Origin of the sequence: Candidatus Sulfurimonas baltica (genome assembly GCF_015265455.1) — a bacterium.
GTDB lineage: Bacteria > Campylobacterota > Campylobacteria > Campylobacterales > Sulfurimonadaceae > Sulfurimonas > Sulfurimonas baltica.
Genome location: NZ_CP054492.1, coordinates 865,070 through 922,740, shown reverse-complemented (window position 1 = coordinate 922,740; position 57,671 = coordinate 865,070). Strand labels below are relative to the sequence as shown.

59 protein-coding genes (2 of these 59 running past the window's edge) are annotated in these 57,671 nt (G+C 32.9%); 17 read left to right on the top strand and 42 right to left on the bottom strand.

Translation table 11 applies throughout. The features are described from left to right. From HUE88_RS04575 to HUE88_RS04565, 3 genes are all read left to right on the top strand, one after another. Window positions 1–760 carry the 3' portion of a quinone-dependent dihydroorotate dehydrogenase gene (locus HUE88_RS04575; protein WP_194371535.1) on the top strand. 299 nt of this gene lie to the left of the window's left edge, so the window shows 760 of its 1,059 coding nt (coding positions 300–1,059); its start codon lies beyond the left edge, outside the window; the stop codon is at window positions 758–760. 1 nt (window position 761) lies between these two features. Then, a complete protein-coding gene (locus HUE88_RS04570) occupies window positions 762–2,060 on the top strand; it encodes a M16 family metallopeptidase (RefSeq protein WP_229860154.1) in 1,299 nt (432 codons plus the stop codon). A gap of 274 nt (window positions 2,061–2,334) precedes the next feature. Beyond that, window positions 2,335–2,682, top strand: coding sequence for a hypothetical protein (locus tag HUE88_RS04565; RefSeq protein WP_194371533.1), 348 nt, complete (start codon window positions 2,335–2,337; stop codon window positions 2,680–2,682). A 60-nt stretch (window positions 2,683–2,742) separates the two neighbouring features. Here HUE88_RS04565 and HUE88_RS04560 read toward each other — a convergent pair whose 3' ends face one another. Next, window positions 2,743–3,480, bottom strand: a complete 738-nt coding sequence (locus HUE88_RS04560) for a hypothetical protein (RefSeq protein ID WP_194371531.1) — start codon at window positions 3,478–3,480, stop codon at window positions 2,743–2,745. Window positions 3,481–3,569: 89 nt separating this feature from the next. Between HUE88_RS04560 and dapA the strand changes: the two genes are divergently transcribed. The 4 genes from dapA to HUE88_RS04540 all read left to right on the top strand — a co-directional run bounded on the left by dapA (window position 3,570) and on the right by HUE88_RS04540 (window position 6,755). Next, on the top strand, window positions 3,570–4,463 hold the full coding sequence (gene dapA / locus HUE88_RS04555) for a 4-hydroxy-tetrahydrodipicolinate synthase (RefSeq protein ID WP_194371529.1): 894 nt from the start codon (window positions 3,570–3,572) through the stop codon (window positions 4,461–4,463). 16 nt (window positions 4,464–4,479) lie between these two features. Beyond that, window positions 4,480–5,247 (top strand): enoyl-ACP reductase, encoded by a 768-nt coding sequence (locus HUE88_RS04550; RefSeq protein ID WP_430733200.1) that lies wholly within the window; start codon window positions 4,480–4,482, stop codon window positions 5,245–5,247. 26 nt (window positions 5,248–5,273) lie between these two features. Continuing rightward, complete coding sequence (locus HUE88_RS04545) at window positions 5,274–5,708, top strand: ankyrin repeat domain-containing protein (protein ID WP_194371525.1); 435 nt, start codon at window positions 5,274–5,276, stop codon at window positions 5,706–5,708. 156 nt (window positions 5,709–5,864) lie between these two features. Continuing rightward, complete coding sequence (locus tag HUE88_RS04540; protein WP_194371523.1) at window positions 5,865–6,755, top strand: rhodanese-like domain-containing protein; 891 nt, start codon at window positions 5,865–5,867, stop codon at window positions 6,753–6,755. Window positions 6,756–6,774: 19 nt separating this feature from the next. Here HUE88_RS04540 and HUE88_RS04535 read toward each other — a convergent pair whose 3' ends face one another. After that, window positions 6,775–8,163, bottom strand: coding sequence for a class I SAM-dependent methyltransferase (locus tag HUE88_RS04535; protein WP_194371521.1), 1,389 nt, complete (start codon window positions 8,161–8,163; stop codon window positions 6,775–6,777). A 171-nt stretch (window positions 8,164–8,334) separates the two neighbouring features. Between HUE88_RS04535 and HUE88_RS04530 the strand changes: the two genes are divergently transcribed. Continuing rightward, on the top strand, window positions 8,335–9,747 hold the full coding sequence (locus HUE88_RS04530) for a DUF4116 domain-containing protein (protein ID WP_194371519.1): 1,413 nt from the start codon (window positions 8,335–8,337) through the stop codon (window positions 9,745–9,747). A 15-nt stretch (window positions 9,748–9,762) separates the two neighbouring features. Continuing rightward, the gene (locus HUE88_RS04525) at window positions 9,763–10,086 is read left to right on the top strand and encodes an MTH1187 family thiamine-binding protein (RefSeq protein ID WP_194371517.1); all 324 of its coding nucleotides are present in this window, start codon (window positions 9,763–9,765) and stop codon (window positions 10,084–10,086) included. Window positions 10,087–10,109: 23 nt separating this feature from the next. Here HUE88_RS04525 and HUE88_RS04520 read toward each other — a convergent pair whose 3' ends face one another. The 13 genes from HUE88_RS04520 to HUE88_RS04460 all read right to left on the bottom strand — a co-directional run bounded on the left by HUE88_RS04520 (window position 10,110) and on the right by HUE88_RS04460 (window position 23,909). Continuing rightward, on the bottom strand, window positions 10,110–10,769 hold the full coding sequence (locus tag HUE88_RS04520) for a ferritin family protein (protein ID WP_194371515.1): 660 nt from the start codon (window positions 10,767–10,769) through the stop codon (window positions 10,110–10,112). 53 nt (window positions 10,770–10,822) lie between these two features. Next, on the bottom strand, window positions 10,823–13,657 hold the full coding sequence (locus HUE88_RS04515; protein ID WP_194371513.1) for a ChaN family lipoprotein: 2,835 nt from the start codon (window positions 13,655–13,657) through the stop codon (window positions 10,823–10,825). 61 nt (window positions 13,658–13,718) lie between these two features. Then, window positions 13,719–14,417 carry a response regulator transcription factor gene (locus HUE88_RS04510; RefSeq protein ID WP_194371504.1) on the bottom strand — a complete coding sequence of 233 codons (699 nt, stop codon included), beginning with the start codon at window positions 14,415–14,417 and terminating at the stop codon, window positions 13,719–13,721. Continuing rightward, entirely contained in the window at window positions 14,407–15,618 is a 1,212-nt protein-coding gene (locus tag HUE88_RS04505; RefSeq protein WP_194371502.1) for a PAS domain-containing sensor histidine kinase, read from the bottom strand. The genes HUE88_RS04510 and HUE88_RS04505 overlap by 11 nt, the downstream gene beginning before the upstream one ends. Window positions 15,619–15,624: 6 nt before the next feature. Continuing rightward, window positions 15,625–18,345: a DNA polymerase I gene (gene polA, locus HUE88_RS04500; protein ID WP_194371500.1), complete on the bottom strand. Its 2,721-nt coding sequence runs from the start codon at window positions 18,343–18,345 to the stop codon at window positions 15,625–15,627. 10 nt (window positions 18,346–18,355) lie between these two features. Beyond that, window positions 18,356–18,868: a hypothetical protein gene (locus HUE88_RS04495; protein WP_194371498.1), complete on the bottom strand. Its 513-nt coding sequence runs from the start codon at window positions 18,866–18,868 to the stop codon at window positions 18,356–18,358. Further along, a complete protein-coding gene (locus tag HUE88_RS04490; protein ID WP_194371496.1) occupies window positions 18,869–19,687 on the bottom strand; it encodes an HDOD domain-containing protein in 819 nt (272 codons plus the stop codon). 44 nt (window positions 19,688–19,731) lie between these two features. Further along, on the bottom strand, window positions 19,732–20,445 hold the full coding sequence (locus tag HUE88_RS04485) for a sulfite exporter TauE/SafE family protein (RefSeq protein ID WP_194371494.1): 714 nt from the start codon (window positions 20,443–20,445) through the stop codon (window positions 19,732–19,734). A 9-nt stretch (window positions 20,446–20,454) separates the two neighbouring features. Next, on the bottom strand, window positions 20,455–20,961 hold the full coding sequence (locus tag HUE88_RS04480; protein WP_229860152.1) for a nitrous oxide reductase accessory protein NosL: 507 nt from the start codon (window positions 20,959–20,961) through the stop codon (window positions 20,455–20,457). A gap of 37 nt (window positions 20,962–20,998) precedes the next feature. Beyond that, window positions 20,999–21,472 (bottom strand): HD domain-containing protein, encoded by a 474-nt coding sequence (locus HUE88_RS04475; RefSeq protein ID WP_194371492.1) that lies wholly within the window; start codon window positions 21,470–21,472, stop codon window positions 20,999–21,001. After that, a complete protein-coding gene (locus HUE88_RS04470; protein WP_194372518.1) occupies window positions 21,469–22,296 on the bottom strand; it encodes a tyrosine-type recombinase/integrase in 828 nt (275 codons plus the stop codon). The genes HUE88_RS04475 and HUE88_RS04470 overlap by 4 nt, the downstream gene beginning before the upstream one ends. A gap of 25 nt (window positions 22,297–22,321) precedes the next feature. Then, window positions 22,322–23,317, bottom strand: coding sequence for a PQQ-like beta-propeller repeat protein (locus HUE88_RS04465; RefSeq protein WP_229860151.1), 996 nt, complete (start codon window positions 23,315–23,317; stop codon window positions 22,322–22,324). A 4-nt stretch (window positions 23,318–23,321) separates the two neighbouring features. Then, window positions 23,322–23,909, bottom strand: coding sequence for a hypothetical protein (locus tag HUE88_RS04460; RefSeq protein WP_194371490.1), 588 nt, complete (start codon window positions 23,907–23,909; stop codon window positions 23,322–23,324). A gap of 124 nt (window positions 23,910–24,033) precedes the next feature. Here HUE88_RS04460 and gatC point away from each other — a divergent pair, with 124 nt between their 5' ends. Genes gatC through HUE88_RS04445 form a run of 3 tightly spaced genes read left to right on the top strand, consistent with a single transcriptional unit; the run spans window position 24,034 to window position 25,744 of the window. After that, window positions 24,034–24,324: an Asp-tRNA(Asn)/Glu-tRNA(Gln) amidotransferase subunit GatC gene (gene gatC / locus HUE88_RS04455; RefSeq protein WP_194371488.1), complete on the top strand. Its 291-nt coding sequence runs from the start codon at window positions 24,034–24,036 to the stop codon at window positions 24,322–24,324. A gap of 2 nt (window positions 24,325–24,326) precedes the next feature. After that, window positions 24,327–24,668, top strand: coding sequence for an arsenate reductase family protein (locus HUE88_RS04450; protein ID WP_194371486.1), 342 nt, complete (start codon window positions 24,327–24,329; stop codon window positions 24,666–24,668). Beyond that, complete coding sequence (locus tag HUE88_RS04445; RefSeq protein WP_194371477.1) at window positions 24,665–25,744, top strand: type IV pilus twitching motility protein PilT; 1,080 nt, start codon at window positions 24,665–24,667, stop codon at window positions 25,742–25,744. The genes HUE88_RS04450 and HUE88_RS04445 overlap by 4 nt, the downstream gene beginning before the upstream one ends. Window positions 25,745–25,761: 17 nt before the next feature. Here the strand turns inward: HUE88_RS04445 and HUE88_RS04440 are convergent, their stop codons facing one another. Genes HUE88_RS04440 through HUE88_RS04405 form a run of 8 tightly spaced genes read right to left on the bottom strand, consistent with a single transcriptional unit; the run spans window position 25,762 to window position 35,313 of the window. Then, window positions 25,762–26,766, bottom strand: a complete 1,005-nt coding sequence (locus HUE88_RS04440; RefSeq protein WP_194371475.1) for an SAM-dependent methyltransferase — start codon at window positions 26,764–26,766, stop codon at window positions 25,762–25,764. Continuing rightward, complete coding sequence (locus HUE88_RS04435; RefSeq protein WP_194371468.1) at window positions 26,756–27,976, bottom strand: TolC family protein; 1,221 nt, start codon at window positions 27,974–27,976, stop codon at window positions 26,756–26,758. The genes HUE88_RS04440 and HUE88_RS04435 overlap by 11 nt, the downstream gene beginning before the upstream one ends. Further along, entirely contained in the window at window positions 27,930–29,117 is a 1,188-nt protein-coding gene (locus HUE88_RS04430) for an acetylornithine/succinylornithine family transaminase (protein WP_194371466.1), read from the bottom strand. Before HUE88_RS04430 ends, HUE88_RS04435 begins: the two co-directional genes overlap by 47 nt. A 45-nt stretch (window positions 29,118–29,162) precedes the next feature. Continuing rightward, on the bottom strand, window positions 29,163–30,536 hold the full coding sequence (locus HUE88_RS04425) for a TolC family protein (protein WP_194371457.1): 1,374 nt from the start codon (window positions 30,534–30,536) through the stop codon (window positions 29,163–29,165). Then, window positions 30,536–31,798, bottom strand: coding sequence for an HlyD family secretion protein (locus tag HUE88_RS04420; RefSeq protein WP_194371455.1), 1,263 nt, complete (start codon window positions 31,796–31,798; stop codon window positions 30,536–30,538). Before HUE88_RS04420 ends, HUE88_RS04425 begins: the two co-directional genes overlap by 1 nt. Then, window positions 31,798–32,760: an ATP-binding cassette domain-containing protein gene (locus tag HUE88_RS04415; RefSeq protein WP_194371453.1), complete on the bottom strand. Its 963-nt coding sequence runs from the start codon at window positions 32,758–32,760 to the stop codon at window positions 31,798–31,800. Before HUE88_RS04415 ends, HUE88_RS04420 begins: the two co-directional genes overlap by 1 nt. Window positions 32,761–32,786: 26 nt before the next feature. After that, window positions 32,787–34,523: a molybdopterin-dependent oxidoreductase gene (locus tag HUE88_RS04410; protein WP_194371452.1), complete on the bottom strand. Its 1,737-nt coding sequence runs from the start codon at window positions 34,521–34,523 to the stop codon at window positions 32,787–32,789. Further along, entirely contained in the window at window positions 34,516–35,313 is a 798-nt protein-coding gene (locus HUE88_RS04405) for a biotin/lipoyl attachment domain-containing protein (RefSeq protein WP_194371450.1), read from the bottom strand. The genes HUE88_RS04410 and HUE88_RS04405 overlap by 8 nt, the downstream gene beginning before the upstream one ends. 124 nt (window positions 35,314–35,437) lie before the next feature. On the opposite strand from HUE88_RS04405, the gene HUE88_RS04400 reads away from it, so the two are divergent. Beyond that, a complete protein-coding gene (locus HUE88_RS04400) occupies window positions 35,438–36,391 on the top strand; it encodes a chemotaxis protein (protein WP_194371448.1) in 954 nt (317 codons plus the stop codon). 72 nt (window positions 36,392–36,463) lie between these two features. Here the strand turns inward: HUE88_RS04400 and HUE88_RS04395 are convergent, their stop codons facing one another. From HUE88_RS04395 to HUE88_RS04385, 3 genes are read right to left on the bottom strand one after another with little or no spacing between them, the layout of a single operon-like run. Then, entirely contained in the window at window positions 36,464–37,792 is a 1,329-nt protein-coding gene (locus HUE88_RS04395) for a sodium ion-translocating decarboxylase subunit beta (RefSeq protein WP_229860150.1), read from the bottom strand. A 4-nt stretch (window positions 37,793–37,796) separates the two neighbouring features. Then, window positions 37,797–39,596: a biotin/lipoyl-containing protein gene (locus HUE88_RS04390; protein WP_194371446.1), complete on the bottom strand. Its 1,800-nt coding sequence runs from the start codon at window positions 39,594–39,596 to the stop codon at window positions 37,797–37,799. An 8-nt stretch (window positions 39,597–39,604) separates the two neighbouring features. Then, window positions 39,605–39,844: an OadG family protein gene (locus HUE88_RS04385; RefSeq protein ID WP_194371444.1), complete on the bottom strand. Its 240-nt coding sequence runs from the start codon at window positions 39,842–39,844 to the stop codon at window positions 39,605–39,607. Window positions 39,845–39,988: 144 nt separating this feature from the next. Here HUE88_RS04385 and HUE88_RS04380 point away from each other — a divergent pair, with 144 nt between their 5' ends. From HUE88_RS04380 to HUE88_RS04370, 3 genes are read left to right on the top strand one after another with little or no spacing between them, the layout of a single operon-like run. Further along, window positions 39,989–40,279: a DUF3817 domain-containing protein gene (locus HUE88_RS04380; RefSeq protein ID WP_194371442.1), complete on the top strand. Its 291-nt coding sequence runs from the start codon at window positions 39,989–39,991 to the stop codon at window positions 40,277–40,279. Between the two features lie 55 nt (window positions 40,280–40,334). Then, window positions 40,335–40,631, top strand: coding sequence for a hypothetical protein (locus HUE88_RS04375; protein ID WP_194371440.1), 297 nt, complete (start codon window positions 40,335–40,337; stop codon window positions 40,629–40,631). Window positions 40,632–40,641: 10 nt separating this feature from the next. Beyond that, entirely contained in the window at window positions 40,642–40,806 is a 165-nt protein-coding gene (locus HUE88_RS04370) for a hypothetical protein (protein WP_194371438.1), read from the top strand. Between the two features lie 2 nt (window positions 40,807–40,808). Here HUE88_RS04370 and HUE88_RS04365 read toward each other — a convergent pair whose 3' ends face one another. Together HUE88_RS04365 and htpG are read right to left on the bottom strand one after the other, a co-directional pair. After that, window positions 40,809–41,315 (bottom strand): hypothetical protein, encoded by a 507-nt coding sequence (locus HUE88_RS04365; protein ID WP_194371436.1) that lies wholly within the window; start codon window positions 41,313–41,315, stop codon window positions 40,809–40,811. Window positions 41,316–41,411: 96 nt separating this feature from the next. After that, the gene (htpG, locus tag HUE88_RS04360; RefSeq protein WP_194371434.1) at window positions 41,412–43,304 is read right to left on the bottom strand and encodes a molecular chaperone HtpG; all 1,893 of its coding nucleotides are present in this window, start codon (window positions 43,302–43,304) and stop codon (window positions 41,412–41,414) included. Window positions 43,305–43,467: 163 nt separating this feature from the next. On the opposite strand from htpG, the gene HUE88_RS04355 reads away from it, so the two are divergent. Continuing rightward, window positions 43,468–43,803, top strand: a complete 336-nt coding sequence (locus HUE88_RS04355; protein WP_194371432.1) for a hypothetical protein — start codon at window positions 43,468–43,470, stop codon at window positions 43,801–43,803. A gap of 6 nt (window positions 43,804–43,809) precedes the next feature. Here the strand turns inward: HUE88_RS04355 and HUE88_RS04350 are convergent, their stop codons facing one another. The 14 genes from HUE88_RS04350 to hoxU all read right to left on the bottom strand — a co-directional run. Continuing rightward, window positions 43,810–44,829, bottom strand: coding sequence for an aldo/keto reductase (locus tag HUE88_RS04350; RefSeq protein WP_194371430.1), 1,020 nt, complete (start codon window positions 44,827–44,829; stop codon window positions 43,810–43,812). Further along, entirely contained in the window at window positions 44,819–45,226 is a 408-nt protein-coding gene (locus tag HUE88_RS04345; RefSeq protein WP_194371428.1) for a 4Fe-4S dicluster domain-containing protein, read from the bottom strand. Before HUE88_RS04345 ends, HUE88_RS04350 begins: the two co-directional genes overlap by 11 nt. A 9-nt stretch (window positions 45,227–45,235) precedes the next feature. Next, window positions 45,236–46,324, bottom strand: a complete 1,089-nt coding sequence (locus HUE88_RS04340; RefSeq protein WP_194371426.1) for a hydrogenase large subunit — start codon at window positions 46,322–46,324, stop codon at window positions 45,236–45,238. Beyond that, window positions 46,321–46,563 carry a hypothetical protein gene (locus HUE88_RS04335; protein WP_194371424.1) on the bottom strand — a complete coding sequence of 81 codons (243 nt, stop codon included), beginning with the start codon at window positions 46,561–46,563 and terminating at the stop codon, window positions 46,321–46,323. The genes HUE88_RS04340 and HUE88_RS04335 overlap by 4 nt, the downstream gene beginning before the upstream one ends. Beyond that, complete coding sequence (locus HUE88_RS04330; protein WP_194371422.1) at window positions 46,563–48,332, bottom strand: Na/Pi cotransporter family protein; 1,770 nt, start codon at window positions 48,330–48,332, stop codon at window positions 46,563–46,565. Before HUE88_RS04330 ends, HUE88_RS04335 begins: the two co-directional genes overlap by 1 nt. Window position 48,333: 1 nt before the next feature. Next, window positions 48,334–48,687 (bottom strand): NADH-quinone oxidoreductase subunit C, encoded by a 354-nt coding sequence (locus HUE88_RS04325; protein WP_194371420.1) that lies wholly within the window; start codon window positions 48,685–48,687, stop codon window positions 48,334–48,336. Further along, window positions 48,674–49,207 (bottom strand): NADH-quinone oxidoreductase subunit B family protein, encoded by a 534-nt coding sequence (locus HUE88_RS04320; RefSeq protein ID WP_194371418.1) that lies wholly within the window; start codon window positions 49,205–49,207, stop codon window positions 48,674–48,676. Before HUE88_RS04320 ends, HUE88_RS04325 begins: the two co-directional genes overlap by 14 nt. Further along, a complete protein-coding gene (locus tag HUE88_RS04315; protein WP_194371416.1) occupies window positions 49,200–50,024 on the bottom strand; it encodes a complex I subunit 1 family protein in 825 nt (274 codons plus the stop codon). Before HUE88_RS04315 ends, HUE88_RS04320 begins: the two co-directional genes overlap by 8 nt. After that, window positions 50,021–51,775 (bottom strand): proton-conducting transporter transmembrane domain-containing protein, encoded by a 1,755-nt coding sequence (locus HUE88_RS04310; protein ID WP_194371414.1) that lies wholly within the window; start codon window positions 51,773–51,775, stop codon window positions 50,021–50,023. Before HUE88_RS04310 ends, HUE88_RS04315 begins: the two co-directional genes overlap by 4 nt. Before the next feature lie 12 nt (window positions 51,776–51,787). Further along, window positions 51,788–54,493, bottom strand: a complete 2,706-nt coding sequence (locus HUE88_RS04305; protein WP_194371413.1) for a cation-transporting P-type ATPase — start codon at window positions 54,491–54,493, stop codon at window positions 51,788–51,790. Window positions 54,494–54,573: 80 nt separating this feature from the next. Beyond that, on the bottom strand, window positions 54,574–55,005 hold the full coding sequence (locus HUE88_RS04300; protein ID WP_194371412.1) for a hypothetical protein: 432 nt from the start codon (window positions 55,003–55,005) through the stop codon (window positions 54,574–54,576). Window position 55,006: 1 nt separating this feature from the next. After that, window positions 55,007–56,431, bottom strand: a complete 1,425-nt coding sequence (locus tag HUE88_RS04295) for a Ni/Fe hydrogenase subunit alpha (RefSeq protein ID WP_194371411.1) — start codon at window positions 56,429–56,431, stop codon at window positions 55,007–55,009. Continuing rightward, the gene (locus tag HUE88_RS04290) at window positions 56,428–56,967 is read right to left on the bottom strand and encodes an NADH-quinone oxidoreductase subunit B family protein (protein ID WP_194371410.1); all 540 of its coding nucleotides are present in this window, start codon (window positions 56,965–56,967) and stop codon (window positions 56,428–56,430) included. The genes HUE88_RS04295 and HUE88_RS04290 overlap by 4 nt, the downstream gene beginning before the upstream one ends. Then, window positions 56,964–57,671 carry the 3' portion of a bidirectional hydrogenase complex protein HoxU gene (gene hoxU, locus HUE88_RS04285; RefSeq protein WP_194371409.1) on the bottom strand. The gene runs 12 nt beyond the window's last position, so 708 of the gene's 720 nt are visible here — the last part of the coding sequence; its start codon lies beyond the right edge, outside the window — the gene reads right to left on this strand; it ends in the stop codon at window positions 56,964–56,966. Before hoxU ends, HUE88_RS04290 begins: the two co-directional genes overlap by 4 nt.

Genomic DNA, 57,671 nt, shown 5'->3' with positions numbered 1-57,671 from the left:
AAATCCTAAGCCTAGAATGTGGAGACACATAGAAGAAGAAACTATTCAAAATGCAATGGGCTTCAACAACGAAGGTCTTCTAAAAGCTCAAAAAAGACTCAAAGAGCGTTTTCCGTTTACAACTCCAATAGGTGTTAACATTGGTAAGAACAAACTTACCTCTGAGAGTGAAGCTATAAATGACTACACAACTCTTATTAAAGCGCTTCATGGACTAGGAGATTATTTAGTAATAAATATCTCATCTCCAAATACACCTGGTCTTCGTGACTTGCAAAATGAAGAGTTTATTACAAAGCTTTTCTCTGAAGCAAAAGCTATCACAGATAAACCTATTTTACTAAAAATTGCACCAGACATGACGCCTGAAGATGCAGTTGCACTTACAAAATTGGCAGTGCAAAAAGGTGCTGATGGCATAATTGCTACCAACACTACAATAGACTACTCGCTTGTAAATTCACCTTATGATAAAGGCGGACTAAGCGGCGCTGTTTTAAAGAAAAAAAGTTTTGAGATTTTTGAAGCTATTGCAAAAGAGCTTTATGGAAAAACAACTCTTATTTCAGTTGGAGGTATAGACTCCGCCGAGGAAGCGTACAAACGCATAAAAGCTGGAGCTTCACTTGTTCAGATACTTAGCGGACTTGTATTTCACGGTCCTGACATGATAAAAAATATAAATATTGAGCTTACAGAGCTTATTAAAGCTGACGGTTACACAAACATAACCCAGGCAATCGGTGCAGATAGAAAATAATATGAAATTATTCTTAGCATTCACACTAATTTTAGGAACACTTATGGCATCATCACTACCAAAATATGAAACACAAACTCTAAAGAACGGACTACAAGTAGTTGTAATTCCTCTTAAAAACTCCACCAATGTAATAAGCACCGATATTTTTTACAAGGTTGGTAGCAGAAACGAGGTTATGGGCAAAACAGGTATTGCCCACATGCTTGAGCATATGAACTTTAAATCAACGACAAACCTTCCTGCAGGTCAATTTGACAAAGAGGTGAAGAGTATAGGAGGTGTAAACAATGCATCTACAAGCTTTGATTACACTCACTATTACATAAAATCAAGTACGGATAATCTTGAAAAATCTTTGGGTCTTTACGCTGAACTTATGAAAAATCTTAACCTTAAAGATAAAGAATTTCAACCAGAGCGTGATGTCGTGGCGGAAGAGAGAAGATGGAGAACAGAGAACTCTCCTCTTGGCTATCTTTACTTTGCAATGTTTAACAACGCCTATGTATACCATCCATACCACTGGACACCGATTGGTTTTATGAATGATATTAAAACATGGACCATAAAAGATATAAAAGACTTTCATAAGACTTACTATCAGCCAAATAATGCTATTTTGATGGTAACTGGCGATGTAGATGCAAAAGATGTATTCAAACGTGCAAAAAAAGAGTTTGGGAGCATCAAAAACAAAGGGAAAATTCCTGAGTTCAAGTTTGTAGAGCCTGAGCAAGACGGTCCTAAAAGAGTGACAATATACAGGGACAGTGAAGTTGAGATGCTTGCAATTACTTTTCATATTCCTGACTTTAAAAGTGAAGACCAAGTTACTTTAAGTGTAATTTCAGAGATACTCTTTTCAGGAAAAAGTTCAAGACTCTATAAAGAGTTAATAGATAAAAAACGTCTCGTAAACAGTGTATATGCCTACAATATGGAAAATATAGATCCGGGTCTTTTTATATTTTTAGCATCTTGTAATCCGGGAGTAAAAGCTGAAGATGTAGAAAAAGAGCTTATTGAACAGATAGAGCTTATAAAAAATAAGAAAGTTCTAGAGAGTGAGATAGAAAAAGTTAAAATTAACTCTAAATCTGATTTTATCTACTCATTAGAGAGTTCAACTTCAGTAGCTAATCTTTTTGGTAGTTACTTAGTTCGTGGAGATTTAACACCTCTTTTAACTTATGAAGAAAATATCGAAAAAATAACTGTTAAAAATGTTCAAGATATAGCAAAAAAATATTTTGATTTTAACAAGTCAACAACACTCATTTTGAAAAAGGGTAAGTAACTTTACCTTTTTTCCATCTTCTTTCTTTTAAATCATTCTATTATATATCAAAACAAATTTTAGTTAAGACCTCTGATTAATTTCATAAACTAGATTTCAAGTAAAGCTTGGAATGACAATATTTTTGCATATAAAAATTAAATTATAATAAACTATTCTTGTTATTTAAGGTTAGAAGATATATAATATTACCTGACTTTTAGTTAGACGTACTCATGTTACGGGTTGGGTGGGATACGTCAAATTTAACAGCCCTACTTATAAGGAGTTTATTATGATAAAAAAACCATTGATACTATCCGTATTGGCAGCTGCCCTGATTTTATCTTCAGGATTAACACTGTCTGCTGATGAGAACGAACAATACAGAGAACAAACACGCGAGCAAACGCAAATGTACGGCAGTCAGTTAATGACAGAACAAGAGCGAACTGAAATGCGCAACAGAATGCGTAATGCGAAAAATGCTGAGGAGAGGGAACAAATTCGTAATGAAAACCATGAGCGAATGAGAATTCGAGCTAAAGAGCGTGGTGTTACAATTCCTGATGAGCCAATGGGACAAGGAATGGGACAAGGCGGTGGAATGGGACAAGGAATGGGCGGAGGTCGCAACCGCTAACAACCTGAATAAAAAAAATTATTTAAACGAGGCGCACATAAACTTGTGCGATCTCTAAATTTAATTTAAAATCTTTCTTTGTAGAACATATAAATTATTGCTCTTGCTACAAGACTCCCTAAACCTCTCTTTTAGCTCTATATCATAGGTAACTACATAAATATCTGCATCAACTGGTTTTAAGTCTTCAAAGTTTTTAAGTAAAATTCCGTCTGCAACATTTTTACCATGGTCACACTTTGTAAAATTAAAGGAGTTTAGAGTTTTACCAAAATCATATAAATCCGCTTCCCACTCAGCCTTAAACAGATACAATGAATCTGGATTGCAAGATACATATATATTTTCATCTTCTATTTCAAAAGGCTCAATAATATGAGAGAACATAGGAGAAATATTTGAAAAGTTTTCTATATCCCAAAAAACATAAGCCTTCTTTGCTTTTGCAGGAACTTTTTTATTAAAAAGTATCAAATTGTTTGAAATATTTAAATTCACATAAGCATTATCATTTATAAATTCTATTTTATTTTTAAGTTTAACTGCTGATTCAGCGCTAAAACTTAAAAGCGATGATAGTTTTATATACATTTCTAATTCAAGAAGTTCATCAGCACATCCTCCTCTTTGGTAGCTGTTAAAACTCTTTAGTTTGTGATTTTGGTACATAGTTTCTATAGTTATCTCTTCATTAGAAGAAAAAGCCCGTACTATTGATACAAAATGCTTATATGCGTTTCTTGTTTTAGGAAGATCAATATTGCCATAAAATTTTTTATTTATAATAATTTTTTTCATATAAATTATTATATCGAATAAGCTGTTGAACTTCTTGATATTAAATCTTTTTCGATATAATTGCGTATTAATTAAAGAAGGCTATATTGATGAATATCGTAACTGGTTCAACCACTGCACTGATTACTCCATTTAAAAATGGAAAATTAGATGAGCAGTCTTATGCTGACCTGATAAAAAGACAAATAAACAACGGAATAAACGCTGTTTGTCCAGTTGGAACAACTGGCGAGAGTGCGACACTTACATACGACGAAGATAAAAGATGTATGGAGATAGCAGTAGAGGTGTGTAAAGGAACTGGCACAAAAGTTCTTGCGGGCGCAGGTAGTAACTCAACTGCAGAAGCTATTAAAGCTGCAATAACTGCACAAAAATGTGGTGTGGATGCTATATTTTCAGTTGCTCCTTACTATAACAAACCTTCTCAAGAGGGTCTATACCAGCACTATAAAGCTATTGCAGAGTCTGTAAGTGACCTTCCGTTTATGCTTTACAACGTTCCTGGCCGTACAGTGGTTGACATCGAAGCAGATACTGTAATAAGACTGTTTGACGATGTAAAAAATATTTATGGAATCAAAGAAGCTACTGGAAGCTTAGAGAGAACAATAGAGCTTCTCTCTCGCAGACCTGAGCTTAAAGTATTTTCTGGTGATGATTCAATCGATTACCCAATCTTAGCTAATGGTGGAGCAGGAATAACTTCTGTTACTTCAAACTTGCTACCTGATTTAAAGAGCCAACTTGTTGCAAAAGCATTAAGCGGTGACTTTGCAGGTTCAAAAGCTATAAATGACTTGCTATTTCCTATTAATAAAGTTCTCTTTATTGAGTCCAATCCTGTTATGATAAAAGCCGCTATGTATATAGCTGGACTTATAAACACTTTAGAGTACAGACTTCCTCTAGTTGCTCCAAGCGTTGAAAATATGAAAAAACTAGAAACTATTATGAAAAACTATGAAATCAAAGGACTATAAATTGACACAAAATAGCATTCAAGGAAAAACTTTATTTATTAGTGGTGGAACTCGTGGAATAGGTAAAGCAATCGTTTATGCTTTTGCTAAGCAAGGGTGTAATGTAGCATTTACATATGCCTCAAGTGCAGATAGTGCTAATGATATAGTCGCAGACATAGAAGCAAACTATGGTGTTAAGTGCAGAGCTTATAAATTAGATATTTTAGAACCTTTAACTTACCAAGATGTATATAAACTTTTTGATGAAGACTTTGACAGACTAGACTTTTTTATATCAAATGCTATTATCTCTGGTCGTGCCGTAGTTGGTGGATTTGGTCCATTTATGAGACTTAAACCAAAAGGTTTAAACAATATATATACAGCTACCGTTGATGCTTTTGTTGTAGGTGCTCAAGAAGCTGCGAAAAGAATGGAGAAAATTGGCGGTGGAAGTATTATAAGTATGAGTTCTACCGGTAACCTTGTTTACACTCCAAACTATGCAGGTCACGGTACAAACAAAGCTGCAGTTGAAGCTATGGTTCGTTATGCAGCTGCTGAACTTGGAGAAAAAAACATCAGAGTAAACGCTGTAAGCGGTGGCCCGATTGATACTGATGCACTAAAAGCGTTTCCTAACTACGAAGTGGTTAAAGATGAAGTCGTTAAACGTTCTCCTCTTAGCCGTATGGGTGAAGCTACAGATTTAACTGGAGCTTGTCTATTTTTATGTGGTAGTGAATCTTCTTGGTTGACTGGTCAGACTATAGTAATTGATGGTGGAACTTCTTTTCAATAAATAGTTAAACTTATAAGGGGTCATGGATGCAAAATATAAATACATTATCAGATAATATACAAAATAAAGTAAAAAACTACAATGAAAAATTTGAAGATATTTTTGAACTACTTGAGAAGGTAGTTTACGAAAATGACTTAGAACTTTTTGGCGCTATTGTTAATGAACTAGAAGATATAAATATCCAAAATAAATATGGATGGACACTTCTACATGTAACTATCAGGAGAGAGAGAACTCCTATGGTTGAGCTGCTTTTAGAAAAAGGTGCAGATATCAACAAGATAGATGGCGTTGGCTGGACACCTCTAATGGAGTCTATTATGGATGATGTACCATCTCTTTGCAAACTTCTTGTTGAAAAAGGTGCAGACAAATCAATTGCAAATGCAAGAGGTGCGACTGCCCCAATGCTTGCTAAAAAATTTGAACGAACAAATATGTATGGGTATTTAAATTAAATACCCATTTACAAATGTGTAAAGCACTAATCAATTCCTATCATTCGTTTAATATCAATTAAAGCTATTTAGCAATTTAGACAATTAACTGCTTATTAAGGGTTATCACTGTACTCTTCTCCTTAAAATTCATACTATAAGACAGGAATATATTAGATGGCGAATAAAAAAATAATGGCTACTATCGTGGCAACAGTGGCAGCGTCTCTTTGCTGTGTAACTCCAGTATTGGCAGTACTTGCAGGATCAAGTAGTTTGGCTTCATCTTTTTCTTGGATGCAACCATATCATAATTACTTAGTTGGTCTAACTATTTTAGTGTTGCTTTATGCTTGGTGGGATAAGCTAAAAACAAAAAAAGATGATATTAATTGTGCTTGTGATGATGAAAGCAAGATTGGATTTTTCTCTAGTAAAAAGTTTTTAGCAACAGTAACTCTGTTTTCGATTATTATGCTTTCTTTTCCTATATGGGGATATAAATACTTCAATGTTGAGGCAGATTGTAATAGCTGCACAACTGAAACAATCGTTGAAAATGAAGTTGTAAAACCGATAAAAAGCCTACCTGTTTTAAAATATATGAGCAATGAAAAAGCAAATCCTACTGCCTGCAACCAGCAGGCCTGCACGGGAACTGGAAATAAAGATCTTGACAAAATGCTTGCTGACGCAAGAGTTGAAGTAGAGGAGATGAGCCCTGCTGTGTTGAAAAAAATGCTTGACAATGGAGAAGATGTAACTCTTTTAGATGTAAGAGGCGCATCAAAAAAAGTTAAGGCAGAGATATATACAGATGATGAGAGTTATGCAATATCTAGATGTGATTTAGAATTTAAAGTTTTAGGAATAATTGATAACAAAAACACTGTAATCGTAGTATATAGTCGTTTGGGAGCGAGAAGTTTATTAGCAGCTCAGGCTATGAAACACTTAGGTTATAAAAATGTATATAACCTAACTGCCGGTGTAAAGGGCTGGGCTAGAGCCGGTTACCCCTTTATTGAGAATGAGAAACCTGTAATTAAATCAGAGGACGAGATATAGACCAAAAAAACTAAAGCTACTATTTAGTAGCTTTAATAATAAAACAGATGTATGCTTGATAACTGTTTTTTGGTGTCAAGTGCTGCATCTCAAAACTCTCTAAAAGTTCTAACCCATCTATCAACTCTTCTTTCATTTTTTGGGCATCATACTGGACAATATCCAATCCACAACACTGCTGCGGTCCGTCAATTGCAAAAGTGCTTATAACTGCTATGCCACCGGACTTTAATGCCTGATACATACTTTTAAGATATTTTTTTCTATCGTTTGCATCTAGCAAGAAATGAAAAACTGCCCTGTCGTGCCAAAGGGCAAAACTGTTGGTCGCTTCAAACTGGGTCACATCACAACATTTGTATCTGACGGCTGAGCCCAACTCTCCAAGTCTCTCTTTTACAATATCTAAAGAGGACTCGGCAATATCAAGAAGAGTAATATTTTTGTAATTTTTTTCAATAAGATTATCAACCAAGAAAGAGGCTCCACAACCAACATCTATAATTGCATCTTCATCTGCAATACCATACTTTTGTATAAGTTTTAAAGATAATACTGGAGAGTTTTGGTGCCACAAAACCTGAGTATAATCTTTTTCTATAAACACATCATTCCAATGCTTTTGTCTACTCTGCTTTAATATATTTTTAACACCCCTAAAAGTAGCACCTCTTGTAGTATCTGATGTTGTGTAATCAGTCAGGCCAGTACACTCAATATCTGTAAAACCGGCGTTATTCATAATATCAATAAGCTTCTCTTGTTTTAAAGTTCCAGCTACACAATTTGCCCAAGAACTCTGAACTTCACTCTCAGAACAGCAACTCTCTTCTTTTACTGCTTCTGCCGAGCAACATGTAGATGATTTATCATCTTTTGATATATCAATAATATCTGCAAAAAAGAGTTTCCCATCTGGCTTTAATATACGAAATATCTCAGCAAAAACACTCTCTTTACAGCTTGTCAAGTTAATTGCCCCGTTAGAAATCACGACATCCACACTCTCATCTTCTAATGGTATATTGTCAAAACTACTCTCTATCACATCTACATGTAAGAAGCCAGCCATATCTGCATGTTCTTTTGCTTTTTCAACCATCTTTGGTGTGATATCAACCCCTATTGCTCGTCCATCTTCCCCTACTAACTGTGCACTTACTAGCAAATCAACACCTGCACCGCAGCCTAAATCAACTACAACATCTCCGCTATTTATCTCTGCATTTAAAAATGGATTTCCAACTGCTGCGCAGTATTTCCATATCTCTTGGGGCAATATTTCAAACCACTCATCCCTGTATCCATGAGATTTTGCATTGGTGAATCCTTTTTTCCAACCAAAATCTTTTAATGGGTTGTCTGCAAGATCTGAATATAGTTCAATAATTGAATCAAGGTTAGCCATAGTATTCCTTTGTTTTTAAGAATAAAATAATATCATAATTTAGTCTATTTAGTAATTTAGACAATTAACTTAATATGCTTATTTTTAATAGAGATGTAGTTTTCAATAAAAAAAAGTATACTTATTTTGATTATGTTACAAACTTTGTATATAATTAATAAAAGGTATAAAATGAAAATAGTTATTATAATTGAATTAATAATCGTGTTTTTTATTGGAAGCATTTTTGCCGGCTGTGCATCTGCTCCTTCTAATGGGAGCATTAACAATTTAAATCTTGCTTCAATACAAGAGCAAATATCAGCCGTCAATAAATATCCGGCATGTATTGAAAGCATAGAGAACCCATGTAGTGAAGTTCAACTCATTGCTGTAAAACAAAATAGTGAACTTATTAAATATATTGAAAACCCGGCTAAAGAGGTTCAATTAATTGCAGTAAATGAAGACCCTTCAACGATTATATATATTAAAAACCCAGATAAAGAGGTTCAGTTAATTGCCATAAAACACAACACTGACCTTATTAGATATATACAAAACCCTGATAAAGAGATACAACTTATATCAGTAAATCAAGACCCATCCGCAATTATATACATCAATAATCCTGAAAGAGACGTTCAACTTATTGCAATTAAACAAAATTTTGAGCTTATTAAGTATATAAAAAATCCAATTAAGGAAATTCAGCTTATTGCCATTAAACAAAATCCTAAACTAATAGAGTATATAAAAAATCCTGACAAAGATATTCAGCTTATTGCTGTAAAACAAAATGCAAACCTTATTGAATATATAGAAAACCAAGACAGAGAAGTTCAACTTATTGCTGTAAATGAGAATCCTAATCTTATTGAATTCATAAAAAATCCGGATATACAAATTCAACTTATTGCTGTTAAAAAAAATCCTTCTCTTATTAAATATATCAAAGATCAAAATAAAGAGGTTCAACTTGTTGTTATTAGACAAGATGCTACTCTTATTGAACATATAGATAAACCGGATAAAGAGACTCAACTTATTGCTTTAAAACAAAATCCGGAACTTATACGATACATAAAAACTCCAGATATAGAGGCTCAAATAATTGCAGTCAAACACAGAGCTGGACTAATTGAATATATAGAAAATCCAGATAAAGAAGTTCAATTTATTGCAGTTAAAGAAGATTCCGGACTAATAAAGTACATAAGTAATCCTGATGCTGAAGTTCAATTATCAGTTTTTAAACAAATCTACTCTAAAAATAAACCAAAAATTTTTTTAATCTCAGATAAAAATATAAAGTTACAAACAATTGATTCAAATTTAAATATAAGTAATGCTACAAGTAAACTAATAAAAATACTCTCTCTTACAGAGCACTATGGGGAGGACGAATATTCTTTTGACTCAATGTTAATCGCTCCAAATACAGCCAAAAATATTTATCTTCCATTTAGAAGATCTTTCATAATTAATTCACTGGAACAAAAATTTAACTATGGATTTACGATTGTGTATGAAGTAGAGGGCTCAGATAAATTTCACAAAATAAATGGAATAAAATCCTATAAAGCACTAGAGTTTATTAAATAAAAGAGAGGTCAACGCATGAGTATATTACTAGAGTTCAGTATGTTTCCTATATCGGAAAATTGTCGAGATGGAGATTCAGTTTCAGCACAGGTCAGCAAAGTAATAGATGTTATAGACAGATCAGGTGTCTCCTATCAGCTTACGCCAATGGGAACCATTATTGAGACAGATACGTTGAAAGAAGCACTAGCTATAATAGAACTTGCCTATGAGCAACTTAAAGAGTGCGACAGAGTATATTCATCTTTGAAGTTTGATATAAGAAATAGTAAGCAAAATAGACTAAAGTCAAAGATTGCTTCGGTTGAAAAAGTTTTAAATAGAGAAGTAAACCATTAGTAGTTTACTTCAAAACTACTGTGCTATTTTTTAGTATTTAATCTTGATTGATACTCCTGCGGATGGTCACATACAGGACAATTTTTTAACGCTTTTTTACCATAATGAATGTGACCGCAAACTTCACAAATCCAAGCTTCTTCTTTATTTTCACTAATAAATTCAGCATCAATTTCAAGTCTCTGTAAAAGCATTTTAAACATCTTTTCATGTTCAACTTCAACTTGCCCTATACCTGAAAAGAGCTTTGCCGCTTCAGTGAACCCCTCATCCTTTGCAATCTGTGCAAATTCAGGATACATTATTAAATTTTCATAAGATTCACCATCTATTGCAGACTGAAGATTCTCTTTTGTATTTCCAAAACTATTATCACTACTATTTGTCATTCTATTGCTTAATGCAAGTTCCATCTTTGCATGATGTTTTTCATTATTAGCTGCTCTTTGAAAGTGTTCTGCAATATCTCTGAAACCCTCTTTTTGCGCCACTTTAGCAAAATATTCATATTTGTTTCTAGCTTGTGATTCACCTGCAAAAGCTTTCATTAGATTAACAGAAGTTAAACTTTTAGTAACCATCTCCATAGCTTGTCCACAGCAGTGCAACTCACCGCCACCCACTTTTTGTATCTCTACGATATTTCCACACTTATTGCATTTGTACAACTCATTCTGTCTCATAAAAACTCCCTTGAATATCATTAAACTTATTATATTATATTAAAACAATTATTTTAATTAGAAAACTCAATTTTAACATTAATTTCTTTTGAATCCCTAAGCAGAACAACATTTCCACTGCCGTCTAAAAATGCAAGTTCTGCTTGAAGACTATATTTATCTTTAAGCAAAACACCGTTTAAAGAGACAATTGTATCACCTACTTTTATACCAGCTTTAGCAGCAGAAGAGTTCTCTACAATATTAATTACATTTAATTTTTCATTTGACTCTAGATACACACCAAGTTTTTTTGCTTTTTGCGTGCCAACAGGTGATGAAGATAGTATATAATCTGCAATTCCTGCTTCAGAGTTTGTCATATTTAGAGTAATTGCATAATCTACAATGCCTCGTCTCTCCATCCTGCTTGGAATACCATATCCATACATAACATGACCATTTCCGGCTAATACAGCCATATTATAATCTGGATTTTTTTTCATATATTCAGAAATATTCATAGCCATTGACTCATCCCACAAAAGTTGTGCATGGTAAAACTCCTCAAAACTTTTAAAACTTTTAGATTGATGCATTGAATATATTGATTTTAGTTGTTCCTTATACTTTTCATTGGAAAAATCAATAGAACTAGGCACTTGTACACGCTGAATATCACTGAGTGCATCCAACCCCTCACTTACTACTACTTTTGTAATAGCCCTATCTATATTAAGTGCAATTACTGGTATATTCTTCTCTTTGGCAAAAAGCATAATTGGTCTATATAGTTCATAGTCATATTTCCATCTCTGAAAATACTCAGTATTTTTAAGCATCTCTTTTTCACTTATTGTTCCTGATATAAATGCATCTAGATATTTTTGAAATGGCTTTTGAAACATTTCCATACCTATAGAGAGTTTTGGATTATTTTTATACATTGCCTTAATTATCTTTAGTTGATTGAGATGACTTGAGAACTCAGTATGCATCTCCCCAATAAACACAACCTTGTTATCAACTATCTCTTTAAAAGTATCACCAAGCTTTTGTCTCTTTGGTTTTTGTGCGAATGAGCCGCTATTAATTTTGTATGTAATCCCGTTTAAGGACTCCTTAGTTGTTTTTTCAACAATTACTCCATCTTTAATAACTACTGTTGAGTATTTTCCAAGATGTTTCAATTTGTATAAAAAAGTATTGGAAATTTGTTCTACATCAAACACTGCAATAACATTCAAACTGTTTAAAGGATTTTTAAACACTTCGATTTTTCCTTCACCTTCCATTTTAAAATTAAGTGCAAACTTCTTCAAAAATGAGTTTTTAGCTCCAAATATTAAAATATTGTTGTTTTTTATCTCATCAAATGTTATTTCATCGGCATATTTAAAATTTTTATATGCGAACATGATTTTAGAGAATTTTTTCTCATCGTCTTTATCAACCACTACAAGAGTATTATCTTGAATAATTTTTGAAATAACGGGAGGAACTTCTCGCTCATCCAACTTTCTAAAAATGTCATATGATTCATCAACAACAATCTTTGTTGGTTCAATATCCAACTCTAAACGCTGACTTTTTTTACTAATATCGATTGTAGTATATAAACACTCATCATCTGAGCAGACTGATATTGGTAAGTTTCCAAGTTGTATGCTACCAACTGTATCAAATTCTAGGATATATTTGTCTTTTAAAAACATCAAATTAATATTATCAATTTTAACATCCAATGCTCCCTTGTTGTAAACCCAAGTTATAAAAAAATCTAAAAGTTTTTCACCTGAAGCCTCTTCAAATATCTCTCTTAGATTCTTATATGATGCCGTTTTGTAAGTGTACATTTGAAGTAGTTTTTTAACCCCTCTATTAAATGCATCTTCACCTATTTTTTTCTCCAACATGTAAAAAAAGAAAGTGGCTTTACCGTATCCAATAGCATTTTTACTCTCTTTATTTTTATGAGTAAACTCAATGAGGGCTGTTTCATTGTTTTGATTTACAAATGAGTTATACTTTATCAATATGTCTTTTCTATACTCAGCCGCTTTTGAATTTTGTTTTGCGTAAAGATAATCAGAATAAAAAGTAGTCATCCCCTCTACCCAGTTCCCCTGGTCCGGTGAATATACATAGCCACCGAACCATTGGTGTGCTATCTCATGCCCCAATGAGTTATCTAAAACAAAATCTTTATTAATAATCTGTTTTCCAATAAGAGTATATGTAGGCATAGAGTATCCGGCAGGAAAAGGAGTTTCCACAACTGAAAATTTTGTAAAAGGTATAAATCCAAAAATATTTTTATAAAGATTAAAATATTTTTCGCTTCTTTGAATATATGTATTTGATAAATTTGCATCATTAGGATATAAGTAGGTGGAGAGTTCCATTGCATCTTTAGTTGTTTTAAAATTAACTACATAGTTTTTAGATGCGACTAAATGCAGTGACTCTATTGGGTTTTCAAATATAAAGTGTTTTGATGTTCCATCATCAGTTACTTTTGTTGCTTCAACAACAGTTGTGATTTTGGAATTAGAAATTATAGTTTCATATTTACACAAAACATCTATTTTAGGGTACCAAGATTCAAGTAAAATTGCATCTGAATTTATTGCTTGAAAATTGTGTGAGAACGTCATCTCAAGGGGGCTATTAACATCTTCTTTAATAAGGTAAGGGGTATTTTCATTTACAGTTAGTTTTGCATTTTTAACGCCTGTAATATTTGCTTTTGTATCGAGCAGTTTCATAGAAGGGTGATCACTTTCAATTATTGAACGACCTTGTAGCAGCCCTTTTTCTGTATCCAAATTAATCTCAAGCGTATATTTACATTCATGAGAATAAGCAAAAGAGAGAAGGATAGTTGTTAATAATAGTAATTTTTTCATAGTTTTCCTTTACATGTAAGAGTTGATATTGTAGCAACAATAAGAATACAAAGGAGTATATTTAAAAATTATAGATAGAATTTACACTGGTAAAATAGATTTGATACCCTACTCCCTTTACATTATTTATTAACTTTTTTGAAGTTTTTGCTCTGACTCTTCTTATAAACGTTCTAAGTCTCTCATCACTCACTTCTTCTTTGGGCCAAAGAGAAATTTTAATATTTTCATCATCAATAATACTGTTCTTGTTTTCGAGCAGAAGTGCAAAAAATGCACTCTCTTTTTTTGACAACGAGACGAACCTGTCATTTTTATAGAGACTGCATGTACTTTTGTTAAAGACAAAACCTTCACTTAGTGTCACTGCTTTAGAAGCTATTTTTTCAGAGATACTATCAATATAATCAAGCAACTCATCAGGGTCAAACGGTTTTAAAAAATATTTTGTCACACCAATATCTATAGCGCTAAACAACTTCTCTTTTTCACTAAATGCACTTAAAATAATTATTGGAATACTTGGATTCATACTTTTTAATTTTTTTGACATATCAAGACCGTTAAGTCGAGGCATATTAATATCTGTTATGACAATATCAGGAGAGTATTTAAGAAACATTTCTAAGCCTTCTTTTCCATCGTTGGCAATAAGAAAACTTAAAAAGTTATCTCCGATGGCATCTTTTAAAAGTCTCGCAATATTTTCTTCATCTTCTACTAATAGAACTTTCAGCTGCTTTAATACTCTATTTTTCATTTTTATCCAATGGTATTTTTATTATAAAACTTGTTGTGCCTTTTTTACTATTTACATACATAAAACCATTTAACCCTTGCTCACAAATCATTTTTGACATAAATAACCCCAATCCTGTCCCTTGACTTTTATGCTTTGTTGTAAAATACGGCTCAAAAATTTTTTCTAAATTCTCTTTATGTATCCCACCAGCATTATCTTTAACTTCTATTATCGCAAAACCATCATCTTTTTTGGTAATAATACTCATCTCTCTTATCAAAATAGCATTATTAATAAAAGCATCTTTGGAGTTATTAATTAGGTTTATAATTACCTGTGTAAGTTCATTTTCTACCCCAAGAACTTTTATATCTGTCAAGTCTGTTTTAATATTTATCAAATCATCCTTAATCGAGTTATCCAAAAGAGTTATTGATTCCCTTATGCTACCGCTTATATTAAAATAGTATTTTTCTTTTTTTGGCTTAAAAAAATTAGTGAAGTCATCTATAGTTTCTGACATATTTTTTATTATTTTTTTACTCTCTTTGTAAAACTTTGACAAATCATCACTGTTGTTATTAATCGCAGCTTTTTTTATACTAAATATGGCTAAATTCAACTCAGTTAGTGGCTGTCTCCACTGGTGGGCTATATTTGCCAACATCTGACCAAGACTTGCATGTCTAGACTGCCAAAACATAACACGCTGTTTCTCTTCATTTTTAGTTATCTCTTCTTTGACTCGCTGTTCGAGCGTTTTGTTTAACTCTTGAAGCTCTTTTGTTTGTTCTTGGACTCTTTTTTCAAGTGTTTTATTTAACTCTTCATACTCTATCTCTTTTTTTAAAAGTTCCTCTTTTAAAATAACTTCTCTTGTTACGTCATATCTAATTGCTATAAATTCATCAATATTGTCATTTTCATCAAGAATGGGAACTATAGTTGTATTCACATAAAATGTAGAACCGTCCTTTGCTCTATTTTTAACAGTATCTTTATAAATATCTTTGGCTTTGACAGTTTCCCAAAGAAATTTGAATTTTGAGGCATCTATATCAGGATGTCTTACTATATTATGGTTTTTGCCAATAAGTTCATCTCTTGAATAGCCACTGATTTTACAAAATTCATCATTTACAAAAGTGATAATTCCATTAATATCAGTTTTAGAAATTATATTGCTTTTTTCTATTGCTTCTTTGTATTGTTTTAACATATGAGGCTACTTGAGCTCGCTCCAGTTATTTCCAATGTTCATACTTGCCTTAAGAGGCACGTTAAGCTTCATTATATTTTCCATTATATCTTTAAATCTTTGACCTAAAATTTCTGCTTCATTCTCGTTTACTTCAAATATCAACTCATCGTGAATTTGAAGAAGCATCTTGACATTTAAATTTTCATCTTCTATTACTTTATGAATTTTATTCATTGACAACTTAATTAGGTCAGATGCACTTCCCTGAAAGAGGCTGTTTACAGACTCTCTCTCATATGCTGCTTTAAACATAGGAGTAGCATTTTCATAGTCAAAATATCTACGGCGTTTTAGTAAAGTCTCCACATATCCAAACTCCTTAGAGTTATCTACGATAGAGCGAAAATATGTTCTAACTGTCGGGAATGACTCAAAGTATTTTTCTATAATCTCTTTAGCCTCTTTAGTTGTAATACCCAAAGTATCTGATAATTTTTTTTGCCCCATCCCGTAAAGAAGTCCAAAGTTTACTGTTTTGGCAACATTTCTTTTAGAGGCTGCATCCTCTTCGCCAAAAAGTGCAATAGCAGTTTGCATATGTATATCTTTATCATTAGTAAAAGCATCGACAAGAACCCTGTCTTGGGAGAAGTGTGCCAGAAGTCTAAGCTCAATTTGTGAGTAGTCAATACCTATAAGTTTTTTACCCTCACCAGATACAAAAGCTTCTCTGATTTTAGATCCTAGTTTTGTTCTAGTTGGAATGTTTTGCAAGTTAGGATTTTTAGAGCTAAGTCTCCCTGTAGCAGTTCCTGTTTGAACAAAAGAGGTGTGTATGCGGCTAAATTTGTCTTCCTTGCTTAGCTTCAAAAGAGGTTCAATATATGTTGAATAAAGCTTATAGACTTCTCTGTACTCTAGCAATTTAGGGATAATCTCGTGTTTATCTTCTAATGAGCTTAAAACTTGTTCGTTTGTTGAGTAGCCAGTTTTTGTTTTCTTGCCAACTGGGAGCCCTAAATGTTCAAAAAGTATAACTCCTAACTGTTGCGTTGAATTAATATTAAACTCACTACCTGCTAATGAATATATACTTTTTGTTAATTCACCCAAATTCTCTTTTACATCAACCAAAAACTCCTCTAAAAACACACTATTTACTTTTATCCCCTCTTTTTCCATTTTCAAAAGAGTTTTAATGAAAGGAACCTCTACATGTAGAGCCTCTTGTATTAAATAATCTGCCCCTTGAAGTTCTAACTTCTCTAAAAAAAGATTATAAAGTTTTAAAGTTATAAAGGCATCTTCCGCAGCATATTTACAAGCATCTTCAACTTCAACACCTGCGAATGTCTCCCCTTTTTTAACTGTATCTTTAAAAGCTACCATAGTGTGATTTAAAAGTTTATCTGCCAATTTATCAAGAGACAAAGCACTCTCAGGATTAATAAGCCAAGCTAATATAATAGAATCTGCATAAATATCTAAACTATCATCTTCTAAGAACCTAGTGACAAAATGCAAATCAAACTTAAGGTTGTGTCCAACTACTTTAGAGTTAAATATCTTTTTAATTGCTACCTTAGCATCATCTAAACTGATTTGTTCTGGTACACCTAAATAAAAGTGGGCAAATGGGACATAATAGGCTTCAAGGTCATTAAAGCTAAAACTAAAACCGACTAAGCTGTCTTTTTCATACTCAAGTCCTGTTGTCTCAGTGTCAAAAGCCACTATTGTCTCTTTGTCCAATGTGTTTAACACTCTGTTTAACTCTTTAATGTCAGTTATCAGAGTCGCTTTAAAATCCAATTTTCTTGTCTCTTGTATCTCTATCTCTACTTTTTTAACAGCATCTTGATGTGTTTGAGTGCTAACCATATTTTTAGCATGTAAAGTTCTTAAAATGGCATTTTGTTCATACTTTACAAGCTCATCATAAATATTTAAAAACGGATGTTCAATATCCATCTTATACTCTTCAAAATCAAACTCATCAAACACATCATGTCTTAGAGTTACAAGCTCTTTTGACATGTAAGCGCCCTCTTTTGACTCTATAAGCTTACTCTTTACACCAGCTGGTTTTATCTCATCAATATTTGCATAAATATTATCTAAGCATCCATACTCTACTAAAAGCTTCTCTGCCCCTACTTTACCTATCCCTTTTACGCCAGGTACATTGTCGGCAGAGTCACCCAATATAGACTGGTAATCTATAAACTGCTTTGGAGTTATGCCATATTTGGCAAAACATGCATCTTCATCCATGCTCTTTCTTTTAATTGCATCTACTACCACAACCTTCCCATCATCTATGAGTTGGTAAAGATCTTTATCATGTGAAACGACTCTTACGTTGTAGTTATTCTCTCTTGCAAAATGTGTAACAGTAGCTATTATATCATCAGCTTCGTAACCAACCTTACCAAGAGTTTTATACCCCATTTTGTCTATCCACTCTATTGCAATTGGGAGTTGCATTGTAAGCTCTTCAGGGGGAGCCTTGCGATTTGCTTTATAGTTTGGGTCAATCTCATTTCTAAAAGTATTGCCCTTTGTGTCAATAGCGAATATAATATAGTCGCTGTCATGCTGTTTTTGAAGCGTTGATATAAAGTTCGTGAAGCCTGTTAAAAGTCCTGTGGGGAAGCCGTCTTTGTTTTTAAGGTGCGAGGGGAGTGCATAGAAACTACGGAAAAAAAATCCGAATGTGTCTATTATTGTAACTGTTTTGCTCATATATATCCTATTATTCTTGTGTTTGTTTAACTTTTATCTCAATTCCTAAATCAACAAACTTTATTATCAAGTCATCGTTAAAAATAATAGTTCTTTTTTTAGATTTTTTAATTATATTTGAATACTTATGCTTTACATATCCAACACAACCAGCATTTGCATAACTTGAAATTAAAATATTTACAATTGGCTTTTTAGTAAATGGTGTAAAATTTTTAAAATTCTTTTTATCAAATTCGTAGATATCAACAATATTCAAAACAAAGGCTGTTAAAGAGTTCTGAATACTTCCAAAACAAGAGACAAAACCAGATATCTCTCTTGAAACCAAAACAACATCTGCTAAAAGCAACATGTATCCGTCAAACTTTATTTTTTCAAGAGCAGTTATCTCTTTTTTAATTATTTTTTCATACTCTGGATAATTTTCATCCAATGGGTCTATCTTTTCTTTTAAACCCTGAATTGCCATTCTTTGAAGCAACCCTTCTTTGTGCGTCTTGTTATTATATTTATTACTCATTTATTCATTTTCAGGAGTGTCAATAAGGTCATCAACGGAATCTTCTAATAGCTCATGATTATAACCTGCATCAAGTGCTTTTTTAAGTCCAAAGTTTATCCCCATCTCATTTAATGGTTTATTTATAGGTATGATTGTTTTTACAATGTTTAAAGCTGTAGCGTACTCCCTTATGTCATCTGGAGCAGCCATTGGATTATCTGAATATCTAATCATCTCTACAAAATCTTTATCAAATCCCCAATGTTCAAATACTAATGCTGTAACTTCACCACATGTAACATCTGAGTAAGATTTTTCAACCATTGCTAAATTATTTGATGTCTCAACTTCACTTGCAAAACTGATTGCTTCGTCACTCTGAATTACATCACTTGCTATTAAAATTTTACCTGTCTCTTGTAAAAATGCCGCCAAATAGAGTGTTTCAGCCTTCTTTTTATCTACTTTTTTATACCAGTTGAGTATTAAAGTAGCTTGAAGTAATGAAATTTCTGCAAATTTTTCTGATGTTATTCCATATGGCTTCATGTCCACATTAAGAAGTTTTCTAACTGAATTTCCTATAGCAATAGAGCGAGTCATTCCCATACCAAAAAGGCTTACAGCTTGAGAAGCATTTTTTATCTGTTGTGCGAAACCATACAGTGGAGAGTTTGCTGCCTTAAGAAGATTCGCGATTATCATAGGATCATGTTCTATAGCCTTTGACATCTCTTTTATTGTAGAGTCTCCATCTGCATATATTCTGTTGATTTCCACTATTGTTGTTGAGAGTGGAGGAAGGGCTTTGATACTGTCTATAATAGAACTTTTCAATACAATTACCTTTTTTGAATATATTATATCATTTAAATATAAATTTATTTAGTATGGCACTCTGCTAATGTCTTATCTGCTCTAGTGATATAATCAAATCCATTGTAAAGAGTGTGAACACCATAAAGGATTACAGCAAAAGATGAGAGACTCATCATCATATTTCTAAAATTTGTTGCATTAGATAACGATGCTAAAAAGCCAATAGAAAACATTGCCGGAATTGTACTTAATCCAAAAATAGCCATAACAAAAGCACCATAAACTGGGCTTGCTGTACTTGCTGCAGTAATCGCAAAAAAGTAAACAAATCCACATGGTAAAAGACCATTCAACATTCCAAGAATAAAAAAACTAATATTTGATTTCGAGTTCAAAACCTGCTTAAAAGCATTTTTATAAAGTGAGGAGGAAGATATAGAGTGCTCAATAAGAGTTAAGAATTTTATCTTTCCCATAAGTGAGAGTCCGGCCAAAACCATTGCAATTCCCGCAACGATAAGCAGTGTACCATTTGCAGTATTGTTAAAAGTAACTACCCCTCCAAGTCCTCCAAATATTGCGCCAAGAATAGAATATGTAAAAACTCTTCCAAAAGAGTAAAGAAGATGGGCTTTAGTTTTGGAAATTTTTGAACTCTGAGGTTGTATTTTTATTGCTGAATAAGCCAAAACAATCCCGCCACACATACCAATACAGTGACCAAAAGAGCCTAAAAAAGCGATACTAATAATAGATATAATATTTACTGTTTCCATATTAAGTATTTAGTTCCCTAATAGCTGTTTTTTTATACGCGGATTTTTAAGAGTCTCCCCTCTTAGCATTCTTAAACGCATTGTATCAAAATCTACATGTAAATCTTTTTTAAACTCATAAGCACCAAATCCGTAACCCATAGGTGTATCATCTATAAGTGAATAATAAGCAGTTCTTGCATCTATCCATTTTTTAGTATCTCTACTCATAACCCAAATCTTTGCATCAGATTTGAACTCTTTATCTTCAAGCCATTTTATCATTCCGCCGTGGTCATGGAAAAACCAACTTTTTGCGTTTTTAGATATCACTTGTGATGCATCTCTTAAATCATTGATAACCATTCCGCAGTCACTATCTTGAAAAACACCTATCTTCATCTCAATTGGTATTTGATTTGTATTCCCTTCAATTATGACTACCATCTTTTTTGTTGAGGCAAGCGATAAAAAAAGTGTAACAATTATTAAAACTAACACTATTACTGCTGAATATGGTATCATTTTTCTCATCATCTCTATAAACTCCTAATTATTTGGAAAATCAAACATTTCATCTTTTTTTATCCCCTTTTCCCAAATCATCATAAAGCATAAATCTATCTAAATCTGCTTTTATTGTCTCGTCAAGCGTTTCCCATATCTCTTTTTTTTCATAAAATCTTGGCAAATCCTCTTTTTCACTTTTTTTAATATCACGTATCAAATAGTGGTATCTCACTATATCTTTTGTATATTTACTTATAAAAGGCCAATTCTTTATTATTTGATAACTTCTCTCTTCATGGTCTGTAAAACTGTACTCATTATACTCAACATCCTCTTTATCTTTTTTATACGCCGTAAATGGCTTCCCAATGTCGTGCAGTATTCCTGCCATAAAAAACTTCCACTCTCCAGCCTTTAAAATATTATATGTTACACGAAGTGTATGAGCTAAAACCCCGTGTTGATGCCACTTGTTTTGGGTAAAAAAAAGAGATTTTAAAAATGGTATTGAAAATAAGCTATTATTAACCTTGTTCATATATTTTCCTTTGCCATCGGGTGACAAACATCGACAGTATCTTTTAGATTTTGCTTTTGAATATGTGTATATATCTGCGTAGTTAAAAGGGAAGAGTGGCCTAAAAGTTCTTGCACAACTCTTAAATCAGCACCTCCGGTTATTAGTGCTGTAGCGTAGGAGTGACGAAGTACATGTGGAGATACTCCTAGATACTTTTGTGTTATTTTATATGCAGAGATTCTACTTAGACTTTCACCCTTGTAGTTACACCAAATAAATTCATTTTCATATTTAAACTCACTCAAGTATCTTTTAACTGCATCAACTGCTACTTTTGCGATGGGAACTATTCTCTCTTTTTCACCCTTGGCATGTCGAATACGAAGCCACTCACCATCTATATCATCTGATTTTAAAGATAAACACTCGCTTATTCTTGTACCAGTTGCGTATAAATAGATTATAAGTGCATAATCTCTAAGACCTATCCATGAACTTCTATCTATTGAATCAAGCGAATTTTGTATCTCTTTGTATGAAAGAAATTTTGGAAGCAGTTTTGGAATTTTTGAGAGCTTAAGTTTTGTTTTTTCATCTTTAAACTGACTCTTGTAGCAGAACTCAAAAAAAGCATTTACAGAAGATAGTTTTCTATTTAGAGTTCTCTTGTTTTTATATATACTAAGTGCAGAAAAAAGAGTTTTTGAGTCTAGAGTTATCAGAGCTCTTCCAAGAGTCTCCTCAAGAGTGTTTAAATCACCTCTGTAAGCTTCTATACTTCTTTTGCTGAGAGCCCTTGTAACGCTTATATACTCCACAAATGCCTCTAACTCATTTGACATTGTAGATATCGTCATAAGACTATTGCTACTCTACAGAAATATACTCATCAACAACATAAAATATCTTATCATCAATAAATATATATCCGTCATCCACATCTACATCATAGACTTTATACTCCAATAGATCTTTACTCATCTCGATAAGATACCCCTCTTTTTCTAGAACATACAACTTATCAGAGGTAACAATCATCCCAAGAAAATGGGCGAAAGGAAACTTCACTTTTGCATTTTCTTTAAGTTCAGGAGTTAAAGCAACTACTTCACCCTGCTTTGTATTTAAAAAAATAGTTTTTCCATCATCTACAACACTTCTGATATCATATTTTGCTCTAATCTCTTTGTTTGAAAAAGAGAGTATTTTATGTCCGGTAGCAGCTATGATTTTATTGTCAACTAAATTAAAATAGATGATATTATTAAAATAGTTTTCACTACTCACTATGATAGTTCTTAGTTTCTTTTTGAGTGTTGAGTTTATAATTACAACTTTTCCATCAAGAGTTGAAAATAGAATTAAATCATCTTTAAAATATGGCTTAACAATTTTAGAATTTACAACTACAGCTGTATCACCCTGCTCTTTTAAAAGTATAGATTTTGTAGATATTGAGTAAAGAGCAATCTCATTATCTATAAATAAAACTGCCAACACATCATCTTTAACACTTGCAGTAGCAATAGTTTTTTTAAGGTCAAAGCTCTCAACTTTTGCACTGTTCTCAACAGACTGCATCGTTAAATTACCGTCAATATTTGAACTTATAACCCAGCCGTCACTGTAGCCAAGCAATTTATAATTGTCAGATATTTTTATATTTAATACTTTACCCTCAACTAATACTTTTCTCTCTTGAACAAGAGCCGAATCAGATGCGATATTTTCTATAGTTACATCACTGCTTCCAGCCTTGGCCCAACTATCTACAACATTTTTAGGTTCATATACTTCTTTAGAGCTACAAGCGTTAAAGAAGATAGCTGTTGTTGTTATTAAAATAAGTGATAAAAGTTTCAAAATATTACTTTATCCCGTAATGAATAAGAGATTTTGCTAAATTACTTAGTGGTGACTCTTGAGATATTTTTAAGAGTTTATTATGAGCTTCTTCTATTTTATTTTCATTTAAAAGTAAAACAGCACTTTGAAGCAGTGCTAAATCTCTAAAAATAGCATCTTGTTTTGAAGCATACTCATTTAAAGAGACGGCATCATTGGCTAATTCATATTTAACTAAATCATCTATTATTAAAGCTTTTGAGTTTTTGAGTTTTTTAATTGTTTCTATATCTTTGTCTGCTACTGCTTTTGAAAAAATCCAAACATCATATAAATTAGGGCTTAAAGATTTTAATTCATTAAGCGCATCTAAATCCCCAGCATCGTTTTGAAGTTTAATTAATGCAACGTTTGCAGCAGTTATCTTACTTTGCTCATTTGCATTATATGCTATATTTGCACCAACAACTAGAATAATTGAAGCTACTGTAATTATCATTAGATTTTTATATTTTTTAACAAATCTTTCAGTTATAACAGCTTTTTCAAAAAATTTCTCTTCTGAATTCAGCTCCTCTTTTACCATGTCAATATTATCTTTTAAGCTCAAAAAAGTTCCTTTATTTCATATATTTTAAAAAGTTCAAAATAATATCGCATAGTTTGTTAAAGTTTCATCAAATAGATAGATTTTTTTTGTTACAATCATGTAAATTAATATATATAGGATTTACATGCAAGTAGATGACGCACTATTGACTAAATTGGAAAAATTATCTTTTTTAAAAGTTTCAGACGATAAAAGAGAGGAAATCATCACTCAGCTTTCTGAAATAGTAAGTTTTGTTGATAATCTAAGCGAATTAAACACGGATGGTGTTGATGCTAAATTTGCCATGAATGACGAGGCAACAATACTTAGAGAAGATTCTCCATATTGCAACAGTAAAATAAATGATGATATACTTAAAAATGCACCATTGAGTGGTGATCATTTCTTTATAGTTCCTAAAATAATAGAGTAATAATGATAAAAATTTATGGGATTAAAAACTGTGACAGTGTAAAAAAAGCACTCTCATTTTTTAAAGAACATAATATAAAATATGAGTTGCAAGATTTTAAAACAGACGAAGTTGGATGTGAAAAAGTATCTTATTGGCTTTTACATGTAGATATGAAAACACTGTTTAATTCAAGAAGCACAACATACAGAACGCTTAATCTAAAGGCTTTAAATCCAGATGATAACGCAAAAAAAGAGTTGCTCTGTAAAGAGAACCTTCTAATTAAAAGACCTGTAATAGAATTTGATAATAAAGTTCTAGTTAGCTATAATGAAACTGAGTATATAAAGGAATTGTTATGAGTGAAGAGACAAAAACCATAGACATAAAAAAGTTGCTTAAAAGTGTTCTACACTTTAATTCTTCGGATTTACATCTCGTACCTGGAAGTGAGCCTCAGATTAGAATAGATAAGGCATTAAAACCTTTGAATCTTCCAATTTTAACTGCAAAACAAGTAGAAGAAATGGCATACTCTCTTATTGAAGATAAACAAAAGAAAGAGTTTGAAGAGAATAATGAACTTGACTTCTCATTTGAACTTAACGACATTGGTCGTTTTCGTGTTAATTATTACCGTACAATTGAGGGCATTGCCTGTGCTTTTCGTATGATTCCAATCGAGATACCACCTCTTGAAAAATTTAATAATAACCCAATATTTAAAGAGTTAGTAAAAAAAGAGAAAGGTCTTATTTTAGTTACAGGACCAACTGGTAGCGGTAAATCAACTACTCTCGCTTCAATGCTACATGAAATAAACATAACAGCAAACAAACATATTATTACAATTGAAGACCCAGTTGAGTTTGTTCATAAAAATATAAAATCACTATTTTCTCAAAGAGAGGTGGGCGAAAACACAAAATCATTTGCTACTGCTCTGAAATATGCATTAAGACAAGATCCTGATGTAATATTAATTGGGGAGATGAGAGATAAAGAGACTATTGGAGCAGCTTTAACAGCGGCTGAAACTGGTCACATTGTATTTGGAACACTTCATACAAATTCAGCACCTGCAACTATTAACCGTATTATTGATGTATTTGACGCAGCAGAACAGGCCCAGATAAGAGCACAACTCTCATCTTCGCTAATTGCTGTTGTTTCACAGTCTCTTATGCCAAGAACTGGAGGTGGTGTAATAGCCACACAGGAAGTTCTTATTACAAATCCTGCTATACAAAATCTAATACGAGAAGACAAAGTTCACCAATTATACTCTCAAATGCAACTAAATCAAAATGAGACGAATATGACTACTCAGACTGATCAACTTGTAGCTTTTTTACAAAAACGACTTATATCAAAAGAGACTGCTATTGCGAGTTCTAATAGACCTGAAGAGCTTATTAAGATAATAGAGAATTTATAAAATATGTTTCGTAAAGTTTAGTCTTTTCTAAACTTTACCATTTTAAAACGTTCACCTAAAAAGTTTGGCATTATAAGCATTTTTGCTTTTTCCAACTCTTGTCTATATATTTTCTCTTCAACATTTGCTTCTAATATCTCCAAAAGTTCTAAAATCCCCATGTCTACAAGGGCAACCATTTGAGCTTTTATCTCTATAAACTTTACACCAGCCTCTTCGTAGGCATCTTTAACATGTTCAAATGTAACATCGTATGTTATATCAGAGTTTGCAAAGAGTTGATCTCTTTTTATTTTTTTATCTTCATTGTCTGTGAGAAAAAATGGAATAACTTCATGCTTAGTGTAAACTCTTAATGAAAAATCGGGACGTGCCGCCATCTCTCCGTAGTCAAATGTCATAAACTCAAATTTTCTACATGTAGAAGCCATCTCTTTTGCAAATTCTTCATAACCGACAGCTATCTCCCCTCTGTCTTTATTATATTTTTCTGCCTTAGATTTTACCCACTCATTATCTTCATTAAACTCTATATTGTGCCCATCAATTCTAGCTGTTTTACCTTTATAGTAAAGTTCACAAGGGAAGGCATCAAATATCTCGTTTGCAATAAAAAAAGCACTTTCACACTTTAGCTCACTTAAAGATTTATAGTGAGTAAGTGAGATAGCATCTCCGAATGACTCTTCAAAGTAACCCTTTTGAAACTCTTGCAAATCATCAAAACGCTCTATGATTGCAAACTTTAAAGTAGTTAATAGTTTTGGTCTGAGAGTATAAATAAACTCTATAACATCAGCCAAAAAGTAGCCGTGATGAGCTCCTATTTCACAAACTGTGCCATTCCCTTGTAAAAAGCCCTCATCAACCAAAGAGATTATGTGTTTTGCTATGGTTCCGCCAAAAAATTTACTTGTACTTACCGCCGTGTAAAAATCTCCACTTTTGCCTATGTTTTTATAAGTTGCATAATAACCATCTTCTCCATAAAGCCACTCGCCCATATACTCGCTAAATTTCATTTTTATACATCTCATAAAGTGTTAAAAGTTCAAGCTGTTTGTCTAGTTCAAATATTTTCACATCAATGACTTGAATATTAACAGAGTTTTGTAAAAGTTCAACATCATATTCTGTCTTATATCCGGCAACATGAAGCTCATTTGTTTGAGAAAGCAATCTAATGTATATATCCATATTCTCTGAACTAAGTTGTTTTTTCTTCTCAAAATTTTCTATATTTTGCATAACTTGCTCAAAAATCGCTTTCAACTCTCTTTTTCTATCTTCAATTGTAACTTTCGATTTCAAGTAATCAACTCTTGCAGATTCTATATCTTTAAAACTGTTAATATCCAACGGCATATAAGCTTTAATCCCGTAGTTGTAGTAGTCTGTTTCATTTGAAACAGATGGAGAGTTCGGCGTAAACTGCTGGTTTTGACTCTCCTGCCAAGTATACCCAGCTGTAAGACTAACCTTAGGAAGATATTTTGCAACTATTACATCTTTAGAGTATCTGTTTTTTTCAATCTCGCTGTTTGACATATTTAAAATTATGTTGTACTCTAGAAACTGTTCTAAACTTAAAAGTTTTAAATGTGGAATATATGCATCCATATAGTTCATATCGCTAATAGCATTAAACTTTGAGATAATTCTCTCTTTGTTAGTTTGTATATCATAAAGTGCCTGTATAGCAATATTTCTCTCTATAATTGCATTATCTAAAAATCCGGAGTCAAGTTGTCCATTTAGATAGTTTTCTTGTTTTTGTGCAAGGTTTATTTCAGAATTCTTAATTACAATCTTTTGCTTACTCTCTTTTAAATCAATCTGCTGAATTTGCATCAAAAGTGATACTGCATCTTTGGCTAATTTTCTTTTTGCAACATCAATAGAGTAGTTCGAATAAAGTCTAGAAGCCTCTGCAAACTTAATCCCATAATAAATTCCACCACTTTGAAAAATTGGCTGAGCCATAGAAATCCCAGCACTCTGCTGAGTCTGTTTATTATCATAAGGATTACTTTTTGAGTAACTATAGTTTAGATTTAAAGGAGCAATCCAAGAGTCACGAAGCTTAGAACTCTCTGCCTCATTTTTTTGATAATCATAATCAAACTGCTCTTTTTTATTGTCAGATATATACTCTTCTAGCTTCTTTTCGTCCGCTAAAAGCGAGCTATTGCATAGAAGTAATAGCGCGATTAAGAGATTTAAAACCTTCATCAATTTCCTCATTTGTAATTGTTAGTGGCGGTAAAAATCTTAAAGTATTTTTTCCGGCTTTTAAAACCATGACACCATTTTCTCTTGCACTTTTTATTATTCTACCTAAGGTATCTGCATCTTTAACTCTAAGTCCACACATCATCCCAATACCGACTTTTGAAGTAAATAAATTTTTATTTGCTGAGTAGAATTTTTCTAGTGCTTGGTTAAAGTATAAAGAAGTTATCTCTAAATCTCCACACTCTTTGTGCTCTTTTAAAATATCAATAACTTCACATGCTGCAGTTGTACTTAAAAAATTTCCGCCAAAAGTAGAGCCATGGTCTCCATGTGCGAATATCTCTTTTAACCCTGTCATCACAACGCCTATTGGTACTCCACCTCCAACACCTTTTGCCAAAGTTATAATGTCTGGTGTTATTTCATAAACATTTGAAGCTAAGAACTCACCGGTTCTATATGCCCCGGTCTGTACTTCATCAACAATAAGTAAAATATTTTTAGATTTAAGAAGTTTTTCCAAGGCTTGAACTTCCTCTTTATTTTGTGGTTGCACTCCACCCTCGCCTTGAACAAGTTCTATCATTACAGCACAAGTGTGGTTGTCAAGCAAACTCTCTACCTGAGCAATATTGTCAGCATAAACAAAACCATCAGGAAATGGGCCAAAATAGTTATGCATAGACTCTTGCCCTGTTGCTTTTACTGTTGTAATAGTTCGACCGTGAAATGAGTGTTGAAGAGTGATTATTTTATATCTTTTTATCTCCCCGTCTCTCTCACCGAACTTTCTTGCAATTTTAATAGCACCCTCGTTTGCCTCAGCACCGCTGTTTCCAAAAAAACACATCATATCGTAGCCGCTAGCTTCAACTATCTTTTTTGCTGCAAGAGCTTGAGGTGCTGTATAGTAAAGATTTGACATGTGAGTAATATTTGAGAGTTGCTTTGAGATTGCACTATTCACTCTCTCGTTAGCATGACCAACACTAACAACTCCAATGCCTGAAGTAAAATCGATATATTTTTTGCCGTTAGCATCAATCAATCTTGCATTTTTTCCACTCACAAACTCTACGTCTGCTCTTGCGTATGTAGGTAAAACATACTTTTTATCTAATTCTATTATATTCATCATCTACCCAATATTTTTTATAATAATTATATCTAAAATTTTCATTTATTAGCTCCCCGCAGAGTATAGGTTTGTCTCATTTATATACTCTTGGTAAATCAGCAAATACTCCAGCGTGTTTTTTAACAGTTTTTTTTCAGTCTCAATTGTTTGTATCTCTCTTTGGTTAAGCATAAAAAGAGTACTTGATCCCAAATCGTACTTTTTTTTCTCCATATTTTCCAATTTTTTTATTAATTCAAGTTCATTTTGTGATTTTTCTATATTTTTCTCTAAAGCATACAAAGAGAAAATTATATTTTTCAGATTTGTTTCTAGCTCAAGAAAGAGCCTCTTTTTGTCAGCATCCAAAAGGGTTAGGCTATATTTATTTTCCAAATTATTTGCACTGTATTTGCTTTGTTCAATAGGAAAGCTCATGTTTAGAGTAACTTTAAAACCTGTTTGGTCATAATGCTCAGAGTCATCTTTCATATCATAAACGCCATATAAGCCTACGTGTAAGTCCGGATATTTTAAAAGTTGCGTATATTTTTGCTTTAGATTTACCTTCTGTATTTCATTATTAAATATCTTTAAATCTACTCTATTTTGCAAAGCTATATTCATAGCATTATCAAACTCAATGTTTGTAGCTTCAATTTTTGGCAACTCTGGAAGTATATATTTTTCATCAAAATTCTTTTTTGATAAGTTTATAAATTTTATAAAATTCATGAATTGATTATTATAATTTGTATCCGCAGATATAACCATCTGCTCTGCGTTTATAACCTGCTGCTTTAGCTCAATTAATTTCATTTCAGATACATTGCCTTTTTCAACACCCTGCTCCAAAAAAGCATATCTTTTTTCAACTTTTAAGAGTAGTCTCTTGTATATTTCACAAAGACTCCTTAAATATAAAAGCTTATAATAGTTTTGAGTAATATTATAGTAAAGACTTCGCATGCTCTCTTTGTATTGAAAATCTGTTTTCACTACATCATTAGACGCCAAACCAACATTTAATCTACGCTTATCAATTTGACTAAAAAGGCTAATAACAGGCACTTTGATACCTAAAATAAGCTCTCCATCTTGGGATGTTTTTATATTATTATACTCTTGAGTTCCATCAGCGTATCTATAAGAAACACTCATATCTACACCATTTTCCAACGGTTTTTCTAGACCTATAGTGTAGTATTTACCATAACTAACAGGATACTCTTTGTCTTCGTACTTTGCTAATACATTAGTATCATATTCACCCATAGCATAGTTTAGTTTTTGCTCATAAATATATTTTTTTCCTAAAGAGGTATACACATATGGATTCTCATGTGTCATGTATTTCTTAATTTCATCTTCAGTAAACAACTCCTGTGATAAAACAGAATAAACAACTATTGATGTTAATATAATAATTTTACGAATCATTATCTGTAATTCTCTATAACCATAACAGGAGGCTGTGCATGATGTGTTCTCCAGATTTCATACCCAATAGAGACAGTTGAAAGTCTGACCCAAGCTCTAGCTTCTGTTCCAACTTTTAATATTTCTGAGGTTGGCCAAGGCTCCTTTGGGTCCTCTACAATATATGCATAAAAAACACCATCTTCATAAGCTATGGAATCAATCTTATCAATAATTCCACTAAAAGTTCCATACTTGATTTTAGGCCAACCTGAAACCTGCATAGATGGCCATCCATGAAACTGGACTCTTGCTTGCAAGCCCTCTTTGATTAAAGGCATATCAATTCGTCTGATTTTCAAAAGGAGAACCCTTCTCTTAGCCTCTGGAGCAAAATAAATAACAGGCTCCCCTTTTTTTACATATAGATTAGTGTCATTTTTCAAAATTCTCAAAGGGTATCCATCTTTTGATGCGAATACCTTTGATGTGACATTCCTTGAGAGGTCAATAGATGTTTTTTTAATCTCTTTTTCAAAAGTTATTAATCTGTTTTTATCCGAGAGTATGCTGTTTTGTAAAAGATTAATCTCATTTTCCTGTTCTTTTATATAACGCTCTTTCTCTTTTTTTATTATTTCTAGACTTTTGCTTTTAATCTCTATATCAATAATAATATTCTCAACCTCTACCCCTTCTTTAATGTACTCATTTTTGGCAACTTCATAACTTCTTTTTGACTCTATACCATCCAAATACAGAAGGTTTATCCTTTTATAGTTTGCATCAGAAACTTCATAGCTGTTTTGGAGTGAAACTTTTTTACCATTAAATCTTTTTAACGTCTCTTGTATTTGAATAATTTCTTTATCATAAATCTCGAGACTGATTCTTAAATTTGCTTCAATATTTTTTTTGCGTGCTAATGAAATATTTAGAGTACTTTGTATATTTTCATGTTGTGCTTTTATGTCACCAATCACTGACTCTAACTTTACTAAATACTCTTTATCTAAATCTACCATTTCAAAAAGGAGTTCTCCTTTTTTAACAAATCTGTTTTCTTCTATATAATATTTTTTAATAAAACCAGATATTGGCGCTATTACATTGTGCTCCCGATGTGTCGGTTCATAAGCTATAATCTTTCCTACTCCTTTTGTCGTCTGTTGCCACGGAAGAAACATCATTGCTACAAACATAATGACAAGAAGGGTTGTAATCCTCTTTGCATTAACTACAATAGGAGATAAATTTGTTTTTTCTAATGCCTTTAGTTCCATTACTTTTTCACCTCTTGAGTGTCCAAAGAGGCAGATAGCTTTCCAAATTTGTAATATCCTTCTATTCCATCATATATATTATCTAATTGTTTTATAAAGCTGTTCATAGCATAAATCAATGAAACGACAAGAATCTCTGCTGCAATGAAATCACCAATTGGCAACTCCCCTCTAACAACTAAATAACCGCCAAGAACAAAGAAACCACTTAACATAAGACCCTGAACTATGTAAGTGAGTGCCAACTGCTTAATAACAACCCCAAAATGGTTACTTCTAGCATCAGCATAACCCTCCATAATTTCATCAATATTTTTCATTGTTTTCTCTTTAGAACCTGTTGTAGTTGGTATTTTTTGTAAAAAGTATATAGCGGTATGTTTCATATTTGAGCGCTCTATAGCATAGCTTACACCATTGTTTCCTAAAACAATAATCATAATAAAATAAAATGTGAAAATTGAGACTGCACCAAAAAATAGAGAATTATTAAATATAAATAGCAATATTAAACTTACAAATATTTGCATAATCAGCCCTGCACCGTTAAGCACAAAAACAGGGAAAATCTTCTGAATTGTTGTTATATCAAAAAAATAGTTCATAAACTTGTCAACAGGGTCGCTATTACAAACAATTTTCTCTTTTAAAGCATAAGCCTTTTTAGCAACATCAAAGCCATTTTCAATAAATACCCTTTGCTCAAACTTCTCAACTATATACTCTTGCATAAGTCTCATGAAAGCCATCATAAAAAAAATAAACATAATAACAAACCCTAAAACAGCAACAGATATAGAAGCATGAGCGATAAGAGCATTAATAATAAATGAAGATGCCAATGGAATAGAAAGAGCTAGAATACTGTCTAATAAGCCATAATAGAGTATGTAATATATACTTTTTTTATCAGATTGAATAGTTTTTACAAAACCGTCTAACACTGTACTTTTTATGCCCATTTATTATTTTCCATATTAAATTTGTTCTAACTTCTAGTAATTTGTAACATATTTTCTTGATATATTGCACACTTACCATCAAGAGAGTGTTTTGAGCTTGTTAAATTGTTTACGCCTTTAGTTCCACTATAAATTAGCACACAATCGCTACGAAGATCATCATTATATTTAACTTTTAATTTTAAACTTCCATAAGAAGAAGTTACTAAAACTGTTTCATCTTCACTGAAGTCTAATGAGCTGTGAATAAAGACACTATCTTCACGCTTAAACTGTGAATTTAGACTCATTGGGCTTTTTGGAGTTATAAGATAAAACTTATCGTAATCCGTATTTTTAGCTTCATACTCTTCTAAAAATGCAAACTCTCCATTATCAGTGTTAAAGCCATTTTTATAGGGTATTTCTTCTCTATTTTCTACATGTAGAGAGCCATCTAGTTTTCTAGCAGCAAAACTTTTAAAATGATTTAGATAAAAATCTTCTGATTGTATCTCAATGTCAAACTCATGACAAAGATAAGCACTTAAATCATATTCGCTTATTCCAATTTCACTCTCTGAAACTTTAGGCATTGATAAGATTACATTGTGTGAGTATGATGTTCTAATATCATTCTTGTGTAAAAAGTACTTTGCTGGTATAACCAAATCTGCAACTTCACTTGTCTCATTTTCATAAAGCCCAAAATATATGACATTTTCCACTTTCCCTATGGACTCTTTTACTCTAAGAGAGTCAGGCATTTGAGATAGAGGGTTTGATCCTTGGATAAAAACAGTTTTAAAGTTACTAAACTCAGTATTTACTTTTGATACCTTTTTACTTTTAGAGTTAAATGGTGAGCTTATACCATCTCTTGAATTCCCAAGGTAAGATACACCACACCCTTCTCTGCCAAATAGCCCAAGCATAACTGCAAACGCATCAATAGCTCTCATCACATCTGCACCATCGCTATATTTTTGAATACCAACTCCACAAACTATAGCAACTTTTTTTTTCTTTACCAATTCTAAAATCTTGCCTATTTGTCCAAGAGTTACATCAATTTTTTCTAACGTAGCTTTTATTCTTATAGTTTGAGTTAGCTCATAATAGTCTTCATATTCACTAGCAAACTCTTCTAAAAATTTGTTATCGCAACCACCTTCGATATATAAAAAACGGCTTAAAAGCATTGCTAAATATAAATCACTGTGCGGTTTTATCTGCACATGTATGTCGGCAACTTTTGCTATTTTAGTTTTAATCGGGTCAATGACTATAATAGTTTTATTTTTTATTAGTGGCAAAAGATGAGAAGACGTTACATGTGGGTTTCTACCCCAGAATATAACTACATCTGATTTAGCTATCTCAGATAATGACATATTTTTGTTACTGCCACGACCCTCAATTATACCAGCTTCGCCAGCTCCGTCACAGAGACTCCCCTCAGTTAAAGTTGCTCCGTAAGAAGCAAAAAAATGGTCTGTAACCTCTTGCATCAAAGCAAAATTTCCATGACCTCTATAGTGCAATATCTCATCTTTTTTAAAAGAAGCTACCATCTCTTTTAATTTAGACAGCGCTTCATTCATGCTTATAGCTTCGCCTTTGTATCTAGGCGTCACAATAGTTTTATATTTATTATAGTGATTGAGATGCGAACATAAGAAACCATGTGTATGCCCCTCTTTAAGTCCACTCAATTTGCCATGTTCATACACAACTTCACATGCATCATAGCAGTCTAGGGGACATGCTGTAACACTATTCACTTTTTAATTCAACCTTAACAAGCTTAGAGAATAGTTCTGGAGGTTTTATTACAATTTGAGCCATATATTTTGATATATTTTTACTGTCTGCAATATTTAAAAGTCTAGATATTTTGTATGAAGTTTTTTCACCATCTATATAAAGTACTTTTTCCTTTGCATTTAAGATATCCGGCTCATCAAGATATACTGTAAGCACAGCCCTTGAGGTATCTGCAACTTTTGCAAGAGGAGTTGAAATACCAACAACCTGTCCTGGCTTTACAAGCATCTCGTATAGGACAAAGCCATCTGCACTTAAATTTTTATCTTTTATGCTTCTTTGGAGCTGAGCTTTTCTTAGTTTCACATCCACAATCTGAATTTTTAAATTATTTATCTCTTTTTGAGTATTCAAATTAAGATTCTCACTTGCAATTAAGTCATAAAACTCTCTATCTTTTTCAACGGAGGCTTTGAACTTCAAAGCTACAACTTTCTTATAATTCTCTCTCTTCTTATCTGAGGACTCAATAAGATTCTTTAGTATATCTTCATTGACTTTTACAATCTCTCTTAAAGACCCAAGTTTATCTTCAAGATAATTCAACTCTTTAACATCTAACTCATCATCAATAACAATGTACGGCTTTGATGACAAATTAGAGCCTATCTGAGATTCATCAGCATACAAAACCAATCCTAAAACATTAGACGATATGTTTCTTATCTCAAATGGTTCAACCTTTGCATAATATACTTTAGCAAACAAAATATCAAATACGAACAACATAATTATTATAATTTTCACTTACAATGCCTTTTATAAATTTATATCAATTTACTACAGTCATTTTACCATTTCATTATTAACATTCAAGCATATTTCATTTAATTTAGGGTATTATTTAAGCACTATAATTAAAAGGGTTATTATGTCTGTATTAGATAAAGTTGATGCTGTTACAAATTTAGCAAAGAACAATGAGGTTCAACTTTTAGTATTTAGGGTGAGCAACAGTGAAGGTTCGGCATTTTACGCAATTAATGTTTTTAAAACACGAGAAGTAGTTGAATCTAAAAATCATTTTATGACTCAGATTCCATCAGCCCACCATTTACTAGAGGGAACTATAGTTTTACGCGGACTTCAAATACCAATATTAAATCTACCATCATGGCTAAATGTAAACCTTACAAAAGAAGAAATAAAAAAATCAAATATTCTTATTTGTGACTTTAACGGGATAGTAATTGGACTTAGGATTATGTCTGCATTTAGAGTTATTAAGAAAAACTGGAATGAGATGCATGCACCAGACAGCTATAGAGTTGGTGAAGACAATGTAGTTATAAATGATACTAGATTAGAAGACGGAAGCTTATGTCTTGTACTAGACTATGAAAAACTTTTAGCCGATGTTGTGCCTCAAGCCATGGTTAATGTTTTAGAATCACCTGCTAATCTGCTAGATTTAGATGTACCGGCTAAACTAATGAACGGTACTGTATTAATTGCAGAAGATTCCAAAACTGCTCAAAAACATCTATCTCAAATCTTCAGTAATGCCAATATAGATATTAAATTATTTAACAATGGAAAACTGCTTATAGATTACATAGACTTATTAGGCGAAGATGTCTCAAAAATTCCAGCGATTATAACAGATATAGAGATGCCTGAGATGTCTGGTTTTACTGTTGTTAAACTTCTTAAAAGCAATAAAATAACAAGACATATTCCTATAATAGTAAATAGCTCTATGACAGGACTAAACAATAAAAGAGAAGCAGAAGTATTAGGTGCTGATGGTTTTATTGACAAAACAAAGAGTCATAATGTTATACCAGTGATTATAGAAGCTATGATTGCTAATGGGAACATATAAAAGATAGATTTCTTTACATGTAGATAATCTCTACATGTAAAATTATTTAAAGCTAGACTTTAAGTAAATTACTTACTTAAAGAGTGAGATAAGAACACCAGCTGCAACAGCTGAACCGATAACACCTGCAACATTTGGACCCATTGCATGCATTAGAAGCATATTTGAGCGGTCATATTCCATACCAACTTTATTTGATACACGAGCAGCCATAGGAACAGCAGACACACCGGCTGAGCCTATAAGAGGGTTTATTTTATGTCCTGGAAATAGATTCATAATCTTAGCCATAATAACGCCTGAAGCAGTACCAACAGAGAATGCCACGATTCCCAAAGCCAAAATTGCCAATGTTTCTGGTACTAAGAACTGATCTGAAGCAAGCTTGGAACCAACTGCTAAACCTAAGAAGATAGTAACAATATTAATTAAAGCATTTTGCATTGTGTCAGATAAACGGTCAACAACACTAGACTCTTTTAAGAAGTTACCAAACATAAACGCACCGATTAACGGAGTAGACTCAGGAAGTACTAAAATAGCCAAAACAAGTACAACAATAGGGAAAACTAATTTCTCTAAACGTGATACGTGACGAAGTGTAGTCATTTTTATTCTTCTCTCGGCATCATTTGTTAATGCTTTCATAATTGGAGGCTGAATAATAGGAACCATAGCCATATATGAATAAGATGCAACTGCAATTGCCCCAAGTAGCTCTGGTGCTAGATTAGTTGCAATAAAAATAGATGTCGGTCCATCAGCTCCACCAATAATAGAGATTGCCGATGCTTGTTTTAGAGTAAAATCAAATATAGTAGTATATTGAGAAAGTGCAACAGCACCAACTAGTGTTCCAAATATACCAAATTGTGCAGCTCCTCCAAGAAGTGCTGTTTTAGGGTTTGACAAAAGTGGACCAAAATCAGTCATTGCACCAACACCCATAAAAATAATAATTGGGAAAAGTTGATTAGAGAGCCCCATGTGGTATATAATACCTAAGAACCCTTCCGGACCAGCCATATCTGCAACTGGAATATTTGCTAAGAGCCCACCAAATGCGATTGGAAGAAGCAAAAGTGGCTCAAAGCCTTTTTTAATTGCTAAATAAAATAATAAAAAAGCGATTAAAATCATTATAACACGACCCCATGATTTATGAAAATCACTCATTTTTTCACCATGTGAATTTAGTTCATCTGGGTCAGGACTTACTAAGGCTACAATACCAGTAGACATCAAAAAACCACTAGTCATCTCTGAAAATGATCTTGATTGATAAGTCTCTTCTTTATGAGTTGAAGAAGCCCCTTCAGCAGATACATTTGCGCTAGCAAATGCGCTACTAAGACCCATAAACATAAATAGCGTCAATAGTTTCAATATAAAAAACTTCATAAAACTATCCTGCTACTACTGCTAATAGTTGACCTTCAACTACCTTATCATTAGTATTAACATTTATAGTCTGAACAATTCCATCACAAGGAGATATAACATCTATTTCCATCTTCATAGATTCCAATATCATAATAACACCATCTTTTGCGATTTTATCTCCCGGATTAGCAACTATTTTCCAAACATTACCTGGAAGTGGTGCTTTTACATCTGTACCATCACTTGAACCTAATGCTATTTTTGGAGTAGATACTTTTGCACTCTCTCCATTAACTGCTGTTACTTGAATATCTGCATCACCCTCTGCAACCTGAACACTAAACTTTTGACCATCAACTACTACTGTATAATTACCGTTACCCATATCTGTACTTCCTTTTTCTTTTTTCATGTTTGATATTTTACGAACATTAAGCTCGCCTTCACCTTTTAAGAATGCGATACCTTTCTCTTGACAAGCTGCTGCGATAAATATATTCTCTTCAGTTATCTCAAGATTTTCTTCTTTTAGCTTGTTTATCCAGTTAGCTAATGATTTAGTTTCATCTGCATTTGCCAAATCTAATGCTTTCTCTGTTGTTGGCTCAAGACCTAATTTTTCTGAAGCAATTCTTACAATTTCTGGATCTGGAGCAACTGGAGTTTTACCAAAATATCCAAGAACCATTCTTCCATAACCTGGAGCTATTGCATTCCAAGGACCCTGCATTACGTTATTTAGTGCTTGTTGAAAGTAAAACTGAGAAACAGGTGTTACAGATGTTCCGTAACCTCCCTTTTCTACAACTTCTGTCATAGCAGCGATAACTTCAGGAAATTTATCCAAAATACCGTTATCACGCATCATTTGAGTATTTGCAGTAAGTGCACCACCTGGCATTGGAGAAAATGGTATCATCGGAGAAACCATAGTAGCCTCTGGAGGCATAAAATAATCTGATAAACAATGCTGAAGTTCTTTCTCATAAGTAAGAATTTTATCGATCTCTAAGCCACCAAGGTCATAATTCATACCTTTTGTAGCGTGAAGCATGGTTAATATATCAGGCTGACTTGTCCCACCACTAACAGGCGCAGCTGCCATATCAATTCCATCAACTCCAGCCTCTAAAGCGGCCATATAAGCAGAAACACTTACACCAGCTGTCTCATGAGTATGAAGACGAAGATGAGTACCTTCAGGAACTAATCCTCTAGCCATCTTGATAGTATCAAAAACTTTTTGCGGATTTGAAGTTCCAGATGCATCTTTAAAACAGATACTAGTGTATGGAATACCACTATCTAATATTTCACGAAGAGTTTTTTCGTAAAATTCAGTAGTATGTGCACCATGACACCCTGGAGGCAAGTCCATCATAGTAACCACTATTTCATGCTTTAACCCATGATGAGTAATTCTTTCACCTGAATATTTAAGGTTTTCAACATCGTTAAGTGCGTCAAAATTACGTATAGTTGTTGTTCCATGTTTTTTAAATAACTTTGCATGTAGGTCTATCAGTTCTTTAGAACCAGTATCTAACATTACTGTATTTACACCACGAGCAAGAGTTTGGAGATTTGCATCAGGACCAACTATTTCACGAAACTTGTCCATCATCGTAAAAGCATCTTCTCTTAAGTAAAAGTACAAAGATTGGAATCTAGCACCGCCACCGAATTCGAAGTGGTTTATCCCAGCCGTTTTTGCCGCTGCTACTGCTGGAAGAAAATCTTCCATAAGCACACGACCGCCAAAGACTGATTGAAAGCCATCCCTAAAGGTTGTATCCATTACATCTATAAATTTTTTAGCCATATTAATCCTTAACCTCTATGATGTTTAATTGCTGCTGTTATTGCGGCAACAATTTTTTTGTTTTTATTTTGAGTATTTACTGCAGTCGCTGCTGCTACTTTCTCACTTACTTTAACTTCAGGAAAAAATTTCGCTACCATTTTACTCATCAGACCCATAGCAAATATCATGATAATTAGAAATAAAAAGACAGTTCCCATTCCAAGTCCCATAAATTTAAAGCCTTCTATTACGAGGTTGGTTTCCATAAATACACCCTTATATTAATAATTTGTGCGTATTGTATTATAAATATGTTTACAAAACCTTTGTGTCAATTTGATATATGTTAACGAATTGTTAAATTGTTACTTTTTGGTTATATAATTCGCAAAATAAAAAGGTTAAAATACATGATAAATGAAAATGTTAAAAAATTTGGATTAATTAATACTATAGAGGGATACTCATATATCATCTTAGTTTTTATTGCAATGCCAATGAAATATCTACTGGGGCTTCCTATTGCCGTAAAAATAGTTGGAATGACTCATGGTATACTATTTATAATATTCTGTTTACTTCTTTTAAGCGCTGCCAAAGAATCAAGATGGCCACTAATGGATAGCGTTATATTTTTCATTGCTTCACTAATACCATTTGGAACATTTTTCACCAAAAATAAAATAAAAACTTATGAATAAAAAAGTTTGTTTTGGGTAAAATATTTTTTCTATTAACTACGAGGATTTTATTTTTATGATAGCTGGAATGTACGAACAAGATTTTATAGCATATATAATTTTTGGACTAACTTTAAACTTTGCTTTTTCAATATTTTTTGGTGTTTATCTTAGTAAAAACATAGGAATGAAGGAGATGATACAGTCCAAGGGAGATAAAGAACAATCACTATTGGTCAGTCTTAGTCTTTTTATTCCATTTGCTAAAATGATTGTTACACTTTACAGAGTGACAATTTTACAACTCTTCTTTTTAAATAAAGGTCATTCGCACAAAGAATTTTGGGTTTATATGACAACAAAGAATACTTAGGTAGTTTAAGATGAACAACTTTAAATTAAAACTTATACTTACAATACTCAGCAGTATAATTTTTTCATTTATTTTTATACTGCTTGCTCTCGCTCTTCCAGCTACTAGTGAAAAAACGTTTACTAAAAAACCTACAGGTCTCTTAGAAGCAGTTTCACAATCTATAAAAGAATAGTTTTATAAAGTATTTTTCACTTCAATTAGTTTTAGTGTTTCATATGCGCATAATGGGTTTAATTTTAATGCTGTTATCTCTAAAGCTTTAACACACAACCTTAAATGATCTAGGTCCTCTTCTTTCATTATAACTTCCAAAAGAGTACGTGCGTCATTTATTCTAAGGTTTCTTACTACACCAAGGTTTTTATGAGCCAAGTCTCTTATTTTTGTATAGTCCAAATCTAAATTATCATATTCAGCTTGTTTTAGCTCTTGTATATATTTGTAAAATGAGATTTTTGATTTTAGTATTTGAATAATATAGTCTTCAACGAGATGCGAAATAACATACTCATCCAACGATAATTCTGATACAGCTTCATTTATATCATATTGGTATGATGATATATCCAAGCTACCAAGATTATGTTCAAGAAAAGAGTTACCTTCTTCTAGAACTATGTTAATAGCCAAACGAAGTTCAGCATTTTCTAGTAGTCTTTTATTTTTAAATTCACTGTTCATACGGATAAAATATCATAACTTAATAATATTTAGCATTAAAAATGCTTATGAAACTATATTGTATAAATGAGTGCTACAAATGCACTCATTAAAAAATTATATAGCTTTTGCAATAATTCTGTTTAGTCTTAAAATAAAATCAGCAGTGTCAGACAGCTCTTGACCATCAAACAATTTTGCCTGATCTAGCAGAACATGAGCAGCATCATTAATTAAGTTTTGATCTGCAGAGTCTTTTAGCTTAATTAAAAGTTCATGTTTTGGATTTATTAGCAATATTGGAGCTGGAGCCGGCATATCACCACCCTGCCCCATCTGCTTCATCATTTGAGCCATCATGTAAGATGGATCTTCTTTGTCTACTTTTATTGCTACCGGAGAGTCTGTCAAATCAGAAGTAGTCTCAACAGATTTAACCATATCACCAAGTGCATCTTTAAATTCCTTAGCTAGACCTTCATAAGTTTTTGCTATCTCTTCTTCTTCTTTTTTTTCCTCTTCACTCTCTTCAAATTTTGCATCTGCGACAGGAACAAGTTTATAATCTTTATAATCAGTAACCATTGGGAAAATAATAGTATCAACCTCTTCATTTAATACTAAAACATCAATATTGCGAGACTTAAATCTTTCTAATGATGGAGAATTTTTCAACATAGCCAAAGGAGTTTTTCCAGTGATATAGTAAATCTCTTTTTTTGTTTCATCTATTTTTTTAACAAAATCCTCAATCATTACAGTTTCTTCAGAATTTATAGTATTAAACTTCATAAGCTCTAAAATCTTTTCACGATTTGCATGATCATTGTATAGACCCTCTTTTAAAACGTTACCGAATTCAGCATAAAAAGCATCATACTTTTGTGCATCATTTTTGGACATTTTAGTAAGCTCTGAGAGAACTTTTTTTACAGATGCATTTTTTATTTTTGCCATCACTGCATTTGATTGTAAAATCTCACGAGAAACATTAAGCGGTAAATCTTTAGAGTCAATTACACCTCTTAAAAATCTTAAATATGTCGGCATCAACTCTTTTTCATCATCTGTGATAAATACACGATTAATATAGAGTTTGATTCCAGTTTGATAGTCAACTCTATACATATCCATTGGTGCTTTGCTTGGAATATAAAAAAGTGTCGTGTACTCTATAGCACCCTCAGCTTTGTTGTGCATCCAGGCAAGTGGTTCTTCTGATGAATGAGCAATTGAGCTATAGAAGTCTTTATACTCCTCATCTTTAATCTCAGATTTAGAGATAGTCCAAAGTGCATTAGCACGGTTGATTTGAACATTCTCGATGTCTGTTCTGCTTGGCTCTAGCTCTTTATTATCATCATCTTTAACTGCTGGAACAAATTTTTCCTTGTCCATGAAAATTGCAAATGGAATATGATTTGAATATTTTTTAATAATAGTTTCAATTCTATGAGACTCTAAAAATTCACCCTCATCATCTTTAAGGTGCATAACTATCATAGTTCCATGCCCATCCATGGTTGTGTTTTCTATATCAAACTCACCATCTCCGGCACTTCTCCACAAAAAGGCTTGCGTCTCACCAGCTTTTTTTGTTGTAACTTCAACTTTGTCTGCAACCATAAAACAAGCATAAAAACCAACACCAAACTGACCAATTAGATTCGAATCCGCTTTTTGATCACCTGTAAGATTTTCTAAAAATGCTTTAGTTCCCGACTTTGCGATTGTTCCAAGATGACTCATTAAGTCCTCTTCATTCATCCCAATACCAGTGTCTTTAATTGTTAATGTTTTAGCTTCTTTGTTTGCTATTATGTCAATGCGAGGAGCGAAAGTTACTTCTTTATATTTTTCGTCTGTCAAAACTAACATATTTAGCTTATCAAGTGCATCTGAAGCATTTGAAACAAGTTCACGAATAAAAATCTCTTTATTTGAATATAATGAATGAATCATTAAGTGTAAAATTTGATTTGCTTCTGTCTGAAATTGATGTTTTGCCATTTTAAATATCCTTGAAAATAATTTGAAAAATTATATCTAAAAAAGGTTAATGGCTCAAAGTATTATCAACAAAGCTTAGTTCCATCGACTAAGCTTTATTTAGTCATAATATATTTAAGTTCTGTTTTGATATAATTTTCATCTTAAAATAAGGATAATATATATGTCTAATAACTTTATAGAGATGATAGAACCAACACCAAAAATAAACTCTAAAAAATGCAAGATAGTATCGTTTATGCTTCGGGTGTTTTTACAATTTACAACATATGTTACAACTTTGCTTGCTTGGTATATATTTGATTATTTTATAGCATTTTTTGTACTTATACTCAGCTATATAGTTATAGGTATTATTAGAGCTAAACTTAGAAACAGTGTAATACCGCCTAAGCAAAGAGAGTATCAGTATAACGATAAAGGGATTGCTGACTGGTACACTGCAAGAGAGCTGTGCATAGAAGTAAAAGAGGACTGTGATGTAATAACATTACCATAGATTCTTTCAACCCATCGGATACATAATATCCTCTTGAACAGCTTTTATCTCAGCCATAGTCTCATCGCTCAACTCTACATGTAGAGCTTCAAACGACTCGTCAAGCTGCTCTGCGTTTCTTGCACCAATGATTGTAGAAGCCACAAAATCAAAATGTTTACAATACGCTACAGCGAGAGTGACAGGTGACATTTCCAATTTTTTTGCTATTTCCATGTATTTTGCAGTAGTTCTAAGTGATTTTTCATTTACAAATCTTGTGCCTTGAGCTTGTATGCGAGGATTGTCACTTTTTAAATACTCTGAATACCTTGCATTATCGGGATAAAACTTGCCATTGTATTTTCCACTCAACACTCCTCCGCCAATAGGTGAGTACGGGAGAAGTGAAATCTGCTCTTTCTTACACACATTTGCCAACTCATCTAAAAACCTTGGATTGTTGAGGGAAAAGTTATTTTGTATAGATTCGAATCTGGAAATGCCTAATCTTTTTGATGTCTCATTTGCTTTAGTAAGCCCATAAGCACTATCATTTGAAGTGCCTAAGTATCTAACCTTCCCCTCTTGTACCAACTCATCAAAAGCTTTTAACGACTCCTCTATCGGTACTACGGAATCTGGCCAATGCATCTGATATAAGTCTATATAATCAGTTCCAAGTCGTTTAAGACTCCCCTCTACAGCACTTTTTATATGAAACTTATCAACTGCCGTCATCCCATGTCTGATTGGCGGAACAAACCAACCATTTGCAGCTCCTGCCACTTTTGAAGCTATGATTAATTTATCTCGCTGTTTATCTTTAAGCCATTTTCCAATTATAATTTCTGTCTCACCGGCATATTCTGCCTTTGGCGGTACAGGATATAGTTCGGCCGTATCAAAAAAATTAATCCCTCTATCGTAAGCTTTGTCCATAATCTTAAAAGACTCAGCTTCATCACTCCAGCTACCAAAACTCATTGTTCCTAAACATATTGGAGTTACTCTGAGACCTGTTTTTCCTATATATCTATATTTCACTATTACCCTTTTTAAGTTTTTCTAACTCGAACCACTCATCATTAACTCTGTCACTTTTAATACCTATTGGTGGCTTTTTATTGCTTTGCCAAAGAGCTTCATCTGGCTTAGGACAAGCTCTCTCACACTCCGTACAATATATACAAAGATGTGGATTGTAATAATATTTCAAACTTTTTTTATTTTTCTCATTGTGTGGTGGATTATCTACTGGTACAAATAAAATTGCTCCCGGAGGGCAAATCTTTTCACATTTAAGACAGTAGATACAATCTTTCTCACAGTATTCAATAAGTCCTCTATATTTTTCATCTTTTTTTATTGGTCTGAGAGGGTAGTCTATAGTTTGCGGTTTTTTAAAAAGATTTTTAAGTGCATTAATGGATGATGTAAACATTATATGTTCCTATTTAGCCGTGCATGAGAGACAAGGGTCAAAAGATGCCAAAATGGCCGGTGCATCTGCATAATCCTCTCCAACAAATATATGAGAAAAGGCAGGAATACAGGCAAAAGTGGGCGTTTTTATTCGAACTCTCTCAAGCATAGGCTTACCACTGCCCTTGATGTAATACATCAACTCCCCTCTTGGAGCTTCAAACCTTACAACTGCTTCTCCGTTTGGTTTTCCCTTTGTTTTTGTAAAAATTTCACCATTGGGCAGACCTTCAATAACATTATTGCACATCTCAATCGAATTTAGTATCTCATTGAGCCTTATTATATTTCTTGCATTGATATCTCCATCAGAGTGAGTTTGCATCTTAAAGCCAACTTCATTAAACGGAAGATAATCTATCTCATTTCTAACATCAATATTCAGTCCTGACGCACGGGCAAGTGGTCCAATAGCATTAAATCTATAAGCCTCATCCAGAGTTAACACCCCTACTCCTCTAAATTTAAGAGATAGGCTCCAATTGTTTGTAAATTCATCAATATAAGAGAGTACTTTTTGCTTAACAATTTTTAGTTTTTCTATTATTTGTTTAGCCATATTGACATCTAAATCTCTATTGACCCCGCCAATGCTTATATAATCAAACTGAACTCTATTGCCCGTCAAAAGCTCCTGAATCTCCATAATAAGCTCTCTGTCTCCCATAATCTGCATAAACATAGCTTCAAATCCTGCGTTCTCACATGTATGAGAGAGACAAAGCATATGGGAGTGAATTCTATCTAGTTCTAAAAGCAAGATTCTTAAATATTTAGCTTTTGTACTTACCTCTGCACCTATAAGTTTCTCAATTGCAACACTATAAGAGAGTGAGTGTGTAATTGCACAAAGTCCACAAACTCTTGCAACCACATAGCCAATAGAATCAAACTTAAACTTTGTAGTACAGGCTTTTTCAATGCCACGGTGAACAAAACCAACATCAGAATCAACACCTATGATTTTTTCATTTTCACATTCAAACTTAAACCTTACAGGCTCTAAAAGAGAGATGTGTTGTGATCCCAACGGTATGTTTATGGTTTTTTTACTCATTTAGTATCTTTATATGCCTTAATAATATCTTCTCTCATTTTACCAAGCATATACAACTTCTTTTTCATACCTTTTTTCTTTTCTTTCTCATCAGATTCTTTAATCTTCTCTTTGATTGATAATATTTTCTCTTTTATAGCAGAGAGCAACTTTCTTGCCTTCTTTCTGCTTTTCTTTTTTTCAGAATCTTCCATACCAAATAACTTCTCAGCTTTAGTAAATATTTCTTCTATTTTCATTATACCTCTCCTGCTAGTGTTTTTATCTCTTTATCTTTTATAAACAGTGTTACTGCGACTTCAATCAATCTCTTTGATATATCATAGGCAAATGAAGAATCATTTATCAATGACGTTGCCATCTTAGAGGTAATACTATTATTTCTAATGATTGTATCAATCCTCCCGTTTGCTATGATGTCAAGATCTTTTACATCCTCTTTTAAAAGTTTTATCTTAAGTAAAATTTCCATGTCATCATCATCACTATTTCTAATTTCATGAATTTTATTTAAGGTGTTAGCAATCTTTTCTCTCAATATATTATATTCATTTTTGATTACATCATTTTTACTTTTTTGATAAAAATTGATATTTTTTTGTAACTCTTCCACATCCTTGATTGCTTCAACAATATCTTTTGAGGCTACTTTATAATAATAAACCATTCTGATTTGAAATTCATCCATTTTATCTTGTGACAATGTGGCATAGTTTACGATATCTCCGTAAAGTTCTTTTATTTTTGTTTCATAAAATTTATCTACATCAATATCTATTTTAGAACTTGATTGTTTTACAACTTCTGAAACATTTTCTTTGCCTAAAAATGAGTGTCTATGCAAAGATATCGCATGAGCTAAAACTTCCGTTGCATTATCATATAAATGGAGAACTTCTTTGTTTAATGCAGCCAGTGCTGATTCTGGCACTTCGATTACTGCACTATCTAAATATTTAGCTCTAGATATGTTTTTATTTTTTTGTTGAAAAAGACCCTCTAAAAAAATAACTAATTTATAAGTAAATGGAGAAACTGTCAAAACACCTATAATATTAAATACAGTATGAAAGAGAGCTAACTTCATCGCATAGTCTTTATCACCTATACCAATACTAGAACTTAAAAAATCTACCAAATCTGCCAGCTGATACAAAAATACAATGGCTATAAAACCTGTAACAGTATTAAAAATAAAATGGGCAACTGCCAATCTTTTTCCATTTGCGTTAGAAGACAAGGAACCTATAACAGCTGTTACGGTAGTACCTATATTCGCACCAATCGCCAAAGAGAGCGCATTTACATATTCAATCTGCCCTGTGGCGACCGCTGTTATAATAAGAGCCATTGTTGCACCGCTTGACTGTATGACAACGGTTGCGACAGCTCCAATTAGAATATATACCAAAACGCCAAGATATCCATCCATTGCATATTGTGCAATATCCAACCCATTTTTTAAAGCATCAAAACCATCTTTCATATATGCTATGCCTAAAAATACAAAACCTAGTCCGACTAAAATATTTCCAAAACCTTTGTATACGTTATTTTGATTAAATCTAAAAATAACACCAAAGATAATCATAGGCATTGCATAATATGCAATATCAATTTTTACACCCAAAGATGAGACTATCCATGCTGTTGTTGTACTACCTATATTTGAGCCAAAGATTATACCGACAGCACCGGTCAAACTAATCATTTCAGCACTCAAAAATGAGATTATAATAATCGAAATTAGTGATGAACTTTGTAGCATTGTTGTAGTAAAAAAGCCAGTCACTATAGCCTTTGGCAAAGTACTCGTACTTTTCTCTAAAACTTTCTCAAGCATCCCTCCACTAAAAAGCTTAAAGCCGTCTTCCATAAAAACCATACCAAGTAAGAATATGGCAATCCCTGCTATAATTGTTTTCGTATCATGACTTGAAAATAGTAAATACGCAATTGCCAATAAAAACAGTGGATATATTGATCTTTTTAATATATCTGCTCCCATATTATGCTCTAGCCCCACAACCACTCAGTGGCATCTGTACAGAGTCTGCATCTAAATATAAACCTTTTAAACTTCCATCAACCTCAACACCAAACATATCAACTACCTCTCTTTGTGAAATTATCGCAGATGGTATAATATCTGCAATAGAAGGGACAACATCCCCTCGATTAATTACTGTAAAAAACACAACAATCTCATCCAAACTCTCATATTTTGAAAACATCCATTGAATTTCTATTTTTTCATCTTCTAACGCAACACCGTTTAGCGTTATAAAATGCCACTCTTTCTCACTATAAAACTCTTTTATTTTCTCTCTAATATTTTCAAGCGATACTTCAATTTTTCTCATCAGCTTCCCCTACTTTAAGTGCACTATCTCTTCTGGAAATAATACCATCTTTTGAATTATTATCTTTAAATAATTTAAAAGGTTTTTCCATCTCTTTTGTTTTAGTCTCTAAAATCTCCAATCCCTTAACTATTCCGTCAATTATAAGTTCTGGTGACGAGGCACATCCTGGTATATAGACATCAACCGGTATATATCTATCTATGCCATCTTCTACATTATACATATCTCTAAAGACACCGCCAGTACAACTACAACTTCCAACCGCAACAACAATCTTTGGCTCAGGCATCTGGGTATAAAGCTCCACAAGTCTCTCTCTGCTTCTGTATGTTACAGGACCAGTTACCAAAAATATATCTGATTGTTTAGGATTTCCGGTGTTTATTACTCCAAATCTCTCCAAGTCATATTTTGGTGACAGACATGCCAGTATCTCAATATCACACCCATTACAACTACCTGCGTTATAGTGGAGTATCCATGGTGATTTTTTTCTGTACTTTTTTATATCAAACATAACTAAGTCCTATAAGATTGACTAACGATAGAGTAAGTCCGATAGATAAAACAATATTTATCAAATGTTTCATCTTTACTCTGGCTGTAGCATTATCAACTATATTTACCAATAAAAAAATTCCAATAAACAGAGCAATAGATAGGGTTAGATTATCCCCTGCGAACAAAACAAGCAACATGTAGATAAAAACATATTCAAGCCATTTAGCCATATATATAAACTCAAAGAAAACACCGCTAAACTCAACCTCAACACCTCCAACTATCTCTTGGTGAGCCTCGCTTGCATCAAATGGAGACTTTTTAAGCTTTATAGGGATAATCAGCAAAAATGCCAAAAAGATTAGAAAGAGTGAAATTATCTCTGATGGGTTTGCTCTTATAACTGATATATCAAAAGTGCCGTTTATGATATAAAATCCTACTGCCATAACTATTAAGATTGGCTCATACGCTATAGTGGCTAACAACTCTCTGTTGGAACCTATGTGAGAGTAGATAGAGTTTACACTAAAACCTGCAAGGATTATAAAAACAGTTGAGAGCAAATGAAGAAAAACCACATAGAGCAAGTTCTCTCCGAGTATTATAAAAGCTACAACCACCCAGAGAGTTACAAAGTGCATTATCCCCAATATACTGTGGCTAGGGTTAACTATAAAAGCCTGCTTACCAATCAGCTTATACATGTCATAAAATGGTTGCAATATTGGAGGACCTTGTCTGCGCTGCATTCTAGCTCTTACAACTCTCTCAAACCCATAAATCAAACCGCCTACTATGGGTGCAATAACAATCAGTATTATCTCTATCATAATATCACCCCTGCAATTAGTATTAATATACTAGATATGGCTATAACATTAATAAGCTGTTTATACTTTTGAGGAATATCAAAGTAATACATGTTTAACTTCACTTCGTCTTTCTCGCCACAATGATACTCTTTTACCCTATGTGCTTTTTTAAATACAAATATTGCAAACAGCATTGGTATTACAGCAATTAAAACCAAAGGAACTATAATCTCTAAAGCACTTAACAACTCTATATCAAAACTTACATAAACACCGATAAACAGCAAAGCCAAAAGCATATATGAACTAAATGTGTATAGCTTTGGAATCTTTACATGTAGCTTCTCTTTATGGTCAACATCTTTGGCAAAAAGTTTTGTCACTACTTTAAAATACAAGAGTGTTAAAAACACACTTCCAAGTGCGACAAATATCAGGGCAAGAGAGTACAGAGGATTATTAACAATCTCTTTTGCTATGGACTCTATTGCCATAAATTTTGCAGCAAATGCTCCAAAAGGTGGAAGTGTCAATGAAGCAAAACCAATAATGATAAAAAATACAACTAAGGGAGAGTGATTGATTAAACCGTTTATATCATTAACATATTTCAGATGGAAGCTTTTTTCCAAAATACCCGCTTGCAAAAAGAGTAGTGCCTTAGAGACGGCATGAAATACAATCAAAATCAAACAAGCCATAATAGCTTCCTCTGTTGCTATAGCTGCTAAACTCATCATCAGAGCAAGAAGTGCTATAGTAGAAAGACCCAATATCTCTTTAAAGTAATCTTTGCTCAGAGCAAGCAGTGAGGCGCTAAAAAACACAAAGGTACCGATAAGAGTAATAGTCACAGATACAAACCCGCTCATTGCAGGAGCAAGCTTAAGCATTAGATAAGGGGCAATTTTCACCATTGTAGCACTATGTAAAATTGCGCTAACCGGAGTTGGTGCAACCATAGCACCTAAAAGCCACTTCTCAAACGGGATGCTCGCTCCCTTTACAAAACCGGCAATTGCTAAAAATACAATCGGAAGGAGGTATAGCTCATTAATGTTTGTTATTAACATGTCAAAGTAGATAGTGTTGTAGTTATGTATTGAAAAAATCAGAGCTATTAAAATAGCAACTCCACCTATCTGGTTCATCCATAGTGCTTTTAGTGCATTTTCAGATGATGTTTTATCACCCCTATACCCTATCAGTATAAAAGAGCACAGAGTAGTCAACTCAAACAGCATAAAAAATATCTCTATGTTGTTGGTTGAGACAATAAAATTCATCACCGATAAAAAAAGAAAAAGTATCGCAATAAAGGCATTTTTTTTAAACTCGCTAAACTCTTCGCTTTTTATATATTCTATAGCATAGATAATAATAATTCCACCTACTATATTTATGACAAGGTACATAACTGATGATATATTATCAACTAAAATATCATTTGACAAAAGAGTAGGAGACAAAGATAAAACTACAGAGTATAAGAGAATTTGTACTATAGCAAATCCACTCACAAGATGATTTTTCTTAATAATCCCCTGCGCTAAAAAGTACAAAAGCAATAGAGTATCAATCAAAATAAATATCTTATGATACATGTGAGATAAGTTACTCACAAACGTAGTTGCAAAAAACATGTTTAGCAGGCTTAATATACTCAATACGCCAACAAAAAATATTATTAAAATATTTTTAAATTTAACTCCACCCATTAAAACAATAAGAGCAAAAAGTAGTGGAGAAATTATCAATATGTTATACATTTATATTTACCTTTAAACTGTTTTATTTACTATTATACTCTCAATAAATCTTTTAAATTCTACTACAAAAAGAACACCGGATGCAATTACAAATATTCCTATCCATGTTTGTATATCCAAAGCTTCACTCTTAAACATAATGTTCATAAAACTTACATGTGTAAATATTAACTGAGCAAAAATCATTAAGCCTACACCTAAAAGCAAAAGCTTGTTGTTTAATATATCTGTTTTAAAAACTGAGTTTTCTAACTCTTTACAGTTAAAGAGATAAAAAAGTTCTACAAAAACAAAAATATTTACAGCGACTGTTCTGGCATACTCAACACTATGTCCATTTGCTATCGCATAATTAAACATGCCATAAGCGGTAACCAACATGTAAACTCCAACAACCAACATCTGAACAATCATACTTTTACTAAGAATAGAGGAGTTTGGTTTTCTTGGCTTTCGTTTCATAATACCTTTCTCTTTTGGCTCAAAAACCAACATTAGACCCAAAAATATGGCAGTTGACATATTAATCCATAAAATTTGAACCGGAAGTATAGGGAGTGTTAAACCAAGCATAATAGCGAAAAGTATCACAAGTCCTTCTCCCAGATTTGTAGGGAGTGTCCATGTAATAAACTTTATCAAATTATCAAATACATTTCTTCCCTCTCTAACGGCATGAGTTATGGAGCTAAAGTTGTCATCGCTTAATATCATATCTGCTGCCTCTTTTGCCACCTCTGTGCCACCTCGTCCCATGGCTATCCCTATATCGGCCTGCTTTAGTGCTGGAGCATCATTTACTCCATCACCTGTCATTGCCACTATCTCACCCCTTGCTTGAAGGGCATCCACTATACGAAGTTTTTGTTCAGGCTCAACCCTTGCAAATACTCTTGCATGTGAGACTTTTTCAATCAACTCACTATCTCTCATTTTTGAAAGCTCTATTCCTGTTATAACTGACTCCTCAAACTTTGCACCCTCGTCAACTATAGACATCATTTTTGCTATAGAAAATGCGGTAAGAGCATGATCGCCTGTTATCATAATAATTTTTATTCCAGCTCCAATAGACTCTTTAACAGCTTCTATCGCTTCTGCCCGTGGTGGGTCCATCATAGCCACAAGACCTAGGAAGATAAATTTATTATCAAGCAGCCTGCTGTCTATTTTATCTCCTGCTACTAATTTTTTAGAAATTGCAAGTACCCTTAAACCTTGACCTGCGAACTCTTTTACTTTTTCAAGAATCTTATCTTTATTTAATTCTCCAAGTTTTTCATCTATAAATTCAAATTCACAAATATTTAAGATTTTCTCAACCGAACCTTTTAAATATAAAATATTCTGATTATTCTCTACATCCATGTTGATGGTAGCCATAAACTGTCTATCTGATTCAAATGGGAGCAAATCACTTCTTGGAAAGGTTTTGTTTAGTATCCGTTCTTCATAACCACTTTTCAAAGCACTAACAATAAGTGAACCTTCAGTAGGGTCACCGTTTATACTGTAATGTCCATCTTTGTTTACCAAATAAGACTCATTACAAAGATAGCCAGCTCTTAGAAGATCTTTTAATTCATCACTGAAAAATTCTAATTTATTGCCATCTTGCAAAAAATCGCCTTTTGGTTCATACCCATTTCCGGTTATTTCATATGTATTGTTTGAGCAATATATATGTGTAACACTCATCTTATTTTGTGTCAAGGTTCCTGTTTTATCTGAACATATCACTGTAACACTTCCAAGTGTCTCAACGGCCGGAAGTTTTCTGATTATGGCATTTTTACTAGCCATACGACTCACCCCAATAGCAAGGGTAATAGTAACAGCCGCAGGCAACCCCTCTGGAATAGCTCCAACGGCTAAAGCAACTGAAGCCATAAACATGTCAACCGCACTATTATCTCTTAATATACCAACAACAAATGTAAATGCAGCAAGAGCTAATATCACGTAGAGTAAAATTTTACTAAAGGCTGAAATTTTCTTTGTAAGGGGAGTATCCATAGATGTGGTGTTTTCTATGAGATGCGCAATTTTTCCAAGCTCTGTATACCCTGCCGTTGCTACAACTATACCTTTTGCTCTGCCATAAGTTACATATGTTCCGGAGTATGTCATGTTGTCTCTGTCATTAAGTGTAATATTTTCTTTATGTATGTCTGTATTCTTTTGTGAAGGGAGTGATTCTCCTGTGAGCATAGACTCATCTACTTTTAGATTTTTACACTCTAAAAGTCTCATATCAGCAGGTACTTTTGAGCCAGATTCCAGTAAGACTATGTCCCCTGGGACTAAATCAATAGAAGATATATTTATCTTTATTCCATCTCTAATCACTATAGCTTCGGCATTCATCATATTTTTTAGTGACTCGATTGCCTCTTGTGCTTTTACCTCTTGTATATACCCTATAATAACGTTAATAATTACTACGGCAAAAATCACCCCGCTATCTATCCACTCTTGCAAAAAAGCAGTCACTGCAGATGCACCTAAAAGTATATATATTAAAGCACTATGAAACTGCATAAAGAATTTTTTTAACTTAGAGTCTTGTTTAGTTTCTTTTAATATATTTTTACCAAAGAACTCTTCACGGTGGTTTATGCTTAGTGGCGATAAACCATCGCTACTATCACTCTCAAATAGTTCTATAATCTCTTTAGCCTCTATACTGTGCCAATTTTGACCTATTAAATGTTTCATAAAAAACCTTTTATAGTTTGTGATAGAGAATGATAGTATTTTATATTGTTTTATATTAGATGTTGATTATATAACTTTATTTACTTGTAAATAGAATTCTTTGTACTAATAAATTTTACTATTTCATTTAACCTACACTCATATAAATCTCTATTTTTTATCTCATCAAAACTACATGTAAGCATAGAAAAGACTTCTATTTTAGGATAATGGTTGTATAAAATATTTAACATCTCTTTTATTGTATTTATTGATATATGGTGACTTAGAGTTAAGGAGGTTTGATTTTGTATACTACAAGCTAAAGCATATTGATTGTCCTCACAAAATGCAGCATCTATAAAAACTACCTCATCTGCATCAAGTAAATCCATACAAAGTTCAGGAGTTAGCTGAAAAAGAGTTATCAGCTTTGTATCTTTGAGGGAAAGCTTTTGAAGGAGATTCACTACATCTACTCCAAAAGCGTCTTCTCCTCTAAGCTCATTTCCAAAACCAACTATAGCCCTCAAATTAGGCCCTTGAAATTATTTTTATTATCTCTTTGTTATGGTCACGAATTTCTATAGTTGAACTATACAAACCTTGTGAATGAGTTGAACAGCTAAGACACGGATCAAAACAGCGTATTACTGCTTCAACTCTATTGAGCGCACCATCTGTAATGTTATTTCCATCAATAAATTCTTGTGCTACTTGTTTTACCCCCGCATTCATAGCCATATTATTATTCCCTGTTGCTATGATAAGATTTACATCAGTAATAATCCCATCATCGTTCACGCCATAATCATGAAACAGAGTTCCTCTAGGAGCTTCTGAACACCCGACTCCCCTGTTTCTATTAACCTCTGCATAAGAGCGGACAGTATCTTCTGAAGTTTTAGGATTTTTTAAAATCTTTTCAATGCGTTCAATCCCATAAATAATCTCAATAAGTCTCGCATAGTGATAGTAAAAACTGTTCAAGACTGGTTTTCCGTTATTGATGTTTTTAAACCTTTCAAACTCTGCGTCTGCTTCAGGTGTGCCACAAGCATTTATAATATTTAGTCTAGCCAATGGCCCTACTCTATACATACCATTAGGGTAACCAAGTGGTTTATAATACGGAGATTTTAAGTAACTATCATCTTCAACAGCTTCACCTATATAATCCTTATAAAACCTAGGCTCAATTGCATCTTCTAGTATATTTCCCTCAGCATCTACTATACGAAGTTGTCCATCATAATGAGTTAGATTTCCTTTCTTATCAACAAGTCCCATAAAAAGTGATGGAAAGTTTCCAAAAGAATCTATCTCTCTTTTAAACTTATGTAAATTATCCGTATAGTACTTTAGTGCTCTTTTAGCTATGTCCATAGCTTCTGGAATCTCTTTTAGAATCTGGTCTCGTACTTCTGGCTCAAGCTTTTGACTCACTCCACCTGGGATTATCTTTGTAGGATGAATTCTTTTTCCACCTAATCTCTCTATAATCTTCTGACCAAAGGCTCTTAATTTTATACCATCTTTTGCCATATCAGGATGAGTTTGCATAAGCTTAAATATATTTCTATCCTCTGGTTTTGCATCAAATCCATAAATGAAATCAGGACTACTTAGATGATAAAAGTTCAAAGCATGAGACTGTATAATTTGAGCCAAGTTTATAACTCTTCTTATACTCCTAGCAGCTTTAGGAGGGCGAACTGCTAAGATGTTGTCACAAGCATCTACTGAGGAAATTGCATGACTTACTGGACATATTCCACATATCCTTGCAGTTAGAGCTGGCATTTCAGAGTATGGGCGACCTTCACATATTTTTTCAAAACCACGGTACTGTGTTACATGTATTCTCGCATCGTCTACTTTACCTTGATCATTCAAATCTATAGTTATCTTAGCATGCCCTTCTATCCTTGTTACAGGGTCAATTATTATTTTTTTCATTTTCCAAACCTTGTCAATTTACTTATATCAACTTCTCGATTTTCTAAGATACCTTTTATAACTTCATAAATTGCATCAGCTGGAGTGGGACAACCTGGCACAAAAAAGTCTATATCAACTGCTTCATTTAGAGGTATAACTTTATCTAAGAGTTTAGGAACCATTTTAGATGGATATTCTCCACTCTCATTAAAATCTACTAAATCAAAATAACCTTTCTTTAAAACAGCTTCTGTACCAAAAAGATTTTTTAAAGCCGAGATATTTCCTGTGATGGCACAATCTCCAAGTGCGAGTATCTTTTTAGAGTTTTTTCTAATTTTTTTAATCATCTTTAAATCATGATCCGTGCTTAAAGCTCCCTCAACAATAGTTAAATCAACATTTGTAGGAAACTCTTTTGCATCTACATAAGGACTATAAACTACATCTATCAACTCTGCAAGTTCAATAAGTCTCTCGTCCATATCCAAAAAAGACATATGACAACCAGAACAACCATCAAGCCATATTGTTGCTACTCTTACTTTACTCATTTATTTTTCCTCGCTTGAATTAGGTTGGTTACAATGCTCTTCTTTTTTACCATCTCTGTAGCACTAGCACCTTTTTCGAAGAGTGCTCCCGTAGGACAGACTTGAACACATTTGCCACAACTAGTACAACTCTCGCTTGTACTCCATGGCTCATCCATATCGTGAATTATCTTGGCACTAATTCCACGTCCTAAGATATCCAAAGCATGAGCACCCTCTACTTCGCTACATACTCTAACACAACGTGTACAAAGTATACATCTGTTAGGATCGTAAACATACTCTTTATGTGAAGCATCAACATCAAAACCTTTATGTATATAAGGCACTAGACTATGCTCTAGTCCTATATCAGTAGCTTGTGATTGAAGTTCACAATGTCCATTTGAAACACATACACTACATGTATGAGTTCTCTCAGCAAATATCATTGAGAGTATCATTTTTCTATGTTTTATAAGTCTAGAAGAATTTGTTATAACTTCCATATCTTCTTTTATCTTTGCAGTACAAGATGGTATTAGTTTTGAACTACCTTTAATCTCTACTATACACATTCTACAAGCTCCAACACAACTTAAACCTTCTAAGTAACAAAGCGTTGGGATATGTATGCCGTGTTCCTTTGCAACTTCTAAAATTGTACTATCAGATCTACCTGTTACAGCAACATCGTCAATCTTAAATGTTTTTACTCTTACTTT

What these genes read in the sequence shown, in the direction of transcription:
- HUE88_RS04480 (WP_229860152.1), bottom strand. Translation starts at nt 20,961, where the DNA reads ATGATGAGAAAAATGATACCATATTCAGCAGTAATAGTGTTAGTTTTA.
- HUE88_RS04340 (WP_194371426.1), bottom strand. Translation starts at nt 46,324, where the DNA reads ATGAGTAAAAAAACCATAAACATACCGTTGGGATCACAACACATCTCT.
- HUE88_RS04320 (WP_194371418.1), bottom strand. Translation starts at nt 49,207, where the DNA reads ATGTTTGATATAAAAAAGTACAGAAAAAAATCACCATGGATACTCCAC.
- HUE88_RS04560 (WP_194371531.1), bottom strand. Translation starts at nt 3,480, where the DNA reads ATGAAAAAAATTATTATAAATAAAAAATTTTATGGCAATATTGATCTT.
- HUE88_RS04420 (WP_194371455.1), bottom strand. Translation starts at nt 31,798, where the DNA reads ATGGAACTAAAGGCATTAGAAAAAACAAATTTATCTCCTATTGTAGTT.
- HUE88_RS04305 (WP_194371413.1), bottom strand. Translation starts at nt 54,493, where the DNA reads ATGAAACATTTAATAGGTCAAAATTGGCACAGTATAGAGGCTAAAGAG.
- HUE88_RS04570 (WP_229860154.1), top strand. Translation starts at nt 762, where the DNA reads ATGAAATTATTCTTAGCATTCACACTAATTTTAGGAACACTTATGGCA.
- HUE88_RS04510 (WP_194371504.1), bottom strand. Translation starts at nt 14,417, where the DNA reads ATGAAAAATAGAGTATTAAAGCAGCTGAAAGTTCTATTAGTAGAAGAT.
- HUE88_RS04540 (WP_194371523.1), top strand. Translation starts at nt 5,865, where the DNA reads ATGGCGAATAAAAAAATAATGGCTACTATCGTGGCAACAGTGGCAGCG.
- dapA (WP_194371529.1), top strand. Translation starts at nt 3,570, where the DNA reads ATGAATATCGTAACTGGTTCAACCACTGCACTGATTACTCCATTTAAA.
- HUE88_RS04400 (WP_194371448.1), top strand. Translation starts at nt 35,438, where the DNA reads ATGTCTGTATTAGATAAAGTTGATGCTGTTACAAATTTAGCAAAGAAC.
- HUE88_RS04335 (WP_194371424.1), bottom strand. Translation starts at nt 46,563, where the DNA reads ATGAAAATAGAAGAAATATTTACTAAAGCTGAGAAGTTATTTGGTATG.
- HUE88_RS04485 (WP_194371494.1), bottom strand. Translation starts at nt 20,445, where the DNA reads ATGGAAACAGTAAATATTATATCTATTATTAGTATCGCTTTTTTAGGC.
- HUE88_RS04530 (WP_194371519.1), top strand. Translation starts at nt 8,335, where the DNA reads ATGAAAATAGTTATTATAATTGAATTAATAATCGTGTTTTTTATTGGA.
- HUE88_RS04325 (WP_194371420.1), bottom strand. Translation starts at nt 48,687, where the DNA reads ATGAGAAAAATTGAAGTATCGCTTGAAAATATTAGAGAGAAAATAAAA.
- HUE88_RS04450 (WP_194371486.1), top strand. Translation starts at nt 24,327, where the DNA reads ATGATAAAAATTTATGGGATTAAAAACTGTGACAGTGTAAAAAAAGCA.
- HUE88_RS04425 (WP_194371457.1), bottom strand. Translation starts at nt 30,536, where the DNA reads ATGATTCGTAAAATTATTATATTAACATCAATAGTTGTTTATTCTGTT.
- HUE88_RS04345 (WP_194371428.1), bottom strand. Translation starts at nt 45,226, where the DNA reads ATGTTTACATCATCCATTAATGCACTTAAAAATCTTTTTAAAAAACCG.
- HUE88_RS04330 (WP_194371422.1), bottom strand. Translation starts at nt 48,332, where the DNA reads ATGGGAGCAGATATATTAAAAAGATCAATATATCCACTGTTTTTATTG.
- HUE88_RS04315 (WP_194371416.1), bottom strand. Translation starts at nt 50,024, where the DNA reads ATGATAGAGATAATACTGATTGTTATTGCACCCATAGTAGGCGGTTTG.
- HUE88_RS04475 (WP_194371492.1), bottom strand. Translation starts at nt 21,472, where the DNA reads ATGAACAAGGTTAATAATAGCTTATTTTCAATACCATTTTTAAAATCT.
- HUE88_RS04440 (WP_194371475.1), bottom strand. Translation starts at nt 26,766, where the DNA reads ATGAAATTTAGCGAGTATATGGGCGAGTGGCTTTATGGAGAAGATGGT.
- HUE88_RS04435 (WP_194371468.1), bottom strand. Translation starts at nt 27,976, where the DNA reads ATGAAGGTTTTAAATCTCTTAATCGCGCTATTACTTCTATGCAATAGC.
- HUE88_RS04390 (WP_194371446.1), bottom strand. Translation starts at nt 39,596, where the DNA reads ATGGCTAAAAAATTTATAGATGTAATGGATACAACCTTTAGGGATGGC.
- polA (WP_194371500.1), bottom strand. Translation starts at nt 18,345, where the DNA reads ATGAGCAAAACAGTTACAATAATAGACACATTCGGATTTTTTTTCCGT.
- HUE88_RS04395 (WP_229860150.1), bottom strand. Translation starts at nt 37,792, where the DNA reads ATGAAGTTTTTTATATTGAAACTATTGACGCTATTTATGTTTATGGGT.
- HUE88_RS04355 (WP_194371432.1), top strand. Translation starts at nt 43,468, where the DNA reads ATGTCTAATAACTTTATAGAGATGATAGAACCAACACCAAAAATAAAC.
- HUE88_RS04380 (WP_194371442.1), top strand. Translation starts at nt 39,989, where the DNA reads ATGATAAATGAAAATGTTAAAAAATTTGGATTAATTAATACTATAGAG.
- gatC (WP_194371488.1), top strand. Translation starts at nt 24,034, where the DNA reads ATGCAAGTAGATGACGCACTATTGACTAAATTGGAAAAATTATCTTTT.
- HUE88_RS04525 (WP_194371517.1), top strand. Translation starts at nt 9,763, where the DNA reads ATGAGTATATTACTAGAGTTCAGTATGTTTCCTATATCGGAAAATTGT.
- HUE88_RS04385 (WP_194371444.1), bottom strand. Translation starts at nt 39,844, where the DNA reads ATGGAAACCAACCTCGTAATAGAAGGCTTTAAATTTATGGGACTTGGA.
- HUE88_RS04370 (WP_194371438.1), top strand. Translation starts at nt 40,642, where the DNA reads ATGAACAACTTTAAATTAAAACTTATACTTACAATACTCAGCAGTATA.
- HUE88_RS04310 (WP_194371414.1), bottom strand. Translation starts at nt 51,775, where the DNA reads ATGTATAACATATTGATAATTTCTCCACTACTTTTTGCTCTTATTGTT.
- HUE88_RS04535 (WP_194371521.1), bottom strand. Translation starts at nt 8,163, where the DNA reads ATGGCTAACCTTGATTCAATTATTGAACTATATTCAGATCTTGCAGAC.
- HUE88_RS04515 (WP_194371513.1), bottom strand. Translation starts at nt 13,657, where the DNA reads ATGAAAAAATTACTATTATTAACAACTATCCTTCTCTCTTTTGCTTAT.
- HUE88_RS04565 (WP_194371533.1), top strand. Translation starts at nt 2,335, where the DNA reads ATGATAAAAAAACCATTGATACTATCCGTATTGGCAGCTGCCCTGATT.
- HUE88_RS04375 (WP_194371440.1), top strand. Translation starts at nt 40,335, where the DNA reads ATGATAGCTGGAATGTACGAACAAGATTTTATAGCATATATAATTTTT.
- HUE88_RS04365 (WP_194371436.1), bottom strand. Translation starts at nt 41,315, where the DNA reads ATGAACAGTGAATTTAAAAATAAAAGACTACTAGAAAATGCTGAACTT.
- HUE88_RS04415 (WP_194371453.1), bottom strand. Translation starts at nt 32,760, where the DNA reads ATGGGCATAAAAAGTACAGTGTTAGACGGTTTTGTAAAAACTATTCAA.
- HUE88_RS04445 (WP_194371477.1), top strand. Translation starts at nt 24,665, where the DNA reads ATGAGTGAAGAGACAAAAACCATAGACATAAAAAAGTTGCTTAAAAGT.
- HUE88_RS04295 (WP_194371411.1), bottom strand. Translation starts at nt 56,431, where the DNA reads ATGAAAAAAATAATAATTGACCCTGTAACAAGGATAGAAGGGCATGCT.
- HUE88_RS04545 (WP_194371525.1), top strand. Translation starts at nt 5,274, where the DNA reads ATGCAAAATATAAATACATTATCAGATAATATACAAAATAAAGTAAAA.
- HUE88_RS04430 (WP_194371466.1), bottom strand. Translation starts at nt 29,117, where the DNA reads ATGATGAATATAATAGAATTAGATAAAAAGTATGTTTTACCTACATAC.
- HUE88_RS04520 (WP_194371515.1), bottom strand. Translation starts at nt 10,769, where the DNA reads ATGAGACAGAATGAGTTGTACAAATGCAATAAGTGTGGAAATATCGTA.
- HUE88_RS04495 (WP_194371498.1), bottom strand. Translation starts at nt 18,868, where the DNA reads ATGAGTAATAAATATAATAACAAGACGCACAAAGAAGGGTTGCTTCAA.
- HUE88_RS04505 (WP_194371502.1), bottom strand. Translation starts at nt 15,618, where the DNA reads ATGTTAAAACAATACAAAGAAGCAATAGAAAAAAGCAATATAATTTCT.
- htpG (WP_194371434.1), bottom strand. Translation starts at nt 43,304, where the DNA reads ATGGCAAAACATCAATTTCAGACAGAAGCAAATCAAATTTTACACTTA.
- HUE88_RS04470 (WP_194372518.1), bottom strand. Translation starts at nt 22,296, where the DNA reads ATGTCAAATGAGTTAGAGGCATTTGTGGAGTATATAAGCGTTACAAGG.
- HUE88_RS04290 (WP_194371410.1), bottom strand. Translation starts at nt 56,967, where the DNA reads ATGAGTAAAGTAAGAGTAGCAACAATATGGCTTGATGGTTGTTCTGGT.